The 55082-nt window shown below is 66.4% G+C and carries 57 protein-coding genes and 1 pseudogene (1 of these 58 running past the window's edge); 23 read left to right on the top strand and 35 right to left on the bottom strand.

All coding sequences use genetic code 11. The features are described from left to right. From asnS to JMF82_RS04560, 7 genes are all read left to right on the top strand, one after another. Positions 1-723, top strand: partial view of an asparagine--tRNA ligase gene (gene asnS / locus JMF82_RS04590; RefSeq protein ID WP_201313356.1) — the 3' portion only. 678 nt of this gene lie to the left of the window's left edge; the window shows 723 of its 1401 coding nt (coding positions 679-1401); the start codon falls outside the window, past its left edge; the stop codon is at positions 721-723. Between the two features lie 14 nt (positions 724-737). After that, positions 738-1616, top strand: coding sequence for a MalM family protein (locus JMF82_RS04585; RefSeq protein ID WP_201313355.1), 879 nt, complete (start codon positions 738-740; stop codon positions 1614-1616). 38 nt (positions 1617-1654) lie between these two features. Beyond that, positions 1655-1969, top strand: a complete 315-nt coding sequence (locus JMF82_RS04580; RefSeq protein WP_201313354.1) for a hypothetical protein — start codon at positions 1655-1657, stop codon at positions 1967-1969. 28 nt (positions 1970-1997) lie between these two features. After that, positions 1998-2786 carry an SDR family NAD(P)-dependent oxidoreductase gene (locus JMF82_RS04575; RefSeq protein ID WP_201313353.1) on the top strand — a complete coding sequence of 263 codons (789 nt, stop codon included), beginning with the start codon at positions 1998-2000 and terminating at the stop codon, positions 2784-2786. A 177-nt stretch (positions 2787-2963) separates the two neighbouring features. After that, positions 2964-4415, top strand: a complete 1452-nt coding sequence (locus tag JMF82_RS04570; protein WP_201313352.1) for an aldehyde dehydrogenase — start codon at positions 2964-2966, stop codon at positions 4413-4415. Between the two features lie 11 nt (positions 4416-4426). After that, positions 4427-5095 carry a carbonate dehydratase gene (gene can, locus JMF82_RS04565; RefSeq protein ID WP_201313351.1) on the top strand — a complete coding sequence of 223 codons (669 nt, stop codon included), beginning with the start codon at positions 4427-4429 and terminating at the stop codon, positions 5093-5095. Further along, positions 5092-5529: a Rid family hydrolase gene (locus JMF82_RS04560; RefSeq protein ID WP_201313350.1), complete on the top strand. Its 438-nt coding sequence runs from the start codon at positions 5092-5094 to the stop codon at positions 5527-5529. Before can ends, JMF82_RS04560 begins: the two co-directional genes overlap by 4 nt. Positions 5530-5601: 72 nt before the next feature. On the opposite strand, the gene JMF82_RS04555 is transcribed toward JMF82_RS04560, so the two are convergent. The 4 genes from JMF82_RS04555 to JMF82_RS04540 all read right to left on the bottom strand — a co-directional run bounded on the left by JMF82_RS04555 (position 5602) and on the right by JMF82_RS04540 (position 9571). Further along, a complete protein-coding gene (locus tag JMF82_RS04555) occupies positions 5602-5847 on the bottom strand; it encodes a hypothetical protein (RefSeq protein WP_201313349.1) in 246 nt (81 codons plus the stop codon). 182 nt (positions 5848-6029) lie between these two features. Further along, positions 6030-6815: an N-formylglutamate deformylase gene (gene hutG / locus JMF82_RS04550; protein WP_201313348.1), complete on the bottom strand. Its 786-nt coding sequence runs from the start codon at positions 6813-6815 to the stop codon at positions 6030-6032. Between the two features lie 92 nt (positions 6816-6907). Further along, positions 6908-8254 carry a glutathione-disulfide reductase gene (gene gorA, locus JMF82_RS04545; RefSeq protein ID WP_201313347.1) on the bottom strand — a complete coding sequence of 449 codons (1347 nt, stop codon included), beginning with the start codon at positions 8252-8254 and terminating at the stop codon, positions 6908-6910. Between the two features lie 57 nt (positions 8255-8311). After that, positions 8312-9571 carry an FAD-dependent oxidoreductase gene (locus JMF82_RS04540; protein WP_201313346.1) on the bottom strand — a complete coding sequence of 420 codons (1260 nt, stop codon included), beginning with the start codon at positions 9569-9571 and terminating at the stop codon, positions 8312-8314. 53 nt (positions 9572-9624) lie between these two features. Here JMF82_RS04540 and JMF82_RS04535 point away from each other — a divergent pair, with 53 nt between their 5' ends. From JMF82_RS04535 to JMF82_RS04520, 4 genes are all read left to right on the top strand, one after another. Then, entirely contained in the window at positions 9625-11034 is a 1410-nt protein-coding gene (locus JMF82_RS04535) for a hypothetical protein (protein ID WP_201313345.1), read from the top strand. An 89-nt stretch (positions 11035-11123) separates the two neighbouring features. Next, complete coding sequence (locus tag JMF82_RS04530; protein WP_201313344.1) at positions 11124-11687, top strand: C40 family peptidase; 564 nt, start codon at positions 11124-11126, stop codon at positions 11685-11687. A gap of 247 nt (positions 11688-11934) precedes the next feature. Next, positions 11935-12393, top strand: coding sequence for a MarR family transcriptional regulator (locus JMF82_RS04525; RefSeq protein ID WP_201313343.1), 459 nt, complete (start codon positions 11935-11937; stop codon positions 12391-12393). 4 nt (positions 12394-12397) lie between these two features. Then, the gene (locus JMF82_RS04520) at positions 12398-12826 is read left to right on the top strand and encodes an organic hydroperoxide resistance protein (protein WP_201313342.1); all 429 of its coding nucleotides are present in this window, start codon (positions 12398-12400) and stop codon (positions 12824-12826) included. 1106 nt (positions 12827-13932) lie between these two features. Here JMF82_RS04520 and JMF82_RS04515 read toward each other — a convergent pair. Then, complete coding sequence (locus JMF82_RS04515; RefSeq protein WP_201313341.1) at positions 13933-14418, bottom strand: peptidylprolyl isomerase; 486 nt, start codon at positions 14416-14418, stop codon at positions 13933-13935. Positions 14419-14467: 49 nt separating this feature from the next. After that, a complete protein-coding gene (locus JMF82_RS04510; RefSeq protein ID WP_201313340.1) occupies positions 14468-15712 on the bottom strand; it encodes an MFS transporter in 1245 nt (414 codons plus the stop codon). A 158-nt stretch (positions 15713-15870) separates the two neighbouring features. Between JMF82_RS04510 and JMF82_RS04505 the strand changes: the two genes are divergently transcribed. The 3 genes from JMF82_RS04505 to JMF82_RS04495 all read left to right on the top strand — a co-directional run bounded on the left by JMF82_RS04505 (position 15871) and on the right by JMF82_RS04495 (position 18527). Next, the gene (locus JMF82_RS04505; RefSeq protein WP_307837952.1) at positions 15871-16536 is read left to right on the top strand and encodes a class I SAM-dependent methyltransferase; all 666 of its coding nucleotides are present in this window, start codon (positions 15871-15873) and stop codon (positions 16534-16536) included. A 155-nt stretch (positions 16537-16691) separates the two neighbouring features. Beyond that, positions 16692-18002: a DEAD/DEAH box helicase gene (locus JMF82_RS04500; protein WP_201313339.1), complete on the top strand. Its 1311-nt coding sequence runs from the start codon at positions 16692-16694 to the stop codon at positions 18000-18002. 120 nt (positions 18003-18122) lie between these two features. Beyond that, entirely contained in the window at positions 18123-18527 is a 405-nt protein-coding gene (locus tag JMF82_RS04495) for a hypothetical protein (protein ID WP_201313338.1), read from the top strand. A 122-nt stretch (positions 18528-18649) separates the two neighbouring features. On the opposite strand, the gene rimJ is transcribed toward JMF82_RS04495, so the two are convergent. The 3 genes from rimJ to JMF82_RS04480 are packed head-to-tail and all read right to left on the bottom strand — an operon-like array spanning position 18650 to position 20848. Beyond that, the gene (rimJ, locus tag JMF82_RS04490; RefSeq protein ID WP_201313337.1) at positions 18650-19201 is read right to left on the bottom strand and encodes a ribosomal protein S5-alanine N-acetyltransferase; all 552 of its coding nucleotides are present in this window, start codon (positions 19199-19201) and stop codon (positions 18650-18652) included. After that, complete coding sequence (gene fghA, locus JMF82_RS04485) at positions 19198-20046, bottom strand: S-formylglutathione hydrolase (RefSeq protein WP_304487911.1); 849 nt, start codon at positions 20044-20046, stop codon at positions 19198-19200. Before fghA ends, rimJ begins: the two co-directional genes overlap by 4 nt. Before the next feature lie 52 nt (positions 20047-20098). Continuing rightward, positions 20099-20848 (bottom strand): SDR family NAD(P)-dependent oxidoreductase, encoded by a 750-nt coding sequence (locus tag JMF82_RS04480; RefSeq protein ID WP_201313336.1) that lies wholly within the window; start codon positions 20846-20848, stop codon positions 20099-20101. A gap of 118 nt (positions 20849-20966) precedes the next feature. Here JMF82_RS04480 and JMF82_RS04475 point away from each other — a divergent pair, with 118 nt between their 5' ends. Continuing rightward, positions 20967-22841 carry a DEAD/DEAH box helicase gene (locus JMF82_RS04475; RefSeq protein WP_201313335.1) on the top strand — a complete coding sequence of 625 codons (1875 nt, stop codon included), beginning with the start codon at positions 20967-20969 and terminating at the stop codon, positions 22839-22841. Positions 22842-23100: 259 nt separating this feature from the next. Continuing rightward, the gene (locus JMF82_RS04470; protein ID WP_201313334.1) at positions 23101-23901 is read left to right on the top strand and encodes a class III extradiol ring-cleavage dioxygenase; all 801 of its coding nucleotides are present in this window, start codon (positions 23101-23103) and stop codon (positions 23899-23901) included. Here JMF82_RS04470 and JMF82_RS04465 read toward each other — a convergent pair. Next, entirely contained in the window at positions 23888-24247 is a 360-nt protein-coding gene (locus JMF82_RS04465; RefSeq protein WP_236585291.1) for a cupredoxin family copper-binding protein, read from the bottom strand. The two genes, JMF82_RS04470 and JMF82_RS04465, sit on opposite strands and share 14 nt — an antisense overlap. Next, positions 24244-25185, bottom strand: coding sequence for a metallophosphoesterase (locus JMF82_RS04460; RefSeq protein ID WP_201313333.1), 942 nt, complete (start codon positions 25183-25185; stop codon positions 24244-24246). Before JMF82_RS04460 ends, JMF82_RS04465 begins: the two co-directional genes overlap by 4 nt. Before the next feature lie 172 nt (positions 25186-25357). Here JMF82_RS04460 and JMF82_RS04455 point away from each other — a divergent pair, with 172 nt between their 5' ends. Then, positions 25358-25906 carry a sigma-70 family RNA polymerase sigma factor gene (locus tag JMF82_RS04455; RefSeq protein WP_201313332.1) on the top strand — a complete coding sequence of 183 codons (549 nt, stop codon included), beginning with the start codon at positions 25358-25360 and terminating at the stop codon, positions 25904-25906. Beyond that, positions 25893-26669: a zf-HC2 domain-containing protein gene (locus JMF82_RS04450; RefSeq protein ID WP_201313331.1), complete on the top strand. Its 777-nt coding sequence runs from the start codon at positions 25893-25895 to the stop codon at positions 26667-26669. The genes JMF82_RS04455 and JMF82_RS04450 overlap by 14 nt, the downstream gene beginning before the upstream one ends. A gap of 6 nt (positions 26670-26675) precedes the next feature. Here the strand turns inward: JMF82_RS04450 and JMF82_RS04445 are convergent, their stop codons facing one another. Continuing rightward, a complete protein-coding gene (locus JMF82_RS04445; protein WP_201313330.1) occupies positions 26676-27038 on the bottom strand; it encodes a YkgJ family cysteine cluster protein in 363 nt (120 codons plus the stop codon). A gap of 107 nt (positions 27039-27145) precedes the next feature. After that, positions 27146-28012, bottom strand: a complete 867-nt coding sequence (locus JMF82_RS04440) for a neutral zinc metallopeptidase (RefSeq protein WP_201313329.1) — start codon at positions 28010-28012, stop codon at positions 27146-27148. A 111-nt stretch (positions 28013-28123) separates the two neighbouring features. Between JMF82_RS04440 and JMF82_RS04435 the strand changes: the two genes are divergently transcribed. Beyond that, positions 28124-28516: an MAPEG family protein gene (locus JMF82_RS04435; protein WP_201313394.1), complete on the top strand. Its 393-nt coding sequence runs from the start codon at positions 28124-28126 to the stop codon at positions 28514-28516. A 39-nt stretch (positions 28517-28555) separates the two neighbouring features. Here the strand turns inward: JMF82_RS04435 and JMF82_RS04430 are convergent, their stop codons facing one another. Then, positions 28556-30112: a TerC family protein gene (locus tag JMF82_RS04430; RefSeq protein WP_201313328.1), complete on the bottom strand. Its 1557-nt coding sequence runs from the start codon at positions 30110-30112 to the stop codon at positions 28556-28558. 228 nt (positions 30113-30340) lie between these two features. Here JMF82_RS04430 and JMF82_RS04425 point away from each other — a divergent pair, with 228 nt between their 5' ends. After that, complete coding sequence (locus JMF82_RS04425) at positions 30341-31144, top strand: CPBP family intramembrane glutamic endopeptidase (RefSeq protein WP_201313327.1); 804 nt, start codon at positions 30341-30343, stop codon at positions 31142-31144. A 31-nt stretch (positions 31145-31175) separates the two neighbouring features. Here JMF82_RS04425 and JMF82_RS04420 read toward each other — a convergent pair whose 3' ends face one another. The 10 genes from JMF82_RS04420 to JMF82_RS04375 form a co-directional block, all read right to left on the bottom strand. After that, on the bottom strand, positions 31176-31745 hold the full coding sequence (locus JMF82_RS04420; RefSeq protein WP_201313326.1) for a nucleoside triphosphate pyrophosphatase: 570 nt from the start codon (positions 31743-31745) through the stop codon (positions 31176-31178). Positions 31746-31773: 28 nt separating this feature from the next. Then, complete coding sequence (locus tag JMF82_RS04415; protein ID WP_201313325.1) at positions 31774-33285, bottom strand: acetyl-CoA hydrolase/transferase family protein; 1512 nt, start codon at positions 33283-33285, stop codon at positions 31774-31776. Positions 33286-33379: 94 nt separating this feature from the next. Continuing rightward, positions 33380-33829: a GNAT family N-acetyltransferase gene (locus JMF82_RS04410; protein WP_201313393.1), complete on the bottom strand. Its 450-nt coding sequence runs from the start codon at positions 33827-33829 to the stop codon at positions 33380-33382. 108 nt (positions 33830-33937) lie between these two features. Then, a complete protein-coding gene (gene rlmH / locus JMF82_RS04405; RefSeq protein ID WP_201313324.1) occupies positions 33938-34408 on the bottom strand; it encodes a 23S rRNA (pseudouridine(1915)-N(3))-methyltransferase RlmH in 471 nt (156 codons plus the stop codon). Between the two features lie 85 nt (positions 34409-34493). Then, the gene (rsfS, locus tag JMF82_RS04400; protein WP_236585294.1) at positions 34494-34838 is read right to left on the bottom strand and encodes a ribosome silencing factor; all 345 of its coding nucleotides are present in this window, start codon (positions 34836-34838) and stop codon (positions 34494-34496) included. Between the two features lie 123 nt (positions 34839-34961). Beyond that, the gene (locus JMF82_RS04395; protein WP_201313323.1) at positions 34962-36029 is read right to left on the bottom strand and encodes a nitronate monooxygenase; all 1068 of its coding nucleotides are present in this window, start codon (positions 36027-36029) and stop codon (positions 34962-34964) included. A 112-nt stretch (positions 36030-36141) separates the two neighbouring features. Next, on the bottom strand, positions 36142-36447 hold the full coding sequence (locus JMF82_RS04390; protein ID WP_201313322.1) for a hypothetical protein: 306 nt from the start codon (positions 36445-36447) through the stop codon (positions 36142-36144). Between the two features lie 371 nt (positions 36448-36818). Continuing rightward, positions 36819-37025: a hypothetical protein gene (locus JMF82_RS04385; protein WP_201313321.1), complete on the bottom strand. Its 207-nt coding sequence runs from the start codon at positions 37023-37025 to the stop codon at positions 36819-36821. A gap of 143 nt (positions 37026-37168) precedes the next feature. Then, the gene (locus tag JMF82_RS04380) at positions 37169-37828 is read right to left on the bottom strand and encodes an NrsF family protein (RefSeq protein ID WP_201313320.1); all 660 of its coding nucleotides are present in this window, start codon (positions 37826-37828) and stop codon (positions 37169-37171) included. Positions 37829-37832: 4 nt separating this feature from the next. Beyond that, entirely contained in the window at positions 37833-38492 is a 660-nt protein-coding gene (locus tag JMF82_RS04375) for a sigma-70 family RNA polymerase sigma factor (RefSeq protein WP_201313319.1), read from the bottom strand. Positions 38493-38687: 195 nt separating this feature from the next. Here JMF82_RS04375 and JMF82_RS04370 point away from each other — a divergent pair, with 195 nt between their 5' ends. Together JMF82_RS04370 and msrB are read left to right on the top strand one after the other, a co-directional pair. Continuing rightward, positions 38688-40409, top strand: a complete 1722-nt coding sequence (locus tag JMF82_RS04370) for a cytochrome c biogenesis protein DipZ (RefSeq protein ID WP_201313318.1) — start codon at positions 38688-38690, stop codon at positions 40407-40409. 29 nt (positions 40410-40438) lie between these two features. Further along, a complete protein-coding gene (gene msrB, locus JMF82_RS04365; protein ID WP_201313317.1) occupies positions 40439-41059 on the top strand; it encodes a peptide-methionine (R)-S-oxide reductase MsrB in 621 nt (206 codons plus the stop codon). Between the two features lie 104 nt (positions 41060-41163). Here the strand turns inward: msrB and nadD are convergent, their stop codons facing one another. From nadD to JMF82_RS04325, 8 genes are all read right to left on the bottom strand, one after another. Then, on the bottom strand, positions 41164-41799 hold the full coding sequence (nadD, locus tag JMF82_RS04360; RefSeq protein WP_201313316.1) for a nicotinate-nucleotide adenylyltransferase: 636 nt from the start codon (positions 41797-41799) through the stop codon (positions 41164-41166). 151 nt (positions 41800-41950) lie between these two features. Further along, on the bottom strand, positions 41951-42961 hold the full coding sequence (holA, locus tag JMF82_RS04355; protein WP_201313315.1) for a DNA polymerase III subunit delta: 1011 nt from the start codon (positions 42959-42961) through the stop codon (positions 41951-41953). 6 nt (positions 42962-42967) lie between these two features. Next, positions 42968-43534, bottom strand: coding sequence for an LPS assembly lipoprotein LptE (gene lptE / locus JMF82_RS04350; RefSeq protein WP_201313314.1), 567 nt, complete (start codon positions 43532-43534; stop codon positions 42968-42970). A gap of 5 nt (positions 43535-43539) precedes the next feature. Then, positions 43540-46299, bottom strand: a complete 2760-nt coding sequence (gene leuS, locus JMF82_RS04345; RefSeq protein WP_201313313.1) for a leucine--tRNA ligase — start codon at positions 46297-46299, stop codon at positions 43540-43542. 201 nt (positions 46300-46500) lie between these two features. Further along, the gene (locus JMF82_RS04340; RefSeq protein WP_201313312.1) at positions 46501-47115 is read right to left on the bottom strand and encodes a PqiC family protein; all 615 of its coding nucleotides are present in this window, start codon (positions 47113-47115) and stop codon (positions 46501-46503) included. Next, positions 47112-48779, bottom strand: a complete 1668-nt coding sequence (locus tag JMF82_RS04335) for an MlaD family protein (RefSeq protein WP_201313311.1) — start codon at positions 48777-48779, stop codon at positions 47112-47114. The genes JMF82_RS04340 and JMF82_RS04335 overlap by 4 nt, the downstream gene beginning before the upstream one ends. Next, complete coding sequence (locus JMF82_RS04330) at positions 48772-49395, bottom strand: paraquat-inducible protein A (protein ID WP_201313310.1); 624 nt, start codon at positions 49393-49395, stop codon at positions 48772-48774. Before JMF82_RS04330 ends, JMF82_RS04335 begins: the two co-directional genes overlap by 8 nt. Further along, complete coding sequence (locus tag JMF82_RS04325; RefSeq protein ID WP_201313309.1) at positions 49392-50033, bottom strand: paraquat-inducible protein A; 642 nt, start codon at positions 50031-50033, stop codon at positions 49392-49394. The genes JMF82_RS04330 and JMF82_RS04325 overlap by 4 nt, the downstream gene beginning before the upstream one ends. Before the next feature lie 217 nt (positions 50034-50250). Here JMF82_RS04325 and trxA point away from each other — a divergent pair, with 217 nt between their 5' ends. Beyond that, positions 50251-51120, top strand: a complete 870-nt coding sequence (gene trxA / locus JMF82_RS04320) for a thioredoxin (RefSeq protein WP_236585290.1) — start codon at positions 50251-50253, stop codon at positions 51118-51120. Between the two features lie 90 nt (positions 51121-51210). Here the strand turns inward: trxA and JMF82_RS04315 are convergent, their stop codons facing one another. The 3 genes and pseudogenes from JMF82_RS04315 to JMF82_RS04305 all read right to left on the bottom strand — a co-directional run. Continuing rightward, positions 51211-53199: a S9 family peptidase gene (locus JMF82_RS04315; RefSeq protein ID WP_201313307.1), complete on the bottom strand. Its 1989-nt coding sequence runs from the start codon at positions 53197-53199 to the stop codon at positions 51211-51213. Between the two features lie 288 nt (positions 53200-53487). After that, on the bottom strand, positions 53488-54678 hold the full coding sequence (gene prpF / locus JMF82_RS04310) for a 2-methylaconitate cis-trans isomerase PrpF (RefSeq protein ID WP_201313306.1): 1191 nt from the start codon (positions 54676-54678) through the stop codon (positions 53488-53490). An 88-nt stretch (positions 54679-54766) separates the two neighbouring features. Then, a pseudogene (locus JMF82_RS04305) lies at positions 54767-55082 on the bottom strand (Fe/S-dependent 2-methylisocitrate dehydratase AcnD); the annotation flags it as partial.

Below are 55082 nucleotides of genomic sequence, written 5' to 3'. Positions count from 1 at the left end.
TACACGTTCGGCCCGACCTTCCGCGCGGAGAACTCCAACACCCCGCGCCACCTGGCCGAGTTCTGGATGGTGGAGCCGGAGATCGCGTTCGCCGACCTCAACGCCGACGCCGATTGCGCCGAGGGTTTCCTCAAGGCCATCTTCAAGGCCGTGCTGGAGGAGCGCCCGGACGACATGGCGTTCTTCGCCGAGCGCGTGGCGCCCGATGCGATCAGCCGTCTGGAAGCCTTTATCGCCAAACCGTTCGAGCGCATCGACTACACCGAAGCCGTCGACATCCTCAAGAAGTCGGGGCAGAAGTTCGAATTCCCGGTGGCCTGGGGCATCGACCTGCAGACCGAGCACGAGCGTTACCTGGCCGAGAAGCACGTCGGTCGCCCGGTGGTCGTGATGAACTACCCCGAGCAGATCAAGGCCTTCTACATGCGCCTGAACGACGACGAGAAGACCGTCGCCGCGATGGACGTGCTGGCGCCGGGCATCGGCGAGATCATCGGCGGCAGCCAGCGCGAGGAGCGCCTGGATTACCTCGACCGCCGCATGATCCAGTTCGGTCTCGATCCGGCCACGTATGGCTGGTACCGTGACCTGCGTCGCTACGGCACCGTGCCTCACGCCGGATTCGGTCTCGGCTTCGAGCGGCTGCTGGTGTATGTATGCGGTTTGTCCAACATTCGTGACGCCATCCCCTACCCTCGCGCGGCAGGGACGGCCGAATTCTGATTGACGGTTATGCCATGCGTTATCGCCTGATCGCCTCCATTGCTCTCGCTGTTTCGGTCGCCCTGGCCGCCGGATGCCACAGCATGAAAACCTTCGTGCCGCCCAACCTGCGGGCGCCGGAGAACGCGAACGGCACCCTTGACCAGGCCCGCAAGACGCTGCAGCAGGCGACGCCCTGCTGCAGCACGTTCGCGGACTTTTCGTTCCAGGACAACCTGCCCTGGCAACCGAAGAAATTCGTGCTCGGCCCGGGCAGCACGGTGGTCAGCTTCAACGGCGAGCACAGCTATTTCCTGAGTTTCAGCCTGCCTCGCGAGACGCAACTGCCTTACCGCGTCGCCCTCAAGTCGGAATTGAACGGCCGCTGGCTGCGCGCCAGCTACCTGTTCGCACCGACCGTGGTGCTGCTGGATGACGCGTTCCAGCCGATCGCCACGCAGGACGTGGGCCTGTGCGAGCACATGGGCTGGACGGACGAAACCACCGGGGCCTTCGGCAGCATCGAGGTCGCCGACAAGCGCGCGCGCTACCTGGTGCTGTACAGCTCGGCCAAGCAGCAGGCCGGCAACACGTACTGGGAGCAGTCGCCGGCGGCGTTCTCCGCCGAGGCACCGGTGAAGATGGCCGCCGCCGGCACGTTCAAGGTCCCGCATGGGCCGGACGGGACGGTGTGGATCGGCATGATGGACAAGACCTACCAGGGCGCCGTGGACAACGCGATCTGCGCAAAACCGGCGCAGGGCGACGGCGTGCTGAGCACGCTGCGCGATTCGATTCCGTTCCCGGTGATCGGTGACGGCAACAAGACCGCGACGCCCGCGGCCACGGCACCCAAGAGCAGCGGAACGGACGCCTCCAGTACCCCGGCAACGGGCAGCTCGCCGAGCAGTTGAGCACGGCGGCGCCCACGCATCCCGAAGACAGGCACGGCATGATCGAGCTTTACCTCACCCTACTGATGACCGGCGTTGCCTGCTTCCTGTTGCATTTCGGATCGCAGTACCGCGTGGCCTCGCTGCTTCGCCGGCATCACCCGCACGAATGGCAGATCATCGCCGAGGCGGACGGCCAGCCCGCGAACCTGCTGCGCATCTGGATGCGCCTGCAGCTGGCCTTGCGTTCGCCGGTGCTGCCCGCGCTGGAAGACGGCGCCATCACGCGCTGGCGTCGCGCATGGCGTTACAGTCTGTGGGCGGCGTGGCTGTGCTGGTTCGGCGCACTCGGCATCCAGCTCAACGCACGCTAGATCCCTTCCACCGCAAGGAGCCTCTCCCATGCAGCTGGACCTGAGCGGGCGTCACGCCCTTGTCTGCGGTGCTTCGCAAGGCATCGGCCGGGCAAGCGCCATCGAGCTGGCCGAACTGGGCGCCAGCGTCACCGTGCTTGCGCGCTCCGCGGATGCGCTCAAGAGCGTCGCCGACGAACTGCCGCGCAAGCATGGACAGCAGCACCGCTGGTTCGCGGTGGACATGGCGCAGACCGACAGCCTGCGCACGGCGCTGGTCGACATCGTTGCGCCGAATCCGATCCAGATCCTCGTCAACAACACCGGCGGCCCGCCGGGCGGCCCCGCCTATGCGGCGGAAGTCGGCGCCTACGAAGCCGCCTTCCGCCAGCATCTGCTGGCGGGCCAGACGCTGTTGCAGGCCTTGTTGCCGGGCATGCGGGCCAGCAGCTATGGCCGCATCGTGAACGTGATATCCACGTCGGTGAAGGAACCCATCGCCGGCCTCGGCGTCTCCAACACGGTGCGTGCCGCCGTGGCGGCGTGGGCGAAAACACTGTCCAGCGAACTGGCGGCCGACGGCATCACGGTGAACAACGTGCTGCCGGGTTATACCCGCACGGCGCGACTGGACAGCCTGCTCTCGGCACAGGCCAGCACCAGCGGCCGGTCGGGCGATGAGATCGCCCAGGGCATCCTGGCCTCCGTTCCGGCCCGCCGTTTTGGCGAAGCGTCAGAAGTGGCCTCGGTGATCGCGTTCCTCTGCACGCCCGCCGCGGCCTATGTGAACGGCGTGAGCATCCAGGTCGACGGCGGTCGCACGCGGACGCTGGCCTGAGGCGGGCACACCCAGCCTTTTATATGTAGGAGCGCACCCAGTGCGCGACCGCGGCCTTGCGTCGCCACCGCTTCGTCGGCTTTTCGCGCACTGGGTGCGCTCCTACAAAAGGCACACGCCGCCGCAATACGCGCGCGTCCGGTGCATTCCCGTGCCCCAGGCCTTAAGCTTGTGCCGATGCCAACCCTGCGCCTCGCCAACCTGATCGACGGTCGCCTGCAGGCACCGCGATACGATCGCTGGCTGGACGTGTTCGAACCGGCCACCGGCCAGGTCTTCGCGCACTGTCCCGATTCCTCCGCCGAAGATGTCGCTGACGCCGTCGCCGCGGCCACACGCGCGGCGCCTGCCTGGGCGGCGACACCCACCGAGCGGCGCGCCAGCCTGCTCAATGCACTGGCCGACCTTGTCGAGGCGCGTCTCGAGGAGTTCGTGGCGCTGGAATCGCGCGACAGCGGCAAGCCCCTGGTCCAGGCGCGCAACCTGGACATTCCACGTGCCATTGCCAACCTCCGTCATTTCGCGGCCGGCATCGTGGCGTGGAGCAGCGAATCGCACGCCATGGAAACCGGCGCGATCAACTACACGCTGCGCCAGCCGCTGGGCGTGGTGGGCTGCATCAGTCCGTGGAATCTCCCGCTCTACCTGTTCACCTGGAAGATCGCGCCTGCGCTGGCCGCGGGCAACGCCGTGGTCGCCAAGCCGTCGGAGATCACGCCATGCACGGCCGCCCTGCTGGGCGAGCTGAGCATCGAGGCGGGCTTTCCGCCCGGCGTGTTCAACATCGTGCAGGGCCGCGGCCCCAGCGTGGGCCAGGCGATCGTCGAGCACGCCGCGGTGAAGGCCATATCGTTCACCGGCAGCACGCGCACCGGCGCGCAGATTGCCGCCGCCGCGGCGCCGCATTTCAAGAAGGTCTCGCTGGAGCTGGGCGGCAAGAATCCCGCCGTGGTGTTCGAGGATGCGGACCTCAGCGACGCCAACCTCGACACCATCGTGCGCTCGGGTTTCGCCAACCAGGGCGAGATCTGCCTGTGCGGCTCGCGCCTGCTGGTGCAGCGCTCGATCTATGACAGCTTCCGCGAACGTTATCTCGCGCGCGTGAAGGCACTTCGCGTGGGCGACCCGAACGAGGCGGGCAGCGACCTGGGCGCGCTCGTCTCGCGCGAGCATTTCGACAAGGTGATGGGCTGCATCGCCACCGCGCGCGACGAAGGTGGCCAGGTGCTTTGCGGCGGCGACGCCGTACGCATGGCGGGACGCTGCGTGGAAGGCTGGTTCGTCGCGCCCACCGTCATCGAAGGCCTCGGCAGCGCCGCGGTGACCAACCAGCACGAGATCTTCGGGCCGGTGGTGAGCCTCATCCCGTTCGACGATGAAGCCGAGGCGCTGGCCATCGCCAACGGCACCGGCTACGGCCTCGCCGCATCGGTGTGGACGCGCGACCTGTCGCGCGCGCATCGTTTCGGCGCACAGCTGGATTTCGGCATCGTGTGGATCAACTGCTGGCTGTTGCGCGACCTGCGCACGCCCTTTGGCGGCACGAAGCAATCCGGACTCGGCCGCGAAGGCGGTACGGAAGCGCTGCGCTTCTTCACCGAGCCCAAGAACATCTGCATTCGCTACTGAGAGCATATCCAGTGAAAAGTCCCCTCCAGAATCTGCTCGACAGCAATCGCGCATGGTCCTCCGCCGTACGCGCCGAAGACCCGCACTTCTTCGAACACCTCGCGCAGCAGCAGGCGCCGAAGTACCTGTGGATCGGCTGCTCCGATTCGCGCGTGCCGGCCACCCAGATCGTGGACCTGCCGCCGGGCGACATCTTCGTCCAGCGCAATGTCGCCAACGTGGTGTCGCACACCGACCTCAACTGCCTGAGCACCATCCAGTTCGCCGTCGACGTGCTCAAGGTCGAGCACATCATCGTCGTGGGCCACTACGGTTGCGGTGGCGTGCAGGCGGTTCTCGATGATCGCCGGCTCGGCCTGGTCGACAATTGGCTGCGCCACGTGGCCGACGTCGCGCAAAAGCATGCTCCCTTGCTCACGTCCATCGACCTGATGAACCTGCGCAACGCGCGCCTGTGCGAACTCAACGCGATGGAACAGGTGGTCAACGTCTGCCACACCACCATGGTGATGGATGCATGGGAGCGCGGGCAGAAGCTCTCCGTGCATGCGTGGTGCTACAGCCTGTTCGATGGCCACGTGAACGACCTGGGCATGCATGTCAGCTCGCGCGCAGACCTCAAGCCCGCCTATGAGCATGCGCTGCAGCGCCTTGGCACCATTCCGGAATTCAACCGGTGAGCGGGATCGTCCGGACCAGCAAGGCGCCTGCACCGGTCGGTGCCTACCCGCATGCGCGACGCGTCGGCGACCTGCTGTTTCTCTCCGGCGTGGGTCCGCGCCAACCAGCCGACAATGCGATTCCCGGCAACGTGTACGACGCGCAAGGCACGCTGGTCGGCTACGACATCGAGGCGCAGTGCCGGCAGGTGTTCGCCAACGTGCGTGCCGTGCTCGAAGCCAGCGGAGCGCGCTGGGAAGACCTGGTGGACGTCACGGTGTTCCTCACCGACATGGCGCGTGACTTCCCCGTCTACAACCGGCTCTATGCCGAATACTTCGCGGGCGTGGATGCATGTCGCACGACGCTCGGGATCACGGCGTTGCCCACGCCGATCGCCATCGAGCTGAAGTGCATCGCGTCCTTGCCCTGCAACGAAAGCGGACCGCGCTGAAGCATTCACGGGTCGTCGAAAAGAAAACCCCGGCACGCGTGCCGGGGTTTTTGCTTGGGGCAGGCGTTTGTATCAGTGACTGGTGGTCGTTGCCGGCAAGGCGGACTTGGCCGACTTCTTGGCCGACTTGCCCTTGTGATTGCTGGTGCCCGACTGGTCGGACTTCTTCTTGTGGTGATGCGAGGACGAGTGGGCCGGCTGGGCCGACGGGGCAGCCTTGGTCGCGGGCGCTGCCTGCGAGGCAGCGTCCTGAGCCATCACAGAACCGCACAGAGCAACACCCGCCACGAGCAGGGAAGCGATCGCGAACTTACGCATGATGCAGAACCTCGAACGTCATGTGTCGCGGACCCGGCCGGAACCCGGCGACGCGGGCGGCGCGACAGCTACAACATGGCACGTTTTGCGGGCCCCTTGAACCCTGGTTTTCCTCAAGCCCGCGCGCGATTTCCGGGGCTTGCGGCTTGACATTGCAAGTCCCTAACAAGGGGCGAAGTTTCTTACGCCCCCACGCACAGGCGCAGCAGTTGCAGGATCACTTGCTGCAGCGGTATCGCCTTGGCCGAGTCATACGCGAAGCTGTCTTCGTCCATGTAATTGAGTTGTGCCAGCTCCAGTTGCACGGCATGCACGTGGTCTTCCGGACGTCCATATTGGCGCGTGATGTAGCCGCCCTTGAAGCGCCCGTTGACCACGTGGCTGTATCGCGATTGGCTTTCCAACGCGGTCTGCAGCTGCTTTTGCAGCACCGGCCCGCAACTCGCGCCATCGGCGGTGCCGAGGTTCAGATCCGGCAGGCGGCCCTCGAACAGCATCGGCACATGGCTGCGGATGGAATGGCCTTCCCACAGCACCACGCGGCCATGCTCGGCGAGCAGGCGTTCAAGTTCTTGCGAGAGCATCCGATGATACGGCTGCCAGTATTCGTTCACCCGGCGTTGGATTTCCTCCGCCGTCGGTTCTTCGCCGTCCAGGTAGAGGGGTGCGCCGTCGAAACCCACGATCGGCACCAGGCCGGTTTCACTGCGGCCTGGATAAAGCGCATGACCGTCGGCCGGTCGATTGAGATCGACCACGTAACGCGACAGCTGCGGCCGCAGCACGCTGGCGCCGAGCTCCTTGGCCAGCGGCTCGTAGAGGCGGCCGACGTGCCAATCGGTGTCCGGTGCCCGGCGCGCGGCCGGATGCATGCGTGCGGCGATGGCCTCGGGAACATGGCTGCCGTCGTGCGGCAGGCTGATGAGCAGCGGCGCGATGCCGCGATCAAGCGTGAACATGCGGGTCATGCGCAAAGTCTAGCGTGGTGGAGGAAGAGGCGGCACGCGGCAGCGCGGCGCCGCGTGGCCAGGGCCGGTTGACGCCCATGGCATTACAAGCCCTAGCCCATCAACACCAGCTCTTCGGCGGAACTGGGATGAATCGCCACCGTGGCGTCGAGGTCACGCTTGCGCAGGCCCATCTTCATCGCCACGGCAAAACCCTGCAGCATCTCGTCCGCGCCCGGGCCGAGCACATGGATGCCGACCACGCGCTCGTCCTCGCCGACGCAGAGGACTTTCATCAGGGTCGGCACCGCGTGGCCCGCCACCGCCCACTGCAGCGGCGTGAACCGGGCACGATAGACGTGCACCTCGTCGCCATGGAACTCGCGCGCCTGCGCTTCGGTCATGCCGACCATCGCCAGTGGTGGTTCGGCGAAGACCACGGTGGGGATGTTCTCGTAATCCAGGCGACTGTCGGGTTGCTGCCCGAACAGGCGATCGGCGAGACGCCGGCCTGCGGCCACCGCGACGGGCGTCAACTGCGGACGTTCGGTGACGTCACCCACGGCACTGATGCCAGGCACGTTCGTGGTCTGCCAGGCATCGGTGACCACATGCCCGCTTTCGTCCGCATGGACGCCGGCCGCGTCCAAGTCCAGCCGGTCGCTGTTGGGGGTGCGCCCCACGGCCCACAGCACGGCATCGTAGGGACCGCAGGGACCATTGACCTCATCGTCGATCACGATCTCGTCGCCTTCGCGATGCAAGCCCGTGACCTGTACCTGGCCAGTGATCGCGATGCCCTGCTCGCGCATGCGCTCACCGAGCGCATCGACCAGCTCCGCATCGAAGTCGGTGAGCATGCGATTGCGCACGTGCAGCGTCACCTCGCTGCCGAGTGCGCGCAGCAGGCCGGCGAATTCCACCGCGATGTAGCCGCCACCGATGACCGCAATGCGGCGCGGCAGCTGATGCAGCGCGAAGATGTCGTCCGATACCAGCCCCAGGTCGAAACCCGGCACGTCGAGGCGGCGCGGCCTGCCGCCCGTGGCGATGAGGATCTGTGTCGCGCGCAGTTCGTCCCCACTGGAGGTGGCCACCGTATCCGGCGACACGAAGCGACCGCTTTCGGCAAACACCTGGATGCCCGCATCCGCCAATCCCGCGGCGTAGCGTTGGCGGATGCCGTCGATGTAGTTCTGGCGGAGCTGGCGGAAATGCTCCCAATCGAGCGGACCCACCTGCGTGGCGAAGCCGTAATCCTTGGCAAGCTGCTGTTGCTGCGCCAGCTGCGCGGCAAACCACAGCGCCTTCTTCGGCACGCAGCCGACGTTGACGCACGTGCCGCCGACCGCGCCGGGCTCCAGCAAGGCGACGCGTGCGCCCCGGCGGGCCGCACGAAACGCCGCGGCCAAACCACCGGAGCCACCACCCAGCACGATCAGGTCGAAGGTATCGGCCATCAGAATCTCCTGTCCAGGCGCCACCCTAAGCGAGCAAACGGCCACATGGCGTAAAGGTCATACGCCGAAGCGCGCCGGCGCATAAGGGGAAGGGTCGATCGAGGGCGTATCGCCGCGCAGCATCGCGGCAACCAGCTCACCGGTCGCCGCGGACATGCTGACGCCCAACATGCCGTGCGCCGTCGCCAGCATCAGGTTGGACCAGCGCGAACTCGGGCCGATGATCGGCACCTCGTCCACGCTCATCGGCCGCCATCCCCACCACTCCTCCAGCAACTGCGGACCCTCCGGTTCGTGCAGGCCCTGGGCTGCGCCGCGGCGCAGGGCATCGAGGCGCGTCCGGTTGAGCCCTTCGGCATAGCCTGAGAATTCCATGGTGCTGCCGAGCCGGTAACCGGTTTCCCAGGAGGTGACGCATACCGCCGCCTCGCGCAGCACGAGCGCATGGCGCGGCGCACGGGCGGGGCGCGTATAGGTGAGCGAATAGCCCTTGCCGGGCTGCATCGGCAGGCGCAGTCCAAGCGAACGGCCGAGCAGCGGCGACCAGGCGCCCAGCGCCATCACCACGCGGTCGCCGCGGAACACGCCACGCGTGGTCCGTACGTGTGCTATGCGCCCGTCCTGCAGGCCGAAATCATCGATGCGCGCGCCCGATTCGATCGAGCCGCCCAGCTCGATCACGCGACGCGCCAGCTCCGCCGCATAGCGGTCCGGTCGCAGCCGCGCATCGCCGGCATGGAACAAGCCGCCGGCCACGCCGGGCTTCAGTGCGGGCTCACGCGCTTCCACCTCGTTGCCCGCGAGTCGCTGCACCTCGACGCCCAGGCGTTCGAGCACCTGGGCATGATGCTTTTCATCCGCTTCGAACGCGCGTCGCGTGCGATAGACGTAGAGCTCGCCCTCTTCCCCGAACTCGCAGTCCAACGGCTCGTCACGCACCAGCGAGCCCAGCAGGCCACGGGAGCGCTGCAGGATCGCCGAGCGCGCCCTCGCGGCATGCTCGAAATCCCGCCAGTTGCAATGCCGGGCGAAACCCAGCAACCAGCGGAGGCGGGGCCCGTCGAAACGGGGATTGAGGTAGAGCGGCGCATCGGCCCGGAGCATCGAGCGCAAGGCCACGCCGAACATGCCCGGCATGGCCAGGGGCGCGGCATGGCTGGGGGTGATCGTTCCACAATTGCCGTGCGAACTGCCGCAACCCGGGGTACCCTGCTCCAAAACGCGCACGGTAGCTCCGGACTTCAGCAGATAGAACGCACAGGCCAGGCCGATGACGCCGCCGCCAAGAATCAACACATCACTGCGTGAAGCATCCATCCGGTTATTGTAGCGTCGCAAGCGCCCGCCCCTAACCCCGAGTGACCTGAGCGATGGAACGATCCGTTGTGCAGTTCGGCAGGTTGAAGCACGTGTGGCACCTGGTAGTGATCTGCGCGACCGTGGGAGGCGTGGCTTCCCCCGCCTGCCTCGGCGCGGAAGCACCGCAACAGCAACAACGACAACTGCAGGAATTGACGCAGCAACTGCAGCAACAACAAGCCCAGCAGAAGGCAGAGCAAGCGGAACAGCCCGCGACCGCCTCGTCGAGCACCAAGGTATCGCGCGACCTGTTCTCGGAAACCGCGCGCATGCGCAGCGACCTCGCGCGCTACATGTACCTCAAGGAGGTCATGCAGCAGCTGACCCGGGAAGATCGCCTGATCGACCAGCAGCTGCTGGCTTCGGTCGAGGACGAGCTGGGCCTCTACAGCGAAGCGGTCTATGACTTCCCGTTCGACAACCGGGTTCAGACCCCCGTGCCGCTGCCCTCGCCCGTCGACTGGCAGCCCACCAGCGCGGTGGACGAAATCGTGAAGCTGGCGACCGACCGGCGCATCGTGATGATCAATGAGGCGCACCACGATGCGCACACCCGCGAGCTCACCCTCGAACTGCTGCCCAAGCTGCGCGCCGAAGGCTTCAACTATTTCGCCGCCGAGGCGCTGGTCAACACCGATACCGACCTGATGAAGCGCGGCTACCCCATCAACACCTCGGGCAGCCAGTACCTGCACGAGCCACTGTATGGCGACATCATCCGACAGGCCATCAAGCTGGGTTTCCAGGTGGTGTCGTACGAGTCGGAAAACGACGTACTGGCCGATCGCGAACAGGGCCAGGCCAACCTGCTTTACCAGAAGGTGTTCGCCAAAGACCCGAAAGCCAAGCTGTTCGTGCACGCCGGCTACGCGCATATCGACAAGGCGCCGGGCAACCTCGGCGGCTCGATCAAGCCGATGGCCATGTTGCTCAAGCAGCTTTCCGGTTTCGACCCACTGACGATCGACCAGACCCGCTGGCGCGATATCGGGCCGATGCCGGACAAGGACCTCTACAAACGGCTGACCGCGCAGTTTCCGGTCACCGACCCTTCGGTGCTGATCAGCCGCCAGAACGGCAGCGTGTGGTCATCCGACCCCGATCGCCACGACGTGGACGTGATATTGCCGCCGCCAGGCCATCAGCGGCGACCTCATTGGCTGACCCTCAACGGGGCGCGCGTGGCACGCGTGGTATCGACCGATTTCTGCCAGGGCCAGCTGCCCTGCGTGGTGGAAGCGCACTACGCCAACGAAAGCGAAGATTCCATTCCCGCCGACCGCTACACCTTCCTCACCGCCAGCAGCATCAACACGCTGTACCTCCGCCCGGGCGAGTACCGGGTGATCGCGAAGAACCGCGAAGGCCACAACCTGGGCCAACGCAACCTCACCGTTGATGGCTCGGAATCTTCACCCTGAGCGAGACCACTTCGTCCAAAATCTGCGCTCTTTCAGATAAGTAATTGATTTGCTAGTCTCACGGCCAATCCACGCAGAAGGGATACCCGATGAGTCCGGACGTCGACGCCCCATCCACCGCGGCCGCGCCGTGGCGAACGGCGCGTCACCTCCTGCTCGGGGCGGTCATGCTGTTGCTGGTCGCTTGCGCCAGCGGGCCACGCAGGCCGGCCTCGCGCGAATCGCAGTCTGCCCTGGCCAGCCTCCCGGCGCGCGCGCCGGCCGGCAATACCGGCACCGCCAATGACGTGCTGTTTCGCGCGATCGCCCTGGTGGGCACGCCCTATCGTTGGGGTGGCAATACGCCCGACGGCGGCTTCGATTGCAGCGGCCTGGTCGATTACATCTATCGCAATGCGGCGGGGCTTTCCCTGCCGCACAGTTCGCGCGAAATGTCCGAGTTGGACGGCGAACGGGTACGCCGCATGACCGACCTGATGAGCGGCGACCTGGTGTTTTTCGGCGGCCATACCGGCATCAGCCATGTCGGCGTCTACGTGGGCAAGGGCCGCTTCGTGCATGCCCCCAACAGCGGGGGCACCGTGCGGCTGGACGATATTGACGGGCCCTACTGGCGCGACCATTTCGCCTTCGGCAAACGCCTGCTCGACTAGGGTCTGTTGACGCCATGGGCGTGACTCGCGCCGTGAGTCTTTTGCCCGCCAGACCAAGGAAGACAGAGGACGTGTGCGTCCGTACACGTCCGAGCGATGACGCCGCATGGTGGGCAAAAGGCCCCGGCCGGAAGGGTGGCCCGTCGGTGGCCTCCCAGCCTCCAGGAATGGCCCTTAGGCCTGGCCTATCGTTCCGATCGAAAAATTAAATTGTGCACAATCTAATTTTGCACTTACTATTCAACCCATGAAACGGCCACCCACCCCCGATCACCTGCTGCTGGACCAGCAACTGTGCTTCGCGCTGTATGCCGCCTCCCGCTCCTTCACCGGCCTCTACCGGCCGCTGCTGGAACCACTGGGACTGACCTACCCGCAATACCTGGTGATGCTGGTGCTGTGGGAACAGGACGGCTTGACCGTGCGCGAACTGGGGCAGCGCCTGCAACTGGACTCGGGAACGCTCACGCCCCTGCTGAAGCGCTTGCAGGCCGCCGGCCTGGTCGATCGCCAGCGGCGCACCGAAGACGAGCGCGAAGTGGAAATCCGACTCACCGTCGCCGGACTTAGCCTGCGTGAGCAGGCCAGCGACGTACCCAAATGCATGGCGCAGCGCCTGCAGCTTTCACACGGACAGATGCAAACGCTGCGCGATGAACTGAAGCGACTTACCCGGCAACTCCAACGCTCCCCCACCGAGGATTGATCCCATGAACATCAGCAAGATTCTCTACACCGCCACCGCCACCGTCACCGGCGGCCGCGAAGGCCACGCCAAGAGCGACGACGGCGTGCTCGACCTGCAGTTGGTCGTGCCCAAGGGCCTGGGCGGCCCGGGCGGCGCCGGCAGCAATCCGGAACAGCTGTTCGCCGCCGGCTACGCGGCCTGCTTCGAAGGTGCCGTGCGTTTCGTGGCACGCCAGAAGGGCGTGACGCTGAAGGACGCCTCGGTGACCGCGCACGTGGGCATCGGTCCGCGCGAACCGACCGGCTTCGGCATTGCGGTGAAGCTCGACGTGAGCCTGCCCGGCATCGACCGCACCGTGGCCCAGGATCTGGTGGACACCGCGCACAATGACATCTGCCCGTACTCGCACGCCACGCGCGGCAACGTGGATGTGCAGATCACGCTGGCGTAAGTAGGCTGCAGCGTGGAAAAAAGACAACGGCGCCGAGCGGCGCCGTTGTTTTTCAAAGCGTCCGGTACGCGTCGTCAAGGGCAACATCCCTTAAGCAGCTTGCCCGCGATGAAAGGCACTGCAGACCGCCGAGCCGCCGTCCCCAAACAACTGGCGTCATCGCGAGCCCCCCACCCCTCACCCCAGCCCTCTCCTCGCTCCTCAAAGCCGCGGCCATCCATGGCCGCTCCGCGCGTACCCCGGAGGGGAGAGGGGGAAAGTGCGTGGCGCCCCATAGGCTTCATCACGGCTCAGCGAAGTTGCTTTAAGTCCTCTTCGTATCGGCGCGTTGCGGTGTAGCCGCTCCGTTCGAGGTAGTAACGCGCTCGGCCCGACTGACCTCGGTCGACCAACGCCTCTATTCCACGTATTGCTAAGAGCCTTGGCTCTCAAGGCCATTTTCTTTGGGTTACTTTTCTTTTGGGCCAGCAAAAGAAAAGTGACTCGGCGGCCGGCAGGACGTCGAAACGCCCGCCGCGTAGGCGGCCCCCTGGCGGAAGCGTGGCTACCGGAGGCAATAGCCCGCCTTCACAAGAGCGACAAACGTGCAGACCGATGCGAAAGGCTGTCGCGCACAGGGTGCGCTCCTACAGAGGCCGGCAGGACGTCGAAACGCCCGCTGCGTAAGCGGCACCCTGGCGGAAGCGGGGCTACCGGAGGCAATAGCGCCTTCAAAAGAGCGACAAACGTGCAGACCGACGCGAAAGGCTGTCGCGCACAGGGTGCGCTCCTACAGAGGCCGGCAGGACGTCGAAACGCCCGCTGCGTAAGCGGCACCCTGGCGGAAGCGGGGCTACCGGAGGCAATAGCCCTCCTTCATAAGAGCGACAAACCTGCAGACCGATGCGAAAGGGTGTCGCGCACTGGGTGCGCTCCTACAGGGAGAAAGGTAGAAAGGTGGCGCGCTGGGGCTGGGGCCAACGGCGTCGCGCACACGGTGCGCTTCCACGGTTCATGGCCCTGGAGAAAGCGGAAAAAAACGAAGACGCCGACATCGTGGCCCGGCACGACTTCGCGCCAGGCCACCGTGCCCCGCCCTCAATCAACGAGAGCGGAGCGATCCGCCATCAGTGCGCCTCGCCACCCGGCGGATGCGCGTGGCCGTGCTGGATTTCTTCCTCGGTGCCGTCGCGCACTTCATTGACGGTCACATCGAAGTTGAGCGTCTTGCCGGCCATCGGATGATTGAGGTCCACGTCGACCGTGGTCATGCCCACCTTCTGCACCACCACCACGCGGTGGCCGCCTTCCTTCAGCGCCAGCACCGTGGTCATGCCCGGCTTCAGCTTGGCCGCCTGCTGGAAGTACTTCTTCGGCACGCGCTGGGTGAGGCCTTCCTGGCGCTCGCCGTAGCCTTCGGCCGGAGCGATTTCAGCCTGCAGCGTCTCGCCGGCCTCGTGGCCTTCCAGCGCCTTTTCCAGGCCCGGGATGAGCTGGCCGTGGCCGAGCAGGATCCACAGCGGTTCGTTGCGATCGAGCGAGCTCTCGACCTTTTCGCCATCCACGGTCAGCGTGTAGTGGAGCGAGATGACTTTGTCCTTGCCAGCCTTCATTGCGTGTCTCGTGAGGAATGCAAACCCCGCATTCTAGCAGCGTGGCCGCCTAGCCGCCTGCTTCCGCGCGGGGCTGGCCGAACCGTACGCCGCGCGCCTCGGGGCCCAGCCACGCCAGCACGGCCAGCAGCACGGCCACGCCGGCGATCCAGGCGGACAGGGCGAAGGCCAGGTCCCCACCGTGCCACCCGGCGATCCACAGCTGGGCGTTGGCCGTGACGGCGGCCAGCAGGTTGCCGGTCTGGTAGGCAAAGCCGGGCAGCGTGCCGCGCATGCCTTCCGGCGCCAGCTCGTTGAGGTGCGTAGGCACCACGCCCCAGGCGCCCTGCACCATCACCTGGATCAGGAAAGCGCCCAGCGCGAGCATGGACAACGAGCCGCCATGCATCCACAGGGGGATGACGGGAATGGCCAGCAGCGCCGCCAGGATGATCGTCCGGCGACGCCCGAAACGCTCCGACAGGGCACCGAAAAACAGCCCGCCGACCAGCGCGCCGAGATTGAGCATCGCCACCAGCATGAAGGCGGCACCGGAGCCGGTCGGCAGATGCAGGCTTTCCTCCTCGAACGTGTGGTAGAGGTCCTGCGAGCCGTGGCTGAACATGTTGAACGCCATCATCAGCAGCATCAGGTAGATGGCAAGCTTCCAATGGCCACGCATCGATTCGAGCAGGCCGCGCCGGGGTTGCGTCGCCTGGCCCTGCTGCCATACCTCCGACTCGGGCACGGTGCGACGGATGTACAGCACCAGCAACGCCGGCGCGGCGCCGACCACGAACAGGCCGCGCCAGCCGATGTGGTCCACCAGCAGCCAGTTCACCAGCGCGCCCAGGAAGAAGCCCACGGGATAGCCGCTTTGCAGCAGCCCCGACACCACGCCACGCGCCTTCGCCGGGATGGATTCCATGGCCAGCGACGCGCCGATACCCCATTCGCCGCCCATCGCGATGCCAAACAGGAACCGCAGCACCAGCAGCGAGGTAAGCGAGTTGGCAAAGGCGGTCGCCAGCTCGAACATCGAAAACAGGATCACGTCGAGCATCAGGATCGGCCGCCGCCCATAGCGGTCGGCCAGGCGTCCAAACAACAACGCGCCCAATGGACGCGCCGCGAGGGTAAGGAAAAGCCCGTAGGTGACGTGTTCCTTGCCGACGTGGAACTCCTGCGCCACGCTGACGATCACGAACGTGAGCAGGAAGTAGTCGAACGCATCCAGCGTCCAGCCGAGGAAGCTGGCCAATACGGTGTGGCGCTGGGTGGTGTCCAACTCGCGCAGAGGTGCAAACGGCGACATCGGTGGCTCCGTCGTGGTCGTGCCCGCCCCTGCGGCGCACAGCGCGCCAAGCGAACCATCATGGCGGCCGCGGCGCAAGAGAGCGCTTCGGGAGCTGGCGCCGTTCGAACGGCCGGCGCAGACTTTCTTCACACCACGCAGTCACGGAGTCGGCTCACATGTCCGTCATGGACGCTACTGCCCTCGATCGGATCGCCGACTCCTACGATCACTGGCTCCAACGCCGCTATGTTCACGGCAAGCTGGCGGCCGACCCCGCCTACGCGGCCGTGGCCGACCTGATGGCGCGCCGCCCGATGCCGCTGCTGGATATCGGCTGCGGCATCGGCCTGCTCGGGCAGTACCTGCACGCGCACGGCGAGCTGCCGCAATACCTGGGCGTGGACCACGATGCGCGCAAGATCGACGCCGGCCGGCGTGCCATGCGCATGGCCGGGCTGGAAGGCGTGCTGCCTTTGCGTCTCGCCGATGGCGCCACGGCGTATCCGCTGCGTGGCCATGTCGCCCTGCTCGACGTGCTGCACTACCTCAGCGCCGAGCGCCAGCGTGAACTGGTGAAGAATGCGGCGGCGCATCTCGCTCCGGGCGGCATGCTGATCGTGCGCAGCGTGCTGCGCGAGCCCAGCTGGCGCTATGCCGCCACGCGCGTCTCGGAATTTTTCCTCAGCGCCAGCGGCTGGATGCGCGTGGGTGCACAGCACTATCCCAGCGGCGAGGAAATGCGGGCATTGCTGGCGGATGCCGGCCTGGACGTGAGCATCCGCTCGCTGCATGGCAAGACGCCGTTCGACTGCTATCTCATCGTGGGCGAAAAGCCTTGCTGAGCGCCCCATGAAGCGGCTGGCCGCGCCCTGCCGCGCCAAAACCAGCGTGGCGGCGCCTTTTCCGCTATACTTTCCGGCGGGCCGAACGCCCCCTCCCCTTTTTTGAATACTGCAACGCGGTTCGTTAGAACGCTCCGAGTTGCTCTGGAGCTTCCATGTCTTTCGAATCGCTGGGCCTCGCGCCCGCGTTGTTGCGTGCGCTTGCCGAACAAGGCTACGCCGAACCCACCCCCATCCAGGCCGCGGCCATTCCCGTCGTGCTGGAAGGCGGTGACCTGCTGGCCGCCGCGCAGACCGGCACCGGCAAGACCGCTGCCTTTTCGCTGCCGCTGCTGCAGCACCTTTCCACCGCCGGCGCCACGCAGACGCGTCGTCCGCGCGCGCTGGTGCTGACACCCACCCGCGAGCTGGCTGCCCAGGTGCACGACAACCTGCGCGACTACGGCAAGCACCTGCGCATCAGCAGCACCACCATCTTCGGCGGCGTGAGCATGGGCCCGCAGATGCAGGCCCTGCGCCGCGGCGTGGATATCGTCATCGCCACGCCCGGCCGCCTGATCGACCACATGCAGCAGCGTTCCATCGACCTGTCGGGCGTGGAAGTGCTGGTGCTGGACGAAGCCGACCGCATGCTCGACATGGGCTTCCTGCCGGCGCTCAAGCGCATCCTCGCGGCGCTGCCGCGCCAGCGCCAGACGCTGCTGTTCTCGGCGACGTTCGCGCCGCCGATCAAGGCACTCGCCCTGCAGTTCATGCATCAGCCGCGCGAAGTGTCGGTGACGCCGCCCAACACCGTCGCCACCACGGTCACCCACCACGTGCACCCGGTCGATGCCGCCAACAAGCGTGACCTGCTGCTGCACGTGCTCGCGCAGGACAGCCGCCGCCAGACGCTGGTGTTCAGCCGCACCAAGCACGGCGCGGACAAGCTGGTGCGTTACCTGGAAACGGCCGGCATGCGCGCGGCGGCGATCCACGGCAACAAGAGCCAGAACGCACGCACCCGCGCGCTCAGCGACTTCAAGAGCGGTCGCATCACCGTGCTGGTCGCCACCGACATCGCGGCGCGCGGCATCGATATCGACCAGTTGCCCATCGTGATCAACTATGACCTGCCGATGGTCGCCGAAGATTACGTGCACCGCATCGGCCGCACGGGTCGCGCCGGCGCGGACGGCATGGCCGTGTCGCTGGTGAGCCATGAGGAAGCGGGCCTGCTGCGCGATATCCGCAAGCTGCTCAAGCAGGACATCGCGGTGAGCGAAGTGCCGGGCTTCGAGCCCTCGCACCCGTTGCGCACCGATGCCAATGCGCCGAAGCCGGTGCAGGGCCAGCGCCAGCCGCGCCAGGCTCGCCCGCAGGGTTCGCATCGTCCGCACAACAACAACCATGCGCACGGCAGCGAGCGCCCGGCCGAAGGCAACCGCAAGCGTCGTCGCCAGCGCCGGCCCGCCGCCAAGGCGTGACGTCCGGCAGGTGCCTGGCCCAACCACTGTCCTAGGCGGTTGGGCCTAGGCGTTACGAGGAATACAACGCCGCCGCGCCCGTCCCGATCATGCAGGGCTTCCGTATCGAGGATTTCCTGCATGAAAGCGTTTTTCCACTGGCTGCTGTTCGCCCTGCGACTCGTCTTCGGCGCATGGTTCGTGTTCGCCGGCCTCAACGACCTGCTGCATTTCTGGCAGCCGCCGGCACCGATGACGCCGCAGTCGCAGGCCTTCATGCAAGGCCTCGCCGGCAGCGGCTACATCCTTCCCGTACTCGGCGTCCTGTACACCGTGAGCGGATTGTTCCTGCTCGCCAACCGCTTCGTCGCACTGGCGCTGATGATGCTGGCGGCGCCCGTGGTCGTGATCTTCGGCTACCACGCTGTGATGGAAGATCACCTGCTGGGGCCCGGACTCATCGTGCTGCTGATGTATCTCGCCCTGGCATGGCAGCAGCGTGCGACGCTGGGCATGCTGCTTCATCCCGTCGCCACGAACCGCTGAATACTCCTGTAGGAGCGCACCCAGTGCGCGAAAAGCCGACGGAGCGATGATTCCGCCGGGCGGCGGTCGCGCACTGGGTGCGCTCCCACAAAGGAGTCGTCGCGGCAAAGGGGGCGCGGAGATCAATCCTCGCGGATACGTGCCGTGAGGATGTGGTCTTCCCACACGCCGGCGATCTGCAGATATCGCTTCGCATAGCCTTCGCGCTCGAAACCCAGGCGCTCGAGCAGCCTGCCGCTGCGCTCGTTGCGTGGCATGTAGTTGGCCATCACGCGATGCATGTCCAGCTCGCGGAATGCCCACGGCATCACGGCCGACAGCGCTTCGTACATGAAGCCCTGCCCTTGCCGGCTGCCGGCGATGCTGTAGCCGAGATGGCAGGCCTGGAAGGCCCCGCGCACGATGTTGGCGAAAGTGAAGTTCGCGATGATGTCGTTGCCGACGAGATCGAGCGCGACGAAGGGATAGACGCGATCCATGCGCATCGCCTCGCGCGCGTCGGCCAGTGTCCGGATGCAGTGGTCCAGCGTGTAGTAGGACGAATCGCGCAGGGGCTCCCACGGCGCCAGGTGCTCGCGGTTCAGCACGCGATAGCTCAACAGCCGTTGCGCATCGCCCGCGTCGACCACACGCACCAGCGTGCGGGGCGTGTGGATGGGGTAGACGAGGTTCACGGACGTCCGAGCGCATTGGCGTGGTGGCGCAAGTGGTCGTCGATGAAGGTGCTGATGAAGTAGTAGCTGTGGTCGTAGCCTGCATGGCGGCGCAACAGGAGCGACTGTCCTCCTTCGGCGCACGCCTGGTCGAACAGCTCGGGCTTCAGCTGCGTGGACAGGAAACCGTCGGCCTCGCCCTGGTCGATCAGGATGGTGCCGTCGAAGGTCTGCCGGCGCACCAGCTCGCATGCGTCGTATGCCGCCCAAGCGGATTTGTCTTCACCCAGATAACGCGGAAAGGCTTTCTCGCCCCATGGCACCTGCGTCGGCGCCACGATGGGCGCGAATGCGGATACCGATCGGTAGCGGCCGGGATGGCGCAACGCGATGGTCAACGCGCCATGCCCGCCCATGGAGTGCCCCATGATGCCGCTGCGTTCGCGGTCCACCGGAAAGTGCTGCGCGACCAGTGTCGGCAGTTCATCCACGATGTAGCTGTGCATGCGAAAACGCGACGACCAGGGTGACTGCGTGGCATCCACGTAGAAACCTGCGCCCTCGCCGAACTCCCAGTCACCCGTTGCGCCCTCGAAGCCCGTGTTGCGCGGACTGGTATCGGGCATCACCAGGATCAGCCCCCGTTCGGCCGCGAGCCGTTGCGCGCCCGCCTTGATGGCGGCGGTCTCCTCGGTGCAGGTGAGCCCGGCGAGGTAATACAGCACCGGGCACGCCTCGCTGGCCGCCTGGGGCGGCTGGTACAGCGCGAAGCGCATCGGGCCGCCACAGCTTTCCGAATGGTGCCGATAGAAGCCTTGCACCCCGCCGTGGCAACGCTGTTCGGAGATCGTTTCGATCTCGGTCATGGCTATTCTCCGTGGATGGCGCAAGCACGGGATGATAGTGCGGCGCGCGGCATCAACGCTCCTGATCGGTTGGCCGCATCAACACTTCGTTGATGTTGACATGGGCAGGGCGCGATACGCAGAACACGATGGCATCCGCCACGTCGCGCCCCTGCAGCTGGCGCATGCTGTCGGCCCACGCATTGAGATTCGCCTTCACCTCGGCGTGACCGATGTGATCGCGCAGCTCGGTCTCCACCACGCCCGGCTCGATCACCGTCACGCGGATGTTGTGCTGGTACACCTCGCGCCGCAGCGCCTCGGAAAACGCCACGACGCCGAACTTCGTCGCCGAATAGGCAGCCGCGTTCGGGTTGGCCACGCGTCCGGCCGTGGAGGAGATATTCACGACATGGCCGTCGCGCCGCTCGCGCATGCCGGGCAGCGCGGCCTGCGTGGAGGCGATCAGGCTGAGCACGTTCAGTTCCAGCATGTGCCGCCAGCGCCCGAGATCGGCCTGCTCGACGGGCTCCAGGTACATCACGCCGGCGTTGTTCACCAGGATGTCCAGACGTCCGTAGTGCGCTTCGGTTTCCTTCACGATCCGCTGCGCCTCGTCCTCGGAGGCGAGATCGGCGGTCAACACGAACGGCTCGGCGCCGAGCTTCGCCAACGCCGCGGCCAGGGCCTCGAGCCGGTCGCGACGGCGCGCGGCGACGGCCACCTTGGCGCCGGCCTCGGCCAGCGCCAGCGCCGTCGCCTCACCGATGCCGGAAGAGGCGCCGGTCACCAGCGCTATACGGCCTTCAAGGGGTTGGGACATGGATTTTCCTCGTCGATGGCGCCTTTGGCGCAACAAAATCACCGGTTTGGGCGAGCCGGCCTGTTACAATACCGTCATTCTCCCGCATGCCCTCGTGCATGCCATGTCGAGGTTCCCCATGTCCTCCCCGTCTTCCGATTCCCAGCCGGCAGCCGTCGGCTTCGCTGCGCTTGGCCTTCATCCCGAGCTGCTGCGCGCCCTGTCCGACGTCGGCTACGAGTCGCCTTCGCCGATCCAGGCCGCCACCATTCCGCCGCTGCTGGAAGGCCGCGACGTGCTCGGCCAGGCGCAGACCGGCACCGGCAAGACCGCCGCGTTCGCGCTGCCTATCCTTTCGCGCATCGACCTCAAGCCCGGCAAGCCGCAGGCGCTGATCCTCGCGCCCACGCGCGAACTGGCCATCCAGGTGGCCGAAGCGTTCCAGCGCTACGCCACCTACATGCCCGGCCTGCAGGTGCTGCCGATCTACGGCGGCCAGAGCTATGGCCCGCAGCTGCACTCGCTCAAGCGCGGCGTGCAGATCGTGGTGGGTACGCCGGGCCGCGTGATCGACCATCTCGAGCGCGGCACGCTCGATCTGTCGGAACTGAAGTTCCTGGTGCTCGACGAAGCCGACGAAATGCTGCGCATGGGCTTCATCGACGACGTGGAGAAGGTGCTGGAAGCCACGCCGCCGACCCGCCAGGTCGCGCTGTTCTCCGCGACCATGCCGGCGCCGATCCGCAAGATCGCGCAGCAGCACCTGAAGGATCCGGTGGAGGTGACCATCAAGGCCGCCACCACCACCGCCGCCAACATCCGCCAGCGCTACTGGTTCGTCAGCGGCATGCACAAGCTCGATGCGATGACGCGCATCCTCGAGGCCGAACCGTTCGACGCGATGATCATCTTCGCGCGCACCAAGCAGGCCACCGAGGAACTCGCCGAAAAGCTGCAGGCGCGTGGCCTGGCCGCCGCCGCGATCAACGGCGACATCGCGCAGGCGCAGCGCGAACGCGTGATCCAGCAGCTGAAGGACGGCAAGCTGGACATCCTGGTCGCCACCGACGTGGCCGCGCGCGGCCTGGACGTGGAGCGCATCAGCCACGTCATGAACTACGACATCCCGTACGACACGGAAAGCTACGTGCACCGCATCGGCCGCACCGGCCGCGCGGGCCGCAGCGGCGAGGCGATCCTGTTCGTCACCCCGCGCGAGAAGGGCATGCTGCGGGCGATCGAGCGCGCCACGCGCCAGCCGATCGAGGAAATGAAGCTGCCGACCGTGGAAGCGGTCAACGACGTGCGCATCGCCAAGTTCAAGCAGCGCATCAGCGACACGCTGGCCGTGGGCGAACTGGAACTGTTCCAGCAGCTGATCGAACAGTACGAGCAGGAACACAACATTCCCGCCATCGAGATCGCCGCCGCGCTGGCGCGCATCGCGCAGGGCAACCAGCCCCTGCTGCTGACGCCCCCGCCCAAGCGCGAACGCGAACATGCGCCGCGCGAGCGCGAGCATGGCCGCGACCGCGACAGCCACGAGCACCGCGGCGAGCGCGAGCATCGTTCGCGCGATCGCGACGGCGCGCCGCGCGAATTCGTGGCACGCCCCGTGCGCCCGCACCACACCGAGGAAGGCAAGCGCACCTACCGCGTCGAAGTGGGCCATGAGCATGGCGTGAAGCCAGGCAACATCATCGGCGCCATCGCCAATGAAGCGGGCCTCGAAAGCCAGTACATCGGCCGCCTGAGCATCCGCGGCGAGTACAGCCTGATCGACCTGCCCGACGGCATGCCGGCCGAGGTGTTCCAGCACCTGCAGAAGGTGTGGGTGAGCCAGCAGCAGCTGCGCATCAAGGAATGGGACGGCGATGACAGCGGCGCCGGCGACGCGCCGCCGCGCAAGCCGGGCGGTTTCCGTCCGGGCGGCGGTGGCTTCAAGAAGTCCCACGGCGGCAGGCCGCGCCCGCACGGCCACGGTGGCGGCAAGCCGCCGCGTCGCGGCAAGTAACCGAAGCTCACCCTATCTCGTCATTCCGGCGCAGGCCGGAATCCAGTGTCCATGTGCCCCGGATTTTGCCGGGCGCAGTTGGGTTTCTTCGCGAAAACCTTCCACTATCGCAACTGAATTCCGGCCTGCGCCGGAATGACGAGCAAAGGGCGCGGATACGCCGCGATCGTTCCCCTGCGGTGACGGATCGTTCACCGCACGCGCGCTGCAATCGGCGCCGATATCCCTAATCTAGGGCGGTACTTCCGAGGTAACCGCCATGACCACCCTGCCAAGCCTGTACATCTCCCACGGATCGCCGATGACCGCGATCCAGCCACGGCGCGTGGGCGAACGCCTGGCCGAGCTGGCCAAGGCGTTGCCACGGCCCAAGGCCATCGTCATCGCCACGGCGCATTGGCTGGCCCGCCAGCCGCACGTCGGCGGAGCAACCCGCCCGGAAACCATTCACGACTTCTACGGCTTCCCGCAGGCGCTGTTCGACATCCGGTACCCGGCCACAGGCGAACCGGCGCTTGCCGCGCGCATCACCGAGTTGCTGGACAAGGCCGGCCTGCCCACCACGCTCGATCCCACCCAGGGACTCGACCACGGCGCGTGGGTGCCGCTGCGCCTGCTCTATCCCGACGCCGACATACCCGTCGTGCCGATGTCGATCCAGCCCCAGCTCGGCCCGGCGCACCAGTACGCGGTGGGCCGTGCCCTGGCGCCTTTGCGCGAGGAAGGCGTGCTGGTGATCGGCTCGGGCAGCATCACGCACAACCTGCACGACTTCCGTTCGGGCTACAGCGAAGAACGCGAAGCGCCGTACGTGCGCCCCTTCATCGAGTGGGTCGAACGCAAGCTGGCCGAGGGCGACGTCGAGGCATTGCTCGACTATCGCCGCCAGGCACCGTTCGCCGAGCGCGCGCATCCCACCGATGAGCACTTCCTGCCCTTGTTTGTCGCGCTGGGCGCGGCGGGCGCGCAGGCGCACGCCACGCGCATCGACGCCGGCATCGAATACGGGCTACTGGCGATGGATATCTACCGCTTCGACGGTGCCGCTACTGCACGATGATGGTGCCGACCATCATCGGGTGGATGGAGCAGTAGTACGCATAGGTGCCGGGCCTGGTGAATGTCACCGCATAGGTATCGCTGGTGTCCAGCGCGGGCGATGAAGCGAACTGCTTGCCTGCGCTGGTGACCACATGCGGCTCCTCGTCGCGATTGGTCCAGACCACCCGCGTACCCACGGCGACGGTCATCGTGTTAGGCGCAAAGGCGAAGTTGCGGATCTCGACCTGGGTTCCCGCCGCCTTCGCCTTCGGGGCGGCATCCGTCGTCGCCGCAACCGCTGGCATCGCCACGCCACAACAGAGGCAAAGCATCGACATGATCGCCGCGTAGCGGAGCGCCTTCATGACAACACCTCGTCGGTGAGCGCCAGCGGCTGGCTGCCGCGCACATGGCGTACCTCGCGGATGCCGAGGTAGCGATGCAACGCCTCTGGCGGCACGTCCTTCATCGGGCCCGGCGCAGGGCCCACGCCGGGTGCCGGCTGCGGATAGGCGGTGGATCGCGCCGTGTAGAAAGTGATGTTGCCCTCCACCTTCTGCTGGATCTGGTGGATATGGCCGTTGAGCACGCTCACCGACCCGAAGCGCCGCAGCAGGCCCATGGCTTCGGCGCTGTCGTCGGTACCCCAGCCCCATTCGGGGTAGAGCGACCACAGCGGCATGTGCGCGAACACCACCAGCGGCGTCGATGCCGACAGCGGCGCGAGATCCATCTTCAGCCACGCCAGCTGATCGGCCCCCAATGAGCCAAGGCCACCCGCCTTGAGGTTCAGCACATTGATCAGGCCGACGAAATGCACGCCGCGGTGATCGAAGCTGTACCAGCCGCCGGCCTGCTGTCTTTCGCCGAAGCGGCGGAAGAATTCCGCGCCGTTGTCGCCGATCACGTCATGCTCGCCGGGTACGTAGAAGGTCTTGTCCACCCGCGCTTCCTGCATGATGCCGGCCAGCGCGTCGAACTCGTCCGGTCGCGAGAGATGGGTGAGATCGCCGGTGTGCAGCAGGAAGTCGGGCCGCACCTTCTGCGCGTTCACCATCGCCAGCGAAGCGCGCAAGGTAGAGGCCACGTCCATGTTCGGCGCCTTGTGGAAACCGATGTGCGAATCGCTGATCTGCACGAAGGCGAAGCTGGCGTCGGCGGCATCCCTGGCGCCCTGCCCGGTCAGCGCCTGCGCGCGCAGCACGCCGCCCTGCATCAGCCACAAGGTGCCGGCCCCCGCCCATGCCATGCACTGGAGGAACTGGCGGCGGCCAGGGCTCGTGTTGTCGTCTGAATCACGCATGGTCGGACTCTCCGGTAGAGGGGAAAACGGGTACATCCCGCCCTAGCTACTACCGGCCCGGCCCGACGCTTATTCCCACCCGGAACGCCTTCACGCGGCCTGCGGTCGCCCTTGGAATAAAGTGGTCATGGTCGAGGTATTACCTTGCATGCCCATGGATTCGTCTGCCCGCATGACCGGCCCTGACAGCGCTCGAAGCGCCCGCTTCGAGTCGCTGGTGCTGCCGCATCTCGACGCGGCCTACAACCTGGCGCGGTGGCTAGCGCGCGATGCCAGCGATGCGCAGGACGTGGTGCAGGAAGCGATGCTCCGCGCACTGCGCTACTTCGACAGTTTCCATGGCAGCGACGCGCGGGTCTGGTTGCTTACCATCGTGCGCCATACTTACTACACGATGCGCAGCAGGCACCGGCAGGACGACCTGCATGCAGAACTCGACGACGAGCTCCATCCGCTGGCGGACGAAGGTCCTTCGCCTGAAACACTCACGCTGCTCGCCGTGGACGTGGGCGCCCTGCGCGCCGCACTGGAACGCATGCCGCCGCCGCTGCGCGAAGTCATCGTGCTGCGCGAGCTGGAAGAGTGCTCGTACAAGGAGATCGCGGCCATCATCGAGCAACGGATCGGCACCGTGATGTCGCGACTGGCCCGTGCGCGCGAACGCCTGCGCGCCGAACTGGGCCATCATCCGAAGGAGGTGCGTCGCCATGATGTGCGATGACGCGAAGTTGCTGCTCCACGCCTACCTGGACGATGAACTCGGCGCCGGCGACAGCGCAGCCGTCGCCCATCACATGCGCGAATGCCTGGCATGCACGGCACGCTTCGACGCGTACGCCACCTTGCACAAGGCGCTAGCCCAGCCCGAGCTGTACCACAGGGCTCCGGACGCGTTGCGCCGGCGCTGGGCGCCTGCCCCTGCCGCCGTGACACCGGTGCCGCGCGCGCGCCGCCTGCGCATGCCGCTGTCGGTGGCCGCGGCGGCCGGCTTCGTCGCGGCACTGCTGCTTTCCGGGCCGGCCTGGCTGCACCTGCTGCGGTCGGACCGCATGGGCGACGCACAGGTCGCCGATGTCGTGTCGAGCCATGTGCGCTCCCTGCAGCAACAGCACCTGATGGATGTGGTGTCGACCAGCCAGCACACGGTCAAGCCCTGGTTCGAAGGCAAGCTGGATTTTGCGCCGCGCGTGAAGGACCTCTCCGACGAAGGTTTCCCGCTGGCCGGCGGGCGACTGGATGCCGTCGAGGGGCGCAGCGTCGCCGCGCTGGTGTACAAGCGCAGGCTCCATGTGATCAATCTCTACCAGTGGCCGGTGCAAACCGGTGCCGCGTCGCCGCAGGCGGTCGCGCAGGAGCACGGTTACACGGTGATCCGCTGGACCGATGCCAGCATGCAGTACATCGCCGTCTCCGACGTGAACGAGAACGACCTGCGCCAGTTCGTGCTGGCCTTCCAGAACGACGGCGCCGCAGCCGCCAGGTAACGTCGCTCAGGCGGGGTAGCCTGCGGATGGCCAGTCCGCGGGTGTCAGCGGCTGCATGCCGTGCGCCAGCCTCGCCTTGTCGCATTGCGCGCTGGGACGCCCGGATTCCCAGGCCGGCTCCACTTCGCGGCATACCGACGGACGGCGCTCGTAGATGCCGCAGTGCGCCCCTTCGCCCACGATGCCCTGCAACGCCACGCAGCGCGGCCTGGATGCCTGCGTGCCACGCATGACGAGACGATGCGGGTCCAGCGTTTCCGCCAGTTCCGGCGGCACCACGCCGCCCAGGGAGGCATCCGCCTCGGACCAATGGAAGGCTACGCGGAAATAAGCGCAACAGGCGCCGCAACGCAGACAGGGATGGAGCATGCAGGTGGTTCGCAGGCGCACCCCAAGGCGCGCGGCAGCGGCATTCTAGAACGCGCCCGCCGTCCGCGCAGCGGGCATTTCCGGTTGGATGCGGGCGGCGACGCGGCTCAGGGCTCCCCGGCGAACGTGTTGCAGCTGCCCATGTCGCCGCTGTCGAAGCCGGCGCGGAACCACTTCACGCGCTGCGCCGAGGTGCCATGGGTGAACGAATCGGGCACGACCCGACCTTGCGCCTGCTGTTGCAAGGCGTCGTCGCCGATCTTGCTGGCCGCGTTGAGGGCGGACTCGATGTCGCCCGGCTGCAGCCACTGCAGGCGTTGCTGGGTACGGTTCGCCCATACACCGGCGAAGCAGTCGGCCTGCAGCTCCTGCCGCACCGAAAGGCCATCGGCGCCTTCCATGCGCGCGCCGCGCCGGCGCGCCTGCTCCACCTGGTCGAAGATGCCCAGCTGGTTCTGCACGTGATGGCCCACCTCGTGGGCGATCACGTAGGCGCGGGCGAAGTCGCCCGACGCATGGAAGCGATTCTCCAGTTCGCGGAAGAAGGCCACATCCAGGTACACCAACTGGTCGCCGGGGCAATAGAACGGCCCGACCGCGGTGGAGGCCATGCCGCAGGCGGTACTTACGCCGCCGCTGAATATCTTGAGCTGCGGATCGACGTACTGGCGGCCATGGCTCGCGAAGATGTCCGTCCAGGTTTTCTCGGTGGAACCGAGCACGGCGCTGATGAAATCCCTGGTCTGCGGATCGACCTCCGCGGGCTGCCCGCTCGGCGCCGCGACCTGGCCTCCGGTGTCCGCCTGGTTGAGCAGTGCGGTCGGGTCCTTGAAGAACACCAGGCCCAGGATGGCCAGGATGATGATGCCGCCGATGCCCATGCCGCGCCCGCCGCCGAAGCGCGGACCGCCGCCCCCGCCGCTGCCGTCGTCGACGATGACATTCTGACTGCGCTCACCTTTCTGCCAGTCCATGCGACGCCCCTCGCTAGCGCACCGCCGCGGTGCGACCAGACCACGATACCCCCTCCCGCCATCCATCGTCGATGGCTAGAGTGGGCCACCTTTCTCCGAGAGACCGTCATGATTCAGCACCTGCCCGCCATCGTCGTCCTGCTTACCGTCCTGTTGCAGTTCGGCACCATGTGGGCAGCGGGCCACGCCCGCGGCAAGTACGGCATCAAGGCGCCGGCGGTGAGCGGCCATCCGGCGTTCGAACGGGCGTTGCGCGTGCAGATGAACACGTTGGAAGCGACGGTGATGTTCCTGCCTTCGCTGTGGCTGGCCGTGCAGTACGGATTTCCGCTGTGGGGCGCGCTGGCCGGGTTGGTGTGGGTGCTCGGCCGTGCGTGGTACGCGGTTGCATATCTGCAGGACGCCGCCAAGCGTGGACCGGGCTACATGGTGTCCTCGATGGGCTGGATCGCCACGCTGTTGCTCGGCGTGGTCGGTTTGGCGCGGGCGCTGATGGCCTCTTGAGGCGAAAGGCTGTCGCGCACCCTGTGCGCGACAGCAGCCTTACCCTTCCGGCGTCACCTTCAGGCGCCCGATGCGCGCGCCATCCATCGCCACCACCTCGAAATGCAGGCCTTCGCTGGCAAACGTGTCGCCCACATTGGGCAAGCGGCCCAATTGCTGCAGCACGTAGCCGGCGAGCGTGGAGAAACTGTCATCGCTGCTCAGCTTGAGACCCAGCAGGTGTTCGACGCGACGCAGGTCCAGGCTGGCATCGAGCAGCCAGCTGCCATCCACTTCCTGCACGGCGGACGGGTCGCCGCTCTCGTCGTCGGGAAATTCACCGGCAATCACCTCGAGCACGTCGGTCGGCGTCACCAGGCCGAGCACGCTGCCGTATTCGTCCACCACCAAGGCCACCTGCAGCGGTGAGCGGCGGAACTCCTCGATCAGGCGCAGCACGCTGAGCGACTCGAGCACGGTAAGCGGCTTGCGCACCACTTTGTCCACGTCGATGTTGCCATGCTCCAGCAGGCTCGCCAGCAGATCGCGCGACGATGCCACGCCGACCAGTTGGTCGAGATCGTCGCCGGCCACCGGCAGCCACGCATGGCTGGACGCGCTCACTTCCGCGCGCAGCTGCTCGACGCTTTCACGCGGATCGATCCAGTTGATTTCCGGACGTGGCGTCATGATGGAACGCACCGGGCGATGCGCGAGATCGAGCACGCCCTGCACCATCGCCAGTTCGTCCTTGCCGAATACCGCCACGCTGCCTTCCGTGTTTGCCGCGGCGGGATGAGGCGTCGCCTCCTCTTCCTCCTTGCCTGCGCCACCCAGCAGATTGATCACCGCCATCGCCGTGCGATCGCGCAGCGTGCGCGCACTGCCCAGCAGGCTGCGCTGGCGATTGCGGCGCATGGTCTGGTTGAAGGCCTCGATCATGATCGAGAAGCCGATCGCGGCGTACAGGTAACCCTTCGGAATATGGAAACCGAAGCCCTCCGCCACCAGGCTGAAGCCGATCATCAGCAGGAACGACAGGCACAGGATCACCACGGTCGGCCGCGCATTGACGAAGTTCGTCAGCGGCTTGCTGGCGCTGATCATCAGGATCATCGCCACCACCACCGCGATCATCATCACGGAGAGCTGGTCGACCATGCCCACCGCGGTGATCACCGAGTCGAGCGAGAACACCGCGTCGAGCGCGACGATCTGCGCCACCACCAGCCAGAAGCGCGCCGGTGCGCGCTTGGCGGCGTCATGGTGGTCGCCCGCCTCCAGCCGCTCGTGCAGCTCCACCGTGGCCTTGAACAGCAGGAAAGCGCCGCCCAGCAGCAGGATGATGTCGCGCCACGACAACGACAGCGCACCCCACTCGAGAATGGGCGCGATAAGCTTCACCAGCCAGGACATCGCCCCCAGCAGGACGAGGCGCATGACCAGCGCCAACAGCAAGCCCAGTACACGGGCCCGATCGCGCTTCTTGGCCGGCAGCTTGTCGGCAAGGATCGCGATGAAGACGAGGTTGTCGATGCCAAGCACGATCTCCAGCACCACCAGGGTGAGGAGACCTGCCCACGCAGTAGGGTCGGCCAGCCAGTCGAAAGCGAACATGGGTCGGCGCTGGATGCGCCGTTTTCCTCCTTGGAACGTGCCGCCACTATACAAGGGCGGGGATGTCAACGCGGCGAAAGCCGCCCGGCCGACCGTGCCAAAGGACAGGATTGCGCCCGCGGCGCGGCAGGGACTAGCGTGGTTGCGCCAGGCAGCGAGCGCGTTGCGCCCTGGCGGCTCGACTTGCACGTGCGTTTGCTGGACCCGCCTTCGATGGATGCGAACCGATTGAAATACGCCTCTGATTCGCCGCCATCCCTGCCACTGCTGTCGCCCGCGCCCAGCGTCTGGTACGCCTTCGGGCTCATCGCGCTGTACTTCGCCTTGCAGCTCGCCGTAGGCGGGCTCATCGGACTCACCGCCGGCGTGGTCATGGTGCTCCAGCATGGCGAGGGCCCGGGCGAAGTGATCCACCAGGCCCGCGTCTGGCTGGGCCAGCCCGATGCCAGCGCCACCGCCGTGATGGTTACCCTGCTGGTATCCGCCGCGCTGATCATGCACCTGACTTACCGCCGCTGGCCTTCGCTGTGGCACCGGAGCGAGCTGCCGGGGCTGGGGTTCATCCCGGCGCCGGCACCGACGCTGTACGCCGTTGCCGTCGTGCTGGGCATGCTCATGCCCTTCATCGGCGGCCTGCTGACGCAATGGCTGGCGCAGGGACACGAAGTGAGCCAGGACATCAAGCAACTCGGCGCGCACATCTCGCCGCTGCTGCGCCTGCCGCTGGCCCTGCTGGTCATCAGCGTGGGGCCGCTGGTGGAAGAACTATTGTTCCGCGGCGTGCTGCTTTCGGCGATCAGTCGCCACGTGGGCAGCGGCTGGGCCATCGCCATCACTGCCGTGCTGTTCGCCTGCGTGCACCTGCCCGATCTGTCCTTCCTCTGGTACGCGCTGCCGAACCTGGCCCTGCTGGGCCTGGTGCTTGGCTGGCTGCGCGTGCAATCGGGCTCGATCTGGCCGGCCGTGCTGGCTCACGGCGCGAACAATCTGCTGGCCGTCGTTTCCTGGTTCATGATGATGCCGGACCACTGAAGACGTTGCGCCGCGGCTTCGCCCGCCTGCATCAATGGCGGATCACGCCATGCGCCCGCAGCAGCCGCGCCGTTTCGAAGACCGGCAAGCCCATGACGCCGGAATGGCTGCCGTCGAGGTGCTCGATCAACTTGGCGCCATGTCCCTGGATGGCGTAGGCGCCTGCCTTGCCGAAGGGTTCGCCGGTGGCGATGTAGGCCGCAATCGCGGCGTCATCGAGCTCGGGCATGCGCACACGCGACAGGCTGGTGTCGCTCCACTCGCCCTTGCGGCTCACCAGCCATACGGTGGAAATCACCTCGTGCACCCGCGCCGACAAGCGGCGCAGCATCGCGGCGGCATCGGCCGCATCGGCGGGCTTGCCGAAGACCTCGTCGTCGAGCACCACTTCGGTATCGGCGCCGAGCACAAAGGCCTGCGGATCGTTCAACGCGGCATAGCCCGCAAGCGCCTTTTCCCGCGCCACGCGACTCACGTATTCGCGCGGCGCCTCCGCCAGCGCGCGCTGCTCCGGCACGTTCACGTCGACCACCTGAAACGCCACACCGATCTGCTCGAGCAACTGGCGACGACGAGGTGACTGCGAGGCGAGATAGAGCATGGTGCGCGAACCCGGCGGCGAGAGGGCCTTAAGGTCGCATATCGCCGGTTTCGAGGAAACGCTGGTGCCAGGACAGCGCCTCGTTCAGCAGATGCGGCGTGTGCTTGCCGCGGCTGTCGTGCAGCGCGCGGTTGAAGTAATCCTGCAACAACGGACGGTAGTCGGGATGAGCGCAACGCTCGATGATGACCTTGGCGCGCTGCCGTGGCGACAGTCCGCGCAGGTCGGCCAGGCCCTGCTCGGTCACCACCACGGCCACGTCATGCTCGGTGTGGTCCACGTGGCTCACCATCGGCACGATGCACGAGACGGCGCCGTTCTTCGCCGTGCTCGGCGTGAGGAAACACGACATGAAGCCGTTGCGCGCGAAATCGCCGGAGCCGCCGATGCCGTTGATGATGCTGGTGCCCGCCACATGGGTGGAGTTGATGTTGCCATAGAGGTCAGCCTCGACCATGCCGTTCATGGCGATGCAGCCCAGGCGGCGGACCAGCTCGGGATGGTTGGAAATCTCCTGCGTGCGCAGCACGATCCGCTTGCGGGAGAACTCGATGTTGCCGAGGAAGCGTTCGATGCCCGCCGGGCTCAACGAGAACGACGTGGCCGAGGCGACGGAAAGCACCTCGTGCTCCAGCAGGTCGAGCATGCCGTCCTGGATCACCTCGGTGAATGCGGTAAGGCCGCTGAAACCGCCATCGCGCAAGCCGCCCAGCACGGCATTGGCGATGTTGCCGACGCCCGACTGCAATGGCAGCAACTGCGGCGACAGGCGCCCCTTGGCGATCTCATGGCGGAAGAAGTCGATGAGATGGCCCGCGATCTGCCGCGAGCAGTCGTCCGGCGGCGAGAACGCGCTGTTGCGATCGGGCGCATGGGTCTCGACCACGGCGATGACCTTGTCCGGGTCAAGCCGCAGGTACGGCTCGCCGATGCGGTCGTCCGGCTTCAGCAGCGGGATGGGCTTGCGGTTCGGCGGCAGGGCCGTGCCGTAATACACATCGTGCATGCCCTCCATTTCCATCGGCTGCCAGTGATTGACCTCGACGATCACCTTGTCGGCGAGATCCAGCCAGGTCTTGTTGTTGCCGACCGAAGACGACGGCAGCAGGCGCCCGTCGGGCATGATGGCGGTGGCTTCGACCACGGCCAGGTCGAGCTGGCCGAAGAAACCGAACCACGCGTACTGCGCGACGTGGCTGAGATGGATGTCCAGGTAATCCATTTCGCCGCGATTGATGCGCGCACGCAACTCCGGATCCGACTGATAGGGCAGGCGCAGGTCGATGCCGTCGGCGCGCGCCAGCGCGCCATCGAGCTCGGGTGCCGTGGAGGCGCCGGTAAGCACGCGGACACGGAACGATTCGCCACGCTCATGCGTCGCCACCATGCGCGCGGCCAGCGCCTGCGGCACGGCCTTCGGATAACCGGCGCCGGTAAAGCCGCTCATGCCGATCGTCATGCCGTGGTCGACCAGCTCCGCGGCCTTGGTGGCCGTCATGACCTTGCTCGCGAGTCCGGCGTGGCGAATGCGCTTGTCCATGGGGAATGCTCCTGAAGTGCAATCCACTCATGTTAGCGCCGGGTCACGTCAAACTCTTGGCAAGCTAGACGATGGTCTGGGGGCAGGATTCGGCCTACAGAACAACGCTGTATTCGCGAAATTCCAGGTCGCGTTTCCACCCCAGGGACTCATACAGGCGTTGCGCGGCCTCGTTCGCATGCGCCGTCGTCAGCGACATGCCCACCGCGCCGGCCGCCCGTGCAAAGTCCACTGCCTCGTGAATCAATGCCGCACCCACCCCGCTTCGACGTGCGTGGGTTGCGACAAAGAGATCATTGAGCAGATAGGTGCGCGCCGCTCGCACGGAAGAGAACAGCGGATAGAGCTGCGTGAAACCGGCGCCACGCCCCTCGTCATCGACGGCGAGCAGGATCACCGACTCGTGATGCCGGAATCGCTCGAGCAGGAAACGTCGTGCCAGATCGAGATCGCCTGGCTTGCCATAGAACTGGCGGTACGCGTCGAACAATGGCGCGACGAGGTCGACCTCATGGATGGTGGCCTGGCGCACCCTGTAGGACATGATCCGCATCCCGAACCTGGAAAGTGCATGCAGTATGCGGCTGCGCCCCGGGCCGGCATATGACCACTTTCGCGCCAAGGCCATAGCCACTTTGTCGGGCCGTGGCGGTCAGGCGCGATGGTAGGGGTGACCGGAGAGCAGCGTGGTGGCGCGATACAGCTGTTCGGCCAACACCAGCCGTACCAGCATGTGCGGCAAGGTGAGCGGGCCCAGCGACCAGCTCTGGTCGGCGCGCGCCAGCACCTCCGGCGCGTGGCCGTCCGGCCCGCCGATGAGAAACGCCAGGTCGCGCCCCGACATCCGCCATTTTTCGAGCTGCGCGGCGAGGTCTTCGCTGGACCACGCCTTGCCACGGCCATCCAGCGCGACGACATGGATGTCCCGCGGCAATGCCGCGAGGATGGCGGCACCTTCGTCCTGGATGGCCCGCGCGTCGTCGCGGCCCTTGCCGCGCACGCCGGGTTTCAACTCGAAGAGTTCGAGCGGCAGATCGTGCGACAGCCGTTTGCGGTACTCCGCGAAACCTTCCGCCACCCAGGCGGGCATGCGTTCACCGACGGCAATCAGGCGCGCACGCATGCGTCTTCACCGAAAAGCAGAGGAACAGAAAGAACCGCCACGCGCATCCAAAGGCGCGCGGCAACGGCCATCGCAGCGTGGGACATCAGCCCACGCTGGCGACTTCGGCGTCCATTTCGCGGTCACCGACGGTCCACAGCCTTTCCAGGCCATAGAACTCGCGGATGCGCGGAAGCATGACGTGGACGATCACGTCTCCCAGGTCCACCAGTACCCACTCGGCTTCCTGCTCGCCTTCCACGCCGAGCGGCATCACGCCCGCCTTCTTGGCGAACTTGACGACTTCGTCGGCGATGGATTTCACATGGCGCGCGGAAGTGCCGGAGGCGATGACCAGCAGGTCGGCGATGGAGGTCTTGCCGCGGACGTCGATCTCACGAATGTCCTTGGCCTTCAGTTCGTCCAGCGCGTCGAGGACCTGCTGGCGAATGACCGCCGTGGTGGCGGATTTGGTGCTGCGAGGGGAAGTCTGACTCAAGTGCGGTTGCCTCGATGCATGATCGATGCGCGGGATGGCGCGGGGCCAGTATAGCGCCCCACCCTGAAGCTCACGTCAAGCGAAACTGGCGCGCGCCGCGGCATATTCCTCAAGCAAGATCGCGACCAATTCGGCCGCCGGCAGGGCGCGGGACAGGCTCGCGGCCTGCCCGCACCATTCCGAGACGAGGTCACCCCGCCCCGCGGCGGCGGCGGCCTTTCTCAAGGGAGACGTGAGCGCGTTCATGACGGGATACGCCGGGAAGCTCCCCGCCTTCGGCTCCATCGCATCCACATAGGTATTGCGTCGCCCTCGCGCCGCGCGGCCCGAGAAGCTCCGGATGGTGGTGACGCGCGTGTCCTCGGTGGCAGGGATGTCCTGCTTCCAGGCAGAGGCTGCCGCAGACTCCGGACAGGCCAGGAAGGCCGTGCCCAGTTGGCTTACCGCCGCGCCCAGCATCTCCGCGGCGAGCATGCCTCGCCCGTCCATGATTCCGCCGCCGGCGATCAGGGGCACGTCCACCGCGCGCGCGGCCAGCCGGATCAAGGCGAACAACCCGATCATGGCCTCCTCGGGGGCGTGCAGGAAGGTGCCGCGATGACCGCCGGCTTCCGCTCCCTGCAGGCTGATGGCATCCACGCCCAGCGCTGCCCAGGCACGCACCTCGGCCAGCGATGTCGCACTGCCCACGACGGCGATATCGCGGCGCTTGAGTTCGTCCACCTGCCTGGGCGTCAGGAGGTTGAAGGTGAAGCTCGCAACGGCGGGACGCGCCTCGCACAGCGCGGCGAACTGATCGGAGAAACGCGGCGACCAGCGCTCCGGCCTGGTCGTGCGCACGGCCAGGCCCTCATGCTCCATCAGTGCATCCAGGGTGGCTCGCGCCTGGTCGATGGCGGCTTCGTCCGCGTGTGCATCGTCGGGCAACACGAACAGGTTGAGCGCGAACGGACGATCGGTCAGCGCGCGGATTTTCGCCGCGTCGTCGAGGATCGCCTGCGGCGCGAGATAACCCACGCCGTGTGAACCCAGGCCGCCGGCATGGGACACGGCCGCCACCAGCGCCGGTGTCGAAGCGCCGGACATGGGAGCGAGAACAAGGGGCTGGGTGATACCCAGGCGCCGCAGCAAACCGGTGTCCATGATCGAGTGCCCCGCCGCGTGGACGATGCACTATTACACCACGCCCGCACGGCGCCATGCCTAAAAACAAGGCTCCCGCGGGGGGAGCCTTGCTTGCCGACGCGGTTGGAAATCAGTGGCCGCTGGTCGAGGAGGAAGCCGGTTCGCTGCTCTTCTTGTGCTGCTTCTTGTGGTGCGAGCTGCTCTTGCCGGCGTCGCCCTTCATCGAATCATTGGCGGACTTCATCTCATCCGAGCCGGACTTCATGGCATCGGAACTCGACTTCATCGCATCCGAATTTGATTTCATGGCATCCGAGCTGGACTTCATCGCGTCCTTGCTGGTGTCCTGGGCAGACTGCGCCATGACAGGCGACACGGCGAAACCGAGAGCGAGGGCAGTGGCGAAGGCGAGTACGGCGTAACGGGAAACTTTCATGAGTGCATGTCTCCTGAAGCGGTGAGGTAACCGTGCGGCCATGCCGCACTTCCTTGAAACTGCCGGCGCCACCCCTCCCGAGCGACCCGACGATCCGTCACCGGCTTGCGCCGGCTCCGGCCACGCCACATCAGCAGTCCTGCCCGATGCGAACGACCCTTCCCTGGTTCGTGAAACACGTTGCCGGGTTTGCGCTCGTGTCGCGCACGCCGGGAACGGACCCAAGCGTATACCCATGCCCGGCAGGAAGATGCGACCGGCCGACATCGCCATTCAGCGTCAATATCGGCAGGCCGCGTGGGCCCAGGATCGTTTGCTGCAGTGCTCACGCACGATGGAAATCCGCTTTTTCTTGCGGGTGGTTGCCGAGGTCACTGGCCACCCGAAGCGCCGCCGCTGTCGCTGCCGCCGGACGCCTTCTTCATGCCGTCGCTGTGCTGCATCGCATCACCCTTTTTCATGGCGTCGTGCTTTTTCATGCTGTCGTGTTTCATGCCTGGAGCATCTTTCTTCATCATCGTGTCGCCGCTTTTCATCGCATCCTGCTTCATGGCAGTACCGGCGCTTGCCGGCTGCATGGCGTCCTGCGCGGACGCGATGGATACGCAGGCCAATGAGGCGGCAAGAGCCAGCGGAATGAAGTACTTCATGGGAGCTCTCCTGACGGATGGACGATGCGGCATGAGCCGCATGTGTTCCTTCGTTGCGATGGAGAGAGGCGTTACTTCAGTGCGGGTTGCAGCAGACGACCGCCCATCAGGGCGTTGACCAGCACCACGATGCCGACCGCGATCGCATGCGTGATGAGGTCGGTGACCGCGACGGCGAAACCGTGGCAGATCTCCAGCAGCGCCGCGGAAGCGGCCGCACTGGCGAGTCCGATCATCACCGCCGTCAGCACCGGCCGAAGCGGACAGGCGCGGCGCAGCAGCCACACCAGCAATGCAGAGAGCGGGATCGACAAGCTGATGATGAACATCAGGCAGTCGCCGGACTGATGTGCAGTGGCCACGGTCGCTCCCGGCACGACGACATCGCGCAGGCAGCCGAGCCCGCTGGCGCCCACCCACAACGCGAGCCCGGGCAGCGGCAGCCACGCCCATGCGGCGGAACGCCCGGGAACGCCCAGCGTAAACGCCGCCCACGCCGCCGACACCGCCGTGATCAGCGCGCCGATACCCGCGACGGCGATGTCCGGCTCGGCCACCCAGCGGCGGATCATGTGCTGCGCACCGTAATGCCACAGCAAGCCCAAGGCGATCGCCGCCACCAGCACCAGCCAGCCGATCGTGCGCATCCACGGCGGCGGCAGGCGCCGCACCGGGGTCAGCTGCACGCCCAGCGACTGGATCAGTGACTCGGGGAGTCGCGATTCGGACATGTGCTCAGGGCTCTCCATGGAAACGGGTTCGCAACGCCTTCATGGCGCGATGCAGATTCACTTTCAATGCGCCGGATTGACGACCGGTATGCGCCGAGGCTTCCGCCAGCGAGCGCTCCTTGAGGCCAAGCTGTTCGACCGCTTCGCGCTGGCCCGGCGGCAGTGTCGCGATCGCCTCGCGCAGACGGCGCGCGGCCTGTTCACGCTCGGTGGCGTCGGCGGCGTCGTGCTCGTCGGGGTGCATGTCGTAGGCTCGCTCGTCATGCAACTCGCGGTGCCCTCGCCGGCCCTGGCTCCGCAGCGCATCGATCGCGCGCCGTGCCGCAATGGCCGACAACCAGGCGTCGTACGAGCGCCCCGGATCGTAGGTGTGGCGCACCCGGTGCACGGTAAGCAGGGTCTCCTGCACCACATCGTCCGTCAGGTCCGCATCCACGCCCTGGCGTCGCGCCGCAGCGCGGATCAGGGGCACCGAGTCGGCCAGTACGCGCTCGTAGGACCGCCGATCGCCACCCTGGGCTGCCGCCATCCAGGCGGCACGCCGCCGCTCCGGCACATCGATGGCGCTTTCAGCGGCGTCACTCACGGCAAAGTCGGCCCGGATCCAGACAGGAAGGACGCTATCTAGAACCATCGGACGGGTGGCGGTCAAGGCGGCGGTCATGGAGAGGTATCGCGAAGGTCTTACGGTTATTCGGCGCAGGAAGTGTTTCCGTTACCTCGCGCGCCGGTTTTCACCGGCACGGGGCGCTGTTTCGGAAAACTCTCGCGGGGCAGCCCATGGGGAACCCCGCGCCCTGGTAACCGTGGCGCCGTGCCCGGCGAATACGTTCATGACTCCCTGATGGATGCTGTCTACATGCTCGTGCTGATCCTGGCCTACCTGGGTGGTGTGCTGACCATACTCAGCCCGTGCATCCTGCCCGTGCTGCCGTTCGTATTTGCCCGGGCGGACCGGCCTTTCGCCCGCAACGGACTGCCGATGTTGCTGGGCATGGCGCTCACCTTCGCCCTTGTCGCGACCCTGGCGGCGGTGGGTGGCGGCTGGGCCATCCGTGCGAACCAATATGGCCGCATCGTCGCCATGGTGGTGCTGGCGGTGCTCGGCCTCACCCTGCTGTCCAGCCACCTGGCCGAATGGATCAGCCGGCCATTCGTGGCGTTGGGCAACAAGCTGACCCAGCGTTCGGATGTGGAGGGCGACTCGGCGTGGTCCGCCGCGGGGCTGGGCGTGGCGACCGGCCTGCTCTGGGCGCCCTGCGCCGGCCCCATCCTCGGCCTGCTGCTGACCGGCGCGGCGTTGAATGGCGCCAGCGTGCAGACCACCCTGCTGCTGCTCACCTATGCGGCCGGCGCGGCCACGTCGCTGGCGCTGGCGCTCGTCGTGGGTGGTCGTGTGTTTGCACTCATGAAGCGCTCACTGGGCGCCGGCGAGTGGGTGCGGCGCGCGCTGGGCGCCCTGGTGCTCGCCGGCGTTGCCGCGATCGCGCTGGGCGTCGATACCGGCCTGCTGACTCGCGTGTCACTCGCCAGCACCGGTGGCATCGAACAAAAGCTGATCGATGCCGTACGCCCCGCGCCTGCGCCACAACCCATGGTGAAGGCCGGCGATCCGTTGCCGATCGAAGGCGAGTTGCCTTCGTTGGCAGGCGCCACCCAATGGCTCAACAGCACGGCGCTCTCGGCGCAATCGCTGCGCGGCAAGGTGGTGCTGGTCGATTTCTGGACCTATTCCTGCATCAACTGCATCCGTTCGCTACCTTACGTGCGTGGCTGGGCCGACAAGTACAAGGACCACGGCCTGGTCGTGATCGGCGTGCATGCGCCCGAATTCGCCTTCGAGAAGGAACCGCAGAACGTCATCAAGGCCGTGAAGGACCTTGGTGTCGACTACCCCGTGGCGCTCGACAACGAGTATGCGATCTGGAAAGGCTTCAACAACGAATACTGGCCCGCGCACTACTTCATCGATGGCCAGGGCCACATTCGCCACCACCATTTCGGTGAGGGCGAGTACGACCAGAGCGAGGACGTGATCCGCCAGCTGCTCACCGAAGCGGGCCAGACGAACCTGCCGGGCGGCTATGTACAGCCCGGTGCACAAGGTGCGGAAGCGGCCAGCTCGGGCGATGCGCAGCGCTCGCCGGAAACCTACGTCGGCTACGCGCGCGCCGAGAACTTCGCCGGCGGCCAAGTGGCGCACGACGACGCGTGGGACTACCGCGCGCCCGCCACGCTCATGGCCAATCAATGGGCACTCGGCGGCCGCTGGACCGTGCGCGAGGAAAGCGCGCGATCGGACAGCGCCACCAGCCGCATCGTCTACCGCTTTCGCGGACGCGACCTGCATCTGGTCCTGGGCCCCTCGTCGGACGGCAAACCGGTGCGCTTCCGCGTGACCATCGACGGCAAGGTGCCGGCTGCCGATCACGGCATGGATACCGATGCCGACGGCAATGGCACGGTGACCTCGCAGCGCCTCTACCAGCTGGTGCGCCAGGCGGGTGGCACGGGCGAGCGTACGTTCGAAATCACCTTCCTCGACCCGGGCGTGCAGGCCTACGCCTTTACGTTCGGCTGATCCACGCCAACCGCGTGATGGAGTCCACCATGTCTCGCACCCAGGATATCGTGATGCTGGAACGCCGCCGCTTCCTGCGTGCGGCATTGGCCGGAGGCGCCATCGCCGTCACAGGCGCGTGGTTGTTGCCGGGCTTCTCGCGACGCGGCATGTCGTCGGGAGACGCCATGGCGGCGACGCCCGCGGCGCAGGGCGAGGATCTCCTGCTCGAATGCTTTGCCGACGATGGCCGGCATCTCGGCAGCTGCCACGTGCGCAAGCTCGTGCTCAACGACGCGCAGTGGCATCAGCGGCTTTCCGATGACGCCTACTACGTGATGCGCCGCGAAGGCACCGAGCGCGCCTTCAGCGGCCCGCATGAAAAGCCGTCCGTGCCAGGCCTGTACCGATGCCCTGCATGCGACACGGCGCTGTTCGATGCGGCAACGCAGTTCGACTCCGGCACCGGATGGCCGAGCTTCTGGCAGCCGATCGCCAAGAAAAATGTCATCGAAAAGCGTGACAACAGCTTTGGATGGGAACGCACGGCGGTGAACTGCGCCGGCTGCGACAGCCATCTTGGCCACGTGTTCGATGATGGCCCGCCGCCGACAGGGTTGCGTTACTGCATGAATTCGGTGGCGTTGAGGTTTGTGCCGAGAACGTCGTAACCCGGCGCGTCCTTCTTTTGCAGGAGCGCACCCGGTGCGCGAAAAGCCTGAGGGGGCGTCGCTTCCTTTGGGCTCGCGCACTGGGTGCACGAGCAAGGAGACGCTCAGACCTTGCGGTAAGGCGCGAGAATCGACGGATCGTCGAACAGCCCGCAGGGCAGCAGATAGCGCGGGTCACGGCCTGCGGCCAACAGCTCGCGAACGCGCGTCGCCGAAATCTCCAGCGGCGTGACAGAGAGCTCGATCACCTTGCCTGCACGCAAGGCATGCAGGGCGGAGGCATCATCGATGAGCCGCGGCCCGATGGCGGCCAACAGCTCGTCAGACCATGCGACGTCCACGCCAGGGCGACTGAGCACGCCGATGTGGGCCACATCGAACAACTCGCGCCAACGATGCCACGAAGGCAGGCCGGCGAAGGCATCAGCGCCCAACAGCAGCACCAGAGGGCGATCGCCCTCTTCCTTCCGCAGCTCGACCAGTGTGTCGATCGTGTAGGACGGGCCGCTTCGTTCGAGCTCGCGCGCGTCGAGCGCGAGGCGCGACTGCTTCTGCAACGCCGCCTTCAGCATCGCCACCCGCTGTTGCGCATTCGCCAGTGGCGAGGGCCGATGCGGCGGGACACTGGCCGGCATCAGGCGCACATCGGCATCGAGCAGCTCGGACGCTTCCCAGGCCACGCTGAGATGCCCCAGGTGTATGGGGTCGAAGGTGCCGCCGAAAATCGCAAGGGGGCGCATGCTCATCTCCCCGCCGGAGAGCGCGCCGGGGCGGGGAAACACGTTGCGCCGGGGTCGATTGACGAAAAAGCACGCATGCGGTGATGGATCGAGGCGAGCACGCTCCCCTCACTCTGGCCCTCTCCCAAGAGGGGAGAAGTGCCGGCCATCGTCACGCGAGCGCCTGCGCCGCGCGCGGCTCGGCGATGGCGGCGATCAGGCGTTCCGCTTCGAGCCAGGGATCGCCCTGCTCGCGGCCCTTGGCCATGCGATCGATGCGGGCGGCGCGCGCGAGGCATTGCAGCCAGTGGTCACGTGGTGCACGTCGCAGTGCCTTGCGGAACAGCTGCTCGCGTGCGGGCCACAGGCGTTCGGCGCGCGCCTGCGCGGCGAAGTCGCGTGCGTTCGCCAGTCGCAAGGCGAGCTGCAGCTGGTTGACCAGCCAGCCCATCAGCGCGATCAGCTCGTCGCCCTCCGCATGCAGGCCATGCAGGATGCGCAACGCACGCCCACCCTCGCCCGCAAACGCGGCATCGGTGAGCTTGAATGCATCGTAGCGGGCACTGTCGGCGACCAGGCTTTCCATTTCCGCCGCGTCGATCTTGCCCTGGCCATGCAGCACGACCAGCTTGTCGATTTCCTGCGCAGCGGCAAGCAGGTTGCCTTCGACCCGCTCGGCGAGCAGCGCGGCGGCATCCGGCGTCGCGGACAGGCCGCGCGAAGCGAGGCGCGCACCAATCCACGCGGCCCATTCGTTCGGGCGCGGCGCATTGAAGACCACCATCGTGCCGGCGGCGTCGAGGTTCCTGGTCCACGCGCCTTCGTGCTTGTTGCTCCACTCGGTGGCGGTGATCAGCAAGGTGACGTCCGGCGGCGGGTTCGCGCAAAACTCGTTGATGGCCTTGGCGCCCTCGGTACCGGGGCGACCCGTGGGAAGGCGGAGGTCCAGCAGGCGGCGCGTCGCGAACAGGGACATCCCGGCCGCGGAACGCGCCAGGTCATCCCAGTCGAAATGGTTGCCGACGTCCAGCACTTCGCGCTCGGCGTACCCGAGCTTGCGCGCCTGCGCACGCAAGGCGTCGGCGGCCTCCAGCACCAGCAGTTCTTCGCCGGCGAGCAGATACACCGGCTGCAGATGATCCGCCGTCAGCGACTTCTGCCATTGGGCGGCATTGAGCGGCATGGCGGCTCAGTGCGTGCTGCTGGCCGGCGCCGGGGCCGGTTCGGCCGCCTGGACAGCTTGCGCAGCCGTCTGTTCCGGATGGCGGCCGGCGGCCTGCAGACGGAACAGCACGGCCTGCACCATGTCGTCGTTGAGGCTGCTGTGGATCGCATCGACCTGCGCCGTCGTACCGATGGTATTGGTGGCGTCGTAGCTGAACTCGCGCGACATGTCGATGCGCTGGCGCTGCACCAGCGGTTGGCCGGCGCCGTCGTGAACCTCGAACTGCACCTGGTAGCGCACGGTGTATTCCGTAACGCGCGCCTGGCCGCTGACGGTGAGCGTCTCCGTGCTGAAGGACGCCACCGGCACGCTGAGCTCTGCGATGTCGGCGCCCGCGTGGTCTTCCACGGTGGCACCGGAGCTGGCCAGTGCGCGGGCAAGGCCTCGCTGCAGGTTGATGTCGCCGTTGACCGTGACATGCACCCGCTGCATCGCCGGCGGCAACGCCACGCTCTGGCGCAGGTGGAAGCCGCATGCCGCCAGGGCGAAGGTGGAGATCAACAGCAGCGAAGCTTTGAACACACGGCTCATGGATTTCATCCTGCGACGATGTTGACGATCTTGCCCGGGACCACGATCACCTTGCGCACGGCCTGGCCCTCCAGGAAGGCTTTCACGTTCGGCTGCTGCAGGGCAAGCGCCTCGGCCTCTTCCTTCGACGCGTTGGCCGCGACCTCGATGGTACCGCGCAGCTTGCCGTTGACCTGCACGGCCAGGGTGAGCGAGTCGCGCACCAGCGCGGCGCTGTCCACCTGCGGCCACGGCTGGTCTTCCAGCACCGACGGCGCGTGACCCAGCACCTGCCACAGCGCGTGGCTCACGTGCGGCACCACCGGGTTGAGCAGCAGCACCATGGCCTCCAGCGCCTCGTGGCGCACGGCGCGGCCCTGCTCGCTCATGTCGTTGAACTTGTTGAGCGCGTTGAGCAGCTCCATCAGCGAGGCGATGGCGGTGTTGAAGGAATGGCGGCGGCCGAAGTCGTCGCTGACCTTCTGGATCGTCTCGTGTACCTGGCGGCGCAAGGCCTTCTGGCCGGCATCGAGGGTCGACACGTCGACCACCGGATGATCCGGCTGCGAGGCATGCGTGGTCACCTCGCGCCAGAAGCGACGCAGGAAGCGCGCCATGCCTTCCACGCCGGCCTCGCTCCATTCCAGCGACTGTTCCGGCGGCGCGGCGAACATGGAGAACAGGCGCACCGTGTCGGCGCCGTACTTGTCCACCATCGCCTGCGGGTCGATGCCGTTGTTCTTGGACTTGGACATCTTCTCGGTGCCGCCGATCTTCACCGGCTCGCCGTCGCTCTTCGAACGTGCGCCGATCACGCGCGCCTTCTCGTCGCGTTCGATCTCGACATCGGCCGGGTTGATCCAGTCCTTCGAGCCATCGGCGTTGTCGCGATAGAACGTCTCCGCGATCACCATGCCCTGGCACAGCAGGTTGGTGGCCGGTTCGTCGGACTTCACCAGGCCCGCGTCGCGCATCAGCTTGTGATAGAAGCGGAAATACAGCAGGTGCAGGATGGCGTGCTCGATGCCGCCGATGTACTGGTCCACCGGCAGCCAGTAGTTGGCGCGCCCGTCGACCTGGTCGTGGGCGCCCGGGCTGGTGTAGCGGGCGTAGTACCAGCTCGACTCCATGAAGGTGTCGAAGGTGTCGGTTTCGCGCTCGGCCGCGCCGCCGCACTGCGGGCAGGTGGTCTTGCGCCATGCCGGGTCGGCCTTGATCGGCGACTGCACCCCGGAGAACGCGACGTCTTCGGGCAGCACCACCGGCAGCTGGTCTTCCGGCACCGGCACGGCATCGCAGGTGGGGCAGTAGATCACCGGGATCGGGCAGCCCCAGTAGCGCTGGCGGCTCACACCCCAGTCGCGCAGGCGCCAGTTCACGCGGCGCACGCCGGTGCCCTCGCGCTCGAAGCGGGCGGCCATGGCTTCGAAGGCCTGGTTGTAATCCATGCCGTCGAAGTCGCCGGAGTTCACCAGGTAGCCGCGCTCGGTATAGGCGCTGTCCTGCTGGACGCTCTTTTCGAAATCTTCGATCAGCTGCACCGCCGCCGGCACGTCGTACACGTCCACGCTGCCGACGCCGAGCGCGGCACGCAGCGGGTCGGAACCGACGCCCTTGGCCAGGTCGTGATGGATCTCGGCCACCGCGTCGAGCACGGCGCGATTCACCACCACCATCTTGATCGGCAGGCCGTACTTCTGGGCGAATTCCCAGTCGCGCTGGTCATGGCCGGGCACGGCCATCACCGCGCCGGTGCCGTAGCCCCACAGCACGAAGTTGGCGACGAACACCGGGATCTTCTCGCCGGTGAGCGGGTGGATGGCTTCGATGCCGGTATCCATGCCGCGCTTTTCCTGCGTCTCCAGCTCGGCTTCGGACACGCCGCCGTGCTTGAGCTCTTCCAGGAATTCAGCCAGCTTCGGATTGTCCCGCGCGGCCTTGATCGCCAGCGGATGCTCGCCCGCGATGGAGACGAAGGTGACGCCCATCAGCGTGTCGGGACGCGTGGTGAAAACGGTGAGCGGTTCGCTCTCGCCTTCCACGTCGAAATGGATTTCCAGGCCTTCGGAACGACCGATCCAGTTGCGCTGCATGGTCTTCACCGCGTCCGGCCAGCCCGGCAGCGTATCCAGGCCGTCCAGCAGCTCCTGCGCGTAGTCGGTGATCTTGAGGAACCACTGCGGAATCTCGCGCTTTTCCACCAGCGCGCCGGACCGCCAGCCGCGGCCGTCGACCACCTGCTCGTTGGCGAGCACCGTCTGGTCGACCGGATCCCAGTTCACCACCGCGTTCTTGCGGTAGGCCATGCCCTTTTTCATCAACCGCGTGAACATCAGCTGTTCCCAGCGGTAATAGTCCGGGCGGCAGGTGGCGAATTCGCGGGTCCAGTCGTAGGCGAAGCCCATGCGCTGCAGCTGGCCGCGCATGTGCTCGATGTTCTGGTAGGTCCACTTGGCCGGCGCGGTCTTGTTCTTGATCGCGGCGTTCTCGGCGGGCAGGCCGAACGCGTCCCAACCCATCGGCTGCAGCACGTTCTTGCCCTGCATGCGCTGGTAGCGGCTGATCACGTCGCCGATGGTGTAGTTGCGCACGTGGCCCATGTGCAGCGCGCCGGAAGGGTACGGCAGCATGGAGAGGCAGTAGAACTTGGGCCGCGAGGCGTCTTCCTTCACCTCATAGGCGCGATGGTCGCGCCAAAAGTCCTGAGCGGCGGTTTCCACCGCCTGCGGCTGGTAGCCCTGCTCGTTGCCCTGGTCCTGGGAAACCTGATCCTGAATGTCCTGCATGTGTCCGGCGCCGTGATGTTTTTCTCAGTCGGCAATGACTGATGGTGAACGCGGCAGACTAGCAGAACTGGCGTGAAACCGCCCTACGACGCCGTTTTTCCTGTAGGAGCGCACCTTGTGCGCGACAAGCCTACGGAGCGGCGAGATTCAAACGCCGCGGTCGCGCACAGGGTGCGCTCCTACAGCAGGGATCTGCGTGCTTCAGCTGTTGGGGCAGCTGGCTGGCTGGCCGCCGGCCAGGGCGGCGGCTACTGCGCCGATCTGGCCAGCCAGGTGGGCGACGGCCTGCTGATGGCCCTGCACCAGGGCGTCGTAGCCTTCGCCCACGGTCTCGCTGATGCGGCTCATGCATGCCAGTGGTTCGCCACCCTTCAGCGAACGCACGCTCCAGGCGGCATCGAGGTAGGCATAGCTGCCGGGCACGGAGTCGAACCGGCGCACATCGACCTTGATGCGTACGCTGGCCTTGCCCTGGGCAGGCAGGCCGGTGATGTCCTGTGCGTGGAAATCACGCGCGAGGTCGGCCGACAACGCCCCGCGCACTTCATCCCCCAGCGGGGCAATCCAGCGCTGGCCCTGCAGTACCGCTACGCCCTGCCCGCCCTGGCGCACGACCAATTGCGGCTGGTCGACCTGGGCCGGGACGGTGACCGGCAGCAGCTCGAACTGGAACGGCTGCGCCGAGGGCGCGACGGTCGCCTCGGTAGCGGGGGCCGGCACCAGGGTGAAGTAGCGGATCGGCGGCACCGAACTGCACGCGCCAACCACGAGTGCGAGCAGGGCCACGCCCAGGTTCAGGGTTCGGGCACGGATCATGGCTTGCTCCCTTGTGCCGGCGCGGCCGGCGGCGGCGTGGGCTGCAGCTTGTCGTCGGCGCGACGCCCGCGCAGCAATGCGTCCGGATGATCGCCCAGGTAATCGGTGAGCACGCGCAACGAACGCGCGGCGCGCTGCAGTTCCTGCAGGGTGCCGCCGAGGTTCTGCTGCAGCGGCGCATCCGGCGCGAAGGCGCTGTTGGCGGTGCCCAGCGTCTGCTGTGCGCCCTTCAGCGTGTTCTTCATTTCCGGCAGTACGCTGCCATTGACCTGCTTGAGCGTGCGATTGAGCTCGGCCAGCGACTGGTCGAGGTTCTTGCCGATGCTGTCGAACGGCACCTTCTGCAGCTTGCCCACGATGTCGGCGATCTGCTGCTGGATCTTGTCCAGGTCGCCCGGTGCGGTGGGTATCTCCAGCGGCCTGGCGGTGCCATCGAAAGCCACCTTTGGCGCCTTCGGCAGGAAGTCCATGGCGATGTAGAGCTGGCCGGTCAGCAGGTTGCCGGTACGCGCCTGCGCGCGCAGGCCATGCTCGACCAGGCGCCCCATCATCTGGGACATCTGCTCGTCGTCGCCGCGGGCCCTGGCCAGCGCCACGAGTTTGTCGTGCGCCTTGCCCAGGCGCGCCGGATAGACCACGGCGCCCACGATGGTCGGGAAGGTCTGGGTCTTCTCGTCGAAATCGAGGTTGACCGACACCACGCGCCCGAATGGCACGCCGAGGAATTCGACCGGTGCATCCACCGCCAACCCGCGCAAGGACTGGTCGAAGCGCATGCGGATGTACTTGGGTTCGCCATCCGGCGGCGCCATCGCGGTCGCGCGATCGTTGAACAGCCGGTAGGCGGCATCTTCCTGCGCGGGGGTGGCGTCATGCGGCCCCGGCGGGTCCTGGAACGCCACGCCGCCCGCCAGCACCGTCGCCAGCGACTGCGTGTTCACCTTCAGGCCATCCGCGCCCAGCGACACGTCGATGCCGCTCGCATTCCAAAAACGCGAGGAGGTGGTGACGAACTGGTCGTTCGGCGCATCCACGAAGATCTGCAGGGTGACGCCCTTGCCGTCCTTGTCCAGGTGATAGGTGGACACGCGGCCGACCTGGATGCGGCGATAGTAGACGGGCGAGCCGATATCGAGCGAGCCGAGGTCATCCGCATGCAGGTCGAAGGTCTTGCCCGGCGCGCCATGGGTCACCGGCGGCGGATTCTCCAGGCCGGTGAACTCGCTCTTGGGCTCGCGCGACTCGCCCACGTCGGCACCGATGAAGGCGCCCGAAAGCAGGGTATCGATGCCGGACACGCCGCCCAGGCCGATGCGCGGCCGCACCACCCAGAACCGCGTATCCGCCGTGGCGAAGCCCTGCGCGCTCTTCTCCAGCGCCACCTTGGCGATGATGCGGGAGCGGTCCTCGCTGAGTCGCACGGCGGTCACGCGGCCGATGATCACGTTCTTGTACTTCACCGGCGTCTTGCCCGGGTCCAGGCCCTCGGCGCTGAGGAAGCTGATGCTGACCGTGGGGCCGGCCTCCAGCCAGGCATGGATCACCAGCGAAAGGCCGACCAGCGCCGCGATGATCGGCACCAGCCATACGATCGACGCGTTGATGCGGGGTCGCCGCACCACCGGTTCGGGCAGGTCCTGATTGATTGGCTTGTCGTCAGTCATCGAAGTCCCTGCCATCCCAGATCAGTCGGGGGTCGAACGTCATCGAGGCCAGCATGGTAATGATTACCGTGAGGCCGAAGTACACCACGCCGGGCAAGGGCTCGACCTGGCTGAAGAAACCGAACTGCACCAGCGCCGTGAGCAGCGCCACCACGAACACGTCCAGCATCGACCAGTAGCCGATGAATTCCACCAGCCGGTAGAGCTTGGAGCGCTGCCGCTGCGCCCATCGGCTGCCCCGCTGCGCGCTGACCAGCAAGAGGCTCAGGGCGAAGAACTTCAGCACCGGCACCACGATGCTCGCGGTGAACACGATGATGGCAAGATCGGGGGAGCCTTTCACCCACAGCTCGATGATGCCGCTGAGGATGGTGTTGTCGTCCACGTCGCCCACGCTCACCGTGCGCATGATCGGCAGCACATTGGCGGGCAGGTAGAAGATGAAAGCCGCGATCAGCAACGCCCAGGTGCGGCTGTAGCTCGCCGACTTGCGCTTGTGCAGCGCCGACCCGCAGCGCGGGCACGCCGCATTCGGCGCCTCGACGTCACGGCACACCAGGCCGCATACGTGGCAGCCGACCAGGCCCAGGTCGCCGGCGCGCGGCAGCCCGTTCACGCGGACCTCTCTTCGGTGACGTCCCACAGGCGACGCACGTCGATGCTGGAGAAAGCCGTGATGATCAGCATCAGTACGCCATAGGCGAAAATGCCCGGGTTGGGGATCACGTCGAAGTACATGTGCGCCTTGACGATGGCCACCAAGGCGCCGAGCACGAACACCTCGCTCATGGTCCACGGCCCGATGCGGTACAGCGTCACCATGGCCCAGCGGAATCCAGGCGCGCGGCGTCCGGACCGCGCGTACAGCGACACCCAGCCCAGCAGCAGCATCTTGACGATGGGAAAGAAGAACAGCGTGGCGGCCGCCAGCACGGCCACCACCTGCGCATGCTCGCGCCACATCATCACGATGCAGCCCCACAGCGTGGTGCTGATCAGTTGCCCATTGAGGCCGAGGGTGACGATGGGCCAGATGTTGGCCTGGATGAAGGCGATCATGGCCGTCACCACCAGCGCCAGTATGGCGTTTACCGACAAGCTGTGATGGCGTGCCAGGATCGCGTCGCAACGCGCGCAGCGAGCCACCTCGCCACACGCCAGTTCACGCCGGCGATAGACGGTGTCGCAGTGCTCGCAGATCCACAGCGTAGGTGGAGCGATGCCGGTTTTGACGCCTTGCGCGGGCCTGGTCATTCCGTGATTTTCGCAAATATCGCTACCAAACGCCGATAGGACCTTGGACACCCTGTTACACGGCCCTCCCTGAAGCGATGGTAAGCGATCGCGGTCGCGCCGCCCGCACCCGGCCCCGTCCCGTCATGCTCCCGTGAAATGGGGCGGAACATGCTTAACCCTTGATATGCTGGGCTTTGCCCTGATCTGTGGGCCCATCCGTCAACGGGAGTTTCCAGTGAGTGCCACGACCGCCGATACGCATGTCTTCGACGTGCGCGAGGACAACTTCGAAGCCGAGGTGCTGCAGGCCTCGCTGACCACGCCCATTCTCGTGGACTTCTGGGCGACCTGGTGCGGCCCGTGCAAAACCCTCGGCCCGATGCTCGAAAAGCTGGCTGGCGAATTCAACGGCGCCTTCCGGCTGGCCAAGGTCGACGTGGACAAGTCCCAGCAGCTGGCCGGCATGTTCGGCATCCGCAGCATCCCCACGGTGATGCTGGTGAAAGATGGCCAGATCGTCGACGGTTTCGCCGGCGCCCTGCCCGAAGGCCAGCTGCGCGAGTTCCTGCTGCGCCACGTGCAGCCGCAGGACGGCGAAGCCGCCAACGACGACGGCGAAACGGCCGTCCAGGAGTCGCCCGAAGAAGCCGTGAGCCGCCTCCAGCAGGCGATCGCCGCGGAACCCGAGCGGACCGAGCTGAAACTTGATCTCGCCCTTGCACTGATGTGGGCTGGCAACGTGGAGTCGGCGGAAGCCGAGCTCGCCGCCCTGCCCGCCAACCTCGCCACCGATCCGCGGGCCGTGCGCCTGCGCAGCCAGCTCGACCTGGCGCGCGCGCTGAAGGGAGCGCCGTCGGTGGCCGAGCTGCAACAGCGCATCCATGCCAACGCGGCCGACTGGGAAGCGCGCGACCTGCTGGGTGTGCGCCTGTTGCTGGACGGCGATTCGGCGGCCGGACTGGACCAGTTCCTCACGACGCTGGAAAAGGCCCGCGACTGGAACGACGGCCAGGCGAAGAAGCGCCTGCTGGCCGCCTTCTCCACGCTGGATGACGCGGAACTCGTCGGTCGCTATCGCCGGCGGATGGCGTCGTTGCTGTTCTGAATGACGCGCAGGCCGCTTCGCGGCCCGCATCCCTGGCTGGCAACGCCCCCGACACGTCGGCAACCGCCGCGATGCCGGGGGCGCATCGCGTCAATGCGAACCGGCGCCCGCAGCCGGACCGTTCAAGTTGCGGTCCAGGAATTGCGTCACCCGCTCGAACAGCTCGGCGGTGTTCTTTTCGTCGTAGAAGCCATGCCCCTCGTCAGACTTGTATAGCCATTCGTGGGCTATGCCGCGCTTCTGCAACGCAGCGTGCAGGTTCTCGCCGTGCTGCGGCGGCACGCGCGTGTCCTGGCCGCCCACGATCAGCATGACGTTTGCCTTGAGCTTGTCGAGCTGGTTGATGGGTGAGCGCGCAGCCAGCGTGGCAGGGTCGCTGCCCAGCGAGTAGCGAAGATAGCTCTTGCCTGACACCCAGTCCGAGATGTCGCCCTTGGAGTACATCATGGAAAGATCGTACACACCGACATAACCGATCGCGCAGCGATAGAGGTCAGGCTCCTTGACCGCTCCTTCAAGCGCCGCATACCCCCCATAGCTTCCGCCGAAAATGCACACGCGGCCGGCGTCGGCAATGCCTTGCTTGATGGCCCAGTCCGTCGCGTCGGTCAGATCGTCCTGCATCTTGCCGCCCCATTCGCCGAAACCGTTCTCGATGAACGCATTTCCATAGCCACTGGAGCCGCGGTAGTTCACCTGCAGCACGGCGTAGCCATGGGTGGCGAGCGCCTGCACGTACGGGTCGTATTCCCACTTGTCGCGGACGCCGAAGGGCCCGCCATGGACGTACAGCACCAGGGGCATGTGCTTGGCCTGCTCCTTGCCCGGCGGCGTACTCAGGTATCCGTGCAGGGTCAGGCCGTCCCTCGCCTTGAATTCGACAGGCTGCTTCTCCGCCATCGCCATCGGCTTGATCCAGGGCGCGCGCTGCAACAACGGAACCGCCTTGCCCGTTGCCCTGTCCCACAGATAGAACGTGCCCGGATCCATGTCCGACGAAGCGAGCGCGACGGCCTTGGTGCCATCGTCGGTGCCCGAGACGATACGCACACTTTCACCCGGCAGATCGTGCGAGAGGGCGATGATCGCCTTCATGCTGTCCGATTCGGGTGCAAACGCCTCGGTCGTCGGCGTGGCCGGCATCGAATACACGCCGACGACGTCCTGACGGTCAATGCTGTAGACCAGGTCCGCCGCGCTGGCGACCTCGCTGCTCCATACGGGCTCCGCCATGGCCTGCTTGTCGACCTCCCAGGGACAGACCGCGCCCGCCTTGCCGGGAACGTCGCAGGACATGTAAACGACGCTGTCGTCGCGATTGAATGCGAGAGGAATAGGCACGTCCTTCTTGGCGGTCGCCTGGAACAAAAGCGTCCAGGGTTTGCCATCACCCTCGCGGTAGTGCACCTGCATGTAGGCATGGCTGTCCACGCCCAAGGCAAATCGCACGACACCATGATGGTCGGTGACGAATTCGGCCTTGCGCACCGGCGCCGTGGCCACTTGGTGCTTGCTGCCGTCGCGGACGTCCATCAGGAATATCTTCGTGTAATCACCGTCGACGCCGCTGTCCCATGGCGTGACACCAATCAGCACGTGATTTTCGTCGCCGCGCAGCGTGTCGATGATCTCCGCACTGGCCCGCTCGGGCTGGCGCTGCTGGATCAGCGAGGCCTTGAATGACGGGCTCGCGCGATAACCGAACAGCAACTGCGCGCCACCACCATCCGCGTTGACGGCAAAGATTTCGCCGGTGGAGAACGGGCGATCCCAACCTGCCAGCTTGGTGCCTTCGGTATAGAGCACGCGACGATCGTTGACCCACCAGAAGTCGACGACCTGGTTGCCTTCACGCGGCTTGATCATGACGCCGCTTTGCTTGGCGAGATCCACTAGCGCCAATAGCGGCTTGCCATCCACGACGGTGGTCGCGGCGACGTAATGGCCATCCGGCGAAATCTTCACTTCCTGGTACTGGACATGGCGTGCCAGATCGGCAAACGCCACGCTTCCCGCCCATGCATCACCCAGCACCAAGCAAAGCGCGCAGGCAGCCGCGCGCTTGAAAAGCGTCTTCATAAGCCCCCCTTTTTACGCCCGCCCCCAAGCGGTCGCGTTGGGGCGAGTATAGGTAGCCGGCCGCAAGTTCATAGAGGGGCTACGGGGCCAACCGGATGGCGCCCTGGCCGGACCCACGAGACGGCCATGCTTATGCCGCCCCAAGGCGGCATGGCAGGGAACCAGGCCAACGGCCTCGCTTATCGCCTTGCGAACCATCGGTGGGAGGTACGCCAGCCTCCCGCCACAACAACTGCCACGCGATGGGCTGGCCGACCCCAGCCACGTATGGGCCGAAGCCGACTCAGTTCAGAACGACCCGCCCGGCACGCGCACCCAGCCTTCCATCAGTACGCGCGCGCTGCGGCTCATGATGGCCTTGGTCACCGCCCACGCGCCGTCCACCAGCTTTGCCTCGGCGCCGACGCGCAGGGTCCCCGACGGATGGCCGAAGCGCACCGCCTGGCGCTCGCCACCACCGGCCGCAAGGTTCACCAGGGTGCCCGGGATCGCTGCGGCCGTACCGATGGCCACCGCTGCCGTACCCATCATCGCGTGATGCAATTTGCCCATCGACATCGCGCGCACGAGCAGGTCGACATCGCTGGCCGCCACCGGCTTGCCGCTGGAGGCGACGTAGTCGGCGGGCGTGGCGACGAAAGCCACCTTGGGGGTGTGCTGGCGCGTGGCGATTTCATCGAGCGACTTGATCAGGCCCATGCGCAGCGCACCGTGCGCGCGAATGGTTTCGAACATCGCCAAGGCCTTGGCGTCGCTGTTGATCGCGTCCTGCAGCTCGGTGCCGGTGTAGCCGATCGCCGACGCCTCCACGAAAATCGTGGGAATGCCAGCGTTGATCATGGTGGCCTTGAGCGTGCCGACGCCCGGCACATCCAGGTCGTCGACGAGATGTCCCGTCGGGAACATCGCGCCGCCGGCACCTTCCTCTTCGGCCGCCGGATCCATGAATTCAAGCTGCACTTCGGCCGCCGGGAACGTCACGCCATCCAGTTCGAAATCGCCGGTTTCCTGCACTTCGCCGTGGGTCATGGGCACGTGCGCGATGATGGTCTTGCCGATATTGGCCTGCCAGATGCGCACGGTGGCCATGCCGTCATGCGGAACGCGCCCGGCGTCCACCAAACCACTGGCGATGGCAAACGGGCCCACGGCCGCCGAAAGATTGCCGCAGTTGCCGCTCCAGTCGACGAAGGCCTTGTCGATCGCCACCTGGCCGAACAGGTAATCCACGTCGTGGCCGGGTCGGCTGCTCTTGGAAACGATCACCGTCTTGCTGGTGCTGGAGGTGGCGCCGCCCATGCCGTCGATCTGCTTGCCGTAGGGATCGGGGCTGCCGATCACGCGCTGCAGCAGCGCATCGCGCGCAGCGCCGGGCACCTGCGCGGATGCCGGCAAGTCTTGCAGACGGAAGAACACGCCCTTGCTGGTGCCGCCGCGCAGGTAGGTGGCGGGAATGCGGATCTGGGGTTGATGGCTCATGGAAATCCTGTGTCTACGCCATGTTGCTTTCTCCCCTCTCCCCCTGCGGCGACGCGAAGCTAGTCCCGTGGGAGAGAGGGGCCTTGCGTTACGCGGCCTGCGAAGCCTCGATGAAGTCCTGCGCGAAGCGCTGCAGCACGCCGCCAGCCTCGTAGATCGACACTTCTTCGGCGGTATCCAGGCGACAGGTCACCGGCACCTCGACGCGCTCGCCGTTCCTGCGGTGGATGACCAGCGTAAGGTCGGCGCGCGGCGTGCGCGCCCCGACCACGTCGAACGTCTCGGTGCCGTCGATGCCCAGCGCCTTGCGGTTGGCGCCCGGCTTGAACTCCAGCGGCAGCACGCCCATGCCGATCAGGTTGGTGCGATGGATGCGCTCGAAACCTTCGGCCGCGATGGCTTCC

The organism is Dyella sp. EPa41, assembly GCF_016586165.1.
In the GTDB taxonomy this organism is placed as follows: Bacteria; Pseudomonadota; Gammaproteobacteria; order Xanthomonadales; family Rhodanobacteraceae; genus Dyella.
This window is presented reverse-complemented; position numbering and strand designations above follow the sequence as displayed.

What these genes read in the sequence shown, in the direction of transcription:
- JMF82_RS04585 (WP_201313355.1), top strand. Translation starts at nt 738, where the DNA reads ATGCGTTATCGCCTGATCGCCTCCATTGCTCTCGCTGTTTCGGTCGCC.
- JMF82_RS04580 (WP_201313354.1), top strand. Translation starts at nt 1,655, where the DNA reads ATGATCGAGCTTTACCTCACCCTACTGATGACCGGCGTTGCCTGCTTC.
- JMF82_RS04575 (WP_201313353.1), top strand. Translation starts at nt 1,998, where the DNA reads ATGCAGCTGGACCTGAGCGGGCGTCACGCCCTTGTCTGCGGTGCTTCG.
- JMF82_RS04570 (WP_201313352.1), top strand. Translation starts at nt 2,964, where the DNA reads ATGCCAACCCTGCGCCTCGCCAACCTGATCGACGGTCGCCTGCAGGCA.
- JMF82_RS04555 (WP_201313349.1), bottom strand. Translation starts at nt 5,847, where the DNA reads ATGCGTAAGTTCGCGATCGCTTCCCTGCTCGTGGCGGGTGTTGCTCTG.
- hutG (WP_201313348.1), bottom strand. Translation starts at nt 6,815, where the DNA reads ATGACCCGCATGTTCACGCTTGATCGCGGCATCGCGCCGCTGCTCATC.
- gorA (WP_201313347.1), bottom strand. Translation starts at nt 8,254, where the DNA reads ATGGCCGATACCTTCGACCTGATCGTGCTGGGTGGTGGCTCCGGTGGT.
- JMF82_RS04540 (WP_201313346.1), bottom strand. Translation starts at nt 9,571, where the DNA reads ATGGATGCTTCACGCAGTGATGTGTTGATTCTTGGCGGCGGCGTCATC.
- JMF82_RS04535 (WP_201313345.1), top strand. Translation starts at nt 9,625, where the DNA reads ATGGAACGATCCGTTGTGCAGTTCGGCAGGTTGAAGCACGTGTGGCAC.
- JMF82_RS04530 (WP_201313344.1), top strand. Translation starts at nt 11,124, where the DNA reads ATGAGTCCGGACGTCGACGCCCCATCCACCGCGGCCGCGCCGTGGCGA.
- JMF82_RS04525 (WP_201313343.1), top strand. Translation starts at nt 11,935, where the DNA reads ATGAAACGGCCACCCACCCCCGATCACCTGCTGCTGGACCAGCAACTG.
- JMF82_RS04520 (WP_201313342.1), top strand. Translation starts at nt 12,398, where the DNA reads ATGAACATCAGCAAGATTCTCTACACCGCCACCGCCACCGTCACCGGC.
- JMF82_RS04515 (WP_201313341.1), bottom strand. Translation starts at nt 14,418, where the DNA reads ATGAAGGCTGGCAAGGACAAAGTCATCTCGCTCCACTACACGCTGACC.
- JMF82_RS04510 (WP_201313340.1), bottom strand. Translation starts at nt 15,712, where the DNA reads ATGTCGCCGTTTGCACCTCTGCGCGAGTTGGACACCACCCAGCGCCAC.
- JMF82_RS04505 (WP_307837952.1), top strand. Translation starts at nt 15,871, where the DNA reads ATGTCCGTCATGGACGCTACTGCCCTCGATCGGATCGCCGACTCCTAC.
- JMF82_RS04500 (WP_201313339.1), top strand. Translation starts at nt 16,692, where the DNA reads ATGTCTTTCGAATCGCTGGGCCTCGCGCCCGCGTTGTTGCGTGCGCTT.
- JMF82_RS04495 (WP_201313338.1), top strand. Translation starts at nt 18,123, where the DNA reads ATGAAAGCGTTTTTCCACTGGCTGCTGTTCGCCCTGCGACTCGTCTTC.
- fghA (WP_304487911.1), bottom strand. Translation starts at nt 20,046, where the DNA reads ATGACCGAGATCGAAACGATCTCCGAACAGCGTTGCCACGGCGGGGTG.
- JMF82_RS04480 (WP_201313336.1), bottom strand. Translation starts at nt 20,848, where the DNA reads ATGTCCCAACCCCTTGAAGGCCGTATAGCGCTGGTGACCGGCGCCTCT.
- JMF82_RS04475 (WP_201313335.1), top strand. Translation starts at nt 20,967, where the DNA reads ATGTCCTCCCCGTCTTCCGATTCCCAGCCGGCAGCCGTCGGCTTCGCT.
- JMF82_RS04470 (WP_201313334.1), top strand. Translation starts at nt 23,101, where the DNA reads ATGACCACCCTGCCAAGCCTGTACATCTCCCACGGATCGCCGATGACC.
- JMF82_RS04465 (WP_236585291.1), bottom strand. Translation starts at nt 24,247, where the DNA reads ATGAAGGCGCTCCGCTACGCGGCGATCATGTCGATGCTTTGCCTCTGT.
- JMF82_RS04460 (WP_201313333.1), bottom strand. Translation starts at nt 25,185, where the DNA reads ATGCGTGATTCAGACGACAACACGAGCCCTGGCCGCCGCCAGTTCCTC.
- JMF82_RS04455 (WP_201313332.1), top strand. Translation starts at nt 25,358, where the DNA reads ATGACCGGCCCTGACAGCGCTCGAAGCGCCCGCTTCGAGTCGCTGGTG.
- JMF82_RS04450 (WP_201313331.1), top strand. Translation starts at nt 25,893, where the DNA reads ATGATGTGCGATGACGCGAAGTTGCTGCTCCACGCCTACCTGGACGAT.
- JMF82_RS04445 (WP_201313330.1), bottom strand. Translation starts at nt 27,038, where the DNA reads ATGCTCCATCCCTGTCTGCGTTGCGGCGCCTGTTGCGCTTATTTCCGC.
- JMF82_RS04440 (WP_201313329.1), bottom strand. Translation starts at nt 28,012, where the DNA reads ATGGACTGGCAGAAAGGTGAGCGCAGTCAGAATGTCATCGTCGACGAC.
- JMF82_RS04430 (WP_201313328.1), bottom strand. Translation starts at nt 30,112, where the DNA reads ATGTTCGCTTTCGACTGGCTGGCCGACCCTACTGCGTGGGCAGGTCTC.
- JMF82_RS04420 (WP_201313326.1), bottom strand. Translation starts at nt 31,745, where the DNA reads ATGCTCTATCTCGCCTCGCAGTCACCTCGTCGTCGCCAGTTGCTCGAG.
- JMF82_RS04415 (WP_201313325.1), bottom strand. Translation starts at nt 33,285, where the DNA reads ATGGACAAGCGCATTCGCCACGCCGGACTCGCGAGCAAGGTCATGACG.
- JMF82_RS04410 (WP_201313393.1), bottom strand. Translation starts at nt 33,829, where the DNA reads ATGTCCTACAGGGTGCGCCAGGCCACCATCCATGAGGTCGACCTCGTC.
- rlmH (WP_201313324.1), bottom strand. Translation starts at nt 34,408, where the DNA reads ATGCGTGCGCGCCTGATTGCCGTCGGTGAACGCATGCCCGCCTGGGTG.
- JMF82_RS04395 (WP_201313323.1), bottom strand. Translation starts at nt 36,029, where the DNA reads ATGGACACCGGTTTGCTGCGGCGCCTGGGTATCACCCAGCCCCTTGTT.
- JMF82_RS04390 (WP_201313322.1), bottom strand. Translation starts at nt 36,447, where the DNA reads ATGAAAGTTTCCCGTTACGCCGTACTCGCCTTCGCCACTGCCCTCGCT.
- JMF82_RS04385 (WP_201313321.1), bottom strand. Translation starts at nt 37,025, where the DNA reads ATGCAGCCGGCAAGCGCCGGTACTGCCATGAAGCAGGATGCGATGAAA.
- JMF82_RS04380 (WP_201313320.1), bottom strand. Translation starts at nt 37,828, where the DNA reads ATGTCCGAATCGCGACTCCCCGAGTCACTGATCCAGTCGCTGGGCGTG.
- JMF82_RS04375 (WP_201313319.1), bottom strand. Translation starts at nt 38,492, where the DNA reads ATGACCGCCGCCTTGACCGCCACCCGTCCGATGGTTCTAGATAGCGTC.
- JMF82_RS04370 (WP_201313318.1), top strand. Translation starts at nt 38,688, where the DNA reads ATGCTCGTGCTGATCCTGGCCTACCTGGGTGGTGTGCTGACCATACTC.
- msrB (WP_201313317.1), top strand. Translation starts at nt 40,439, where the DNA reads ATGTCTCGCACCCAGGATATCGTGATGCTGGAACGCCGCCGCTTCCTG.
- nadD (WP_201313316.1), bottom strand. Translation starts at nt 41,799, where the DNA reads ATGCGCCCCCTTGCGATTTTCGGCGGCACCTTCGACCCCATACACCTG.
- holA (WP_201313315.1), bottom strand. Translation starts at nt 42,961, where the DNA reads ATGCCGCTCAATGCCGCCCAATGGCAGAAGTCGCTGACGGCGGATCAT.
- lptE (WP_201313314.1), bottom strand. Translation starts at nt 43,534, where the DNA reads ATGAGCCGTGTGTTCAAAGCTTCGCTGCTGTTGATCTCCACCTTCGCC.
- leuS (WP_201313313.1), bottom strand. Translation starts at nt 46,299, where the DNA reads ATGCAGGACATTCAGGATCAGGTTTCCCAGGACCAGGGCAACGAGCAG.
- JMF82_RS04340 (WP_201313312.1), bottom strand. Translation starts at nt 47,115, where the DNA reads ATGATCCGTGCCCGAACCCTGAACCTGGGCGTGGCCCTGCTCGCACTC.
- JMF82_RS04335 (WP_201313311.1), bottom strand. Translation starts at nt 48,779, where the DNA reads ATGACTGACGACAAGCCAATCAATCAGGACCTGCCCGAACCGGTGGTG.
- JMF82_RS04325 (WP_201313309.1), bottom strand. Translation starts at nt 50,033, where the DNA reads ATGACCAGGCCCGCGCAAGGCGTCAAAACCGGCATCGCTCCACCTACG.
- JMF82_RS04315 (WP_201313307.1), bottom strand. Translation starts at nt 53,199, where the DNA reads ATGAAGACGCTTTTCAAGCGCGCGGCTGCCTGCGCGCTTTGCTTGGTG.
- prpF (WP_201313306.1), bottom strand. Translation starts at nt 54,678, where the DNA reads ATGAGCCATCAACCCCAGATCCGCATTCCCGCCACCTACCTGCGCGGC.